Below are 43,849 nucleotides of genomic sequence, written 5' to 3'. Positions count from 1 at the left end.
GCGAAGCAGCCGGTCGTGGTGGTGAAATGAACGGCCGCGCGGCCGCTGCCGGTCGAGGCGGGACGGCATGAATCTCGACGACCTGAACGACGATCCCGAAGACACCGCGCACAGCGCCGCCGAACGTGCGGGCGCGGCGGCGCGGAGCACCTGGGTGAGTGTGGGCGTCAACCTGCTGCTGACCATCACCCAGGTGTCGGTCGGCGTCTTCTCCAGATCCCAGGGCCTCGTCGCGGACGGCATTCATTCGTTGTCCGACCTCGTGGCGGACTTCGTCGTGCTGTTCGCCAGCCATCACAGCAAGAAGGAAGCCGACGAGGACCACCCCTACGGCCATCAGCGCTTCGAGACGGCCGCCTCGCTGGTCCTCGGTGTGCTGCTGCTGGCGGTGGGCGTGGGCATGTTGTGGTCCGCCTTCCGCAAGCTGGAGGCGCCCGAGACCGTGCCGCAGGTGCACTTCGTCGCGCTCTGGGTGGCGGGCGCCGCGCTGGTCGCCAAGGAATCGCTCTTTCGCTACATGCTGGCCGTCGCCAAGCGCGTCAAGTCGAGCATGCTGGTTGCCAATGCCTGGCATGCGCGCTCCGATGCGGCGTCGTCGCTGGTGGTCGGCATCGGCATCGTCGGCAACCTGGCGGGCTATCCGATCCTCGACCCGATCGCCGCGCTCATCGTCGGCTTCATGGTGGCCAGGATGGGCTGGGGCTTCGGCTGGGACGCGCTGCACGACCTCATGGACCGTGCGGTCGACGAGCAGGAAGTCGAGGCGATTCGCCGCACGCTCACGGAGACGCCCGGCGTTCGAAACGTTCACGACGTGCGCACCCGCAAGATGGGCGACATGGTCGTCGTCGACGCGCACATCGAAGTCGATGCGGCCATCAGCGTGGAAGAAGGGCACGACATCGCGGTCGCCGCCCGCCAGCGCGTCCTGCAGCGGCATCGCGTGCTCAACCTGATGACGCACGTGGACCCGTGGCGCCGTCCCGACCTCGACCACGCGGCACCGGTGGCATCGGCGGCTCCGGCAGGGACGTGACGGACGCCGGGGGCTCGACCACCGGCCTTGCGCTCGATGACACTGGCATGGCGGCCTACGGTCACGTCGGAATTTCACGCGCCGTCGCGGCCAAGGGGTTGATCGCAGAATGGGTGCATCCATCGGCACATCCACGTTCCAGCGGGAGCGAAGCAATCCATGGCGCAGCGCATCACCCACGCCGAGCGCGTGATCGACAGTCAAAGCGGCATCACCAAGGGTGAACTGGCGGCCTTCTACGCCCAGGTGTCGGAACTCATGCTGCCGCACCTCAAGGGCCGGCCGGTGGCGCTGGTTCGCGCGCCCGACGGCGTCGGCGGCGAACTCTTCTTCCAGAAGCACGCGCAGGGCAGGGCGCTGCCGGGCGTGACGCTGCTGGACCCGGCGCTCGACCCCGACCACGAACCGATGCTGCAGATCGACAACGCGCGCGGCCTGCTCTCGGCGGTGCAGATGAACGTGATCGAGCTGCACACCTGGAATGCCACCTCCGATGCCATCGACCAGCCGGACCGCATGACCTTCGACCTCGACCCGGGCGAGGGCGTGGCGTGGCCCCGGATGCAGGAGGCGGCCATGCTGGTGCGGACCCTGCTCCAGGAACTGGGGCTGCCGGCCTTCCTGAAGACCAGCGGCGGCAAGGGCCTGCACGTGGTGGTGCCGATCCGCCGCCGCGAGGGCTGGGACGCGGTCAAGGGCTTCTCGCAGGCGGTCGTCCAGCACCTGGCGCGGACGATTCCCGACCGCTTCGTGGCCAAGAGCGGTCCGCGCAATCGCGTGGGCCGGATCTTCGTCGACTACCTGCGCAACGGCTTCGGCGCGACGACGGCAAGCGCCTGGTCGGCGCGGGCGCGCCCGGGGTTGGGTGTCTCGGTACCGCTGGAGTGGGACGAACTGCCCGCGCTGACCAGCGCTTCGCAGTGGTCGGTGGGGACCATCGGCGAGCGCCTTGTCATCGGCAACCGGCCCTGGGCCGCGATGGAGAAGAGCCGCAAGGGGCTCGGCGCGGCAATGAAGACGCTGGGCTACGCGCCGCCCTGAGCGGCCGGCGCCCGCTTCAGACCGCTTCTTCCGTCGTCACCTCGAAGCGCTGCAGGGTATTGACGCCGAAGACCATCGTGATGGGCACGTCGGCCGCGTCGCGACCGCGCGCGATGACAATGCGGCCAATGCGCGGCACGTTGTGGCGCGCATCGAAGGTGTGCCAGCGGTCGCCCAGGTAGACCTCGAACCAGGCGCTGAAATCCATCGGGTAGGGCACCGGCGGAATGCCGATGTCGCCGATGTAGCCGGTCACGTAGCGCGCCGGGATGTTCATGCAGCGGCACAGCGTGATGGCCAGGTGGGTGAAATCGCGGCACACGCCGACGCCCTCGCGGTAGGCCTCCAGCGCGGTGCGGGTGGCGCGCGCGCGCTGGTAGTCGAAGCGCAGGTGCCGGTGCGCGAAATCGCAGATCGCCTGCACGCGCTGCCATCCGGGCGGCACGCCGCCGAAGCTGCTCCAGGCGAACTGGAGCAGCTCGCTGTCCACCTCGCAGTAGCGGCTGGGCAGCAGGAAGAGAAGGGTCGACACGGGCAGGTCGGCCGGCGCGTGCTCGACGGCGTCGAGGTGGACGGGGTCGGGCAGGCCGCTGTCGTGCACCACCGCCTGGTTGCGCAGTCGCACGTTGCTCACACCGAGGGGCACATGCACCCGCGCGCAGTGGTTGTCGAAGGCGTCGAGGTAGAAATCGGTGGGCAGCGGCGGGCTGATCGTGATGTGCTCGCCCTGAGGGATATCGCCGGCGCGGGAAGGATGCACCTGCAACATGTAGATCAGCGCCGTGGGCGCGGTGACACCGAGTTCGATGTCGAAGCCGATTTTGATAAGCATGGGGGCTGCCGGGTTGGAGGGGGTGATGCAGGTCAAGCACGTTTGGTGCCCGGCTGCCAGGGGATGCGGACCATCGTATAGGTCCGGGGGTGCGCGGCGTCCGGATTTGCACGCAAAGCCACGTAGGCGCAGGCACCGAAGCGTCAGCGTGGTCCTACTTGCGACTCCTCGCCGCTCCCACAGCGCCGAGCGCGCGGCCACTACGACTTTTCGCCGCCCGCTCCCCTAGGCTGTGCAATTGCCTGCAACCGCACGGCGGCGCAATGACGGTTTCGTTCAATCAACGACCTGGAGCGAATCATGGAACTCTCCTCACTGCTGCAATTCGCGGGCAACTGGCTCAGCGAAGCCCTTCTCTGGACTGTCGCCTGTTCCGCCGCGGTGGTCGGATTGGTGGCAGTCGTCAGTGCGCTGGACATGTTCTTCACGGAAGCCGGCTGATGTCGCGGCGCCGATGCGCCGCTCCTCCACAGACAAGAAAGACTCCTTTTGATGACGCAACAAAACAAGGCGGCCGCCGGACGCCGCCCCAAGCAGGGAGACGGCAGCAACGCTAAGCAGGAGCAACTCGCAGCCGCCACGACCGACAACGTCGCGCAGCTGACGACGAACCAGGGGCTCCAGGTCCCGGACAACCATAATTCGCTGAAGGCCGGCGCGCGCGGGCCGACGCTGCTCGAAGACTTCATCCTGCGCGAGAAGATCACGCACTTCGACCACGAGCGCATTCCCGAGCGCGCGGTGCATGCCCGCGGCTCGGCCGCGCATGGCTATTTCGAGGTCTACAAGTCCATGTCGCAGTTCACCTGCGCCGACTTCCTGCAGGACCCGGCGGTGAAGACACCGGTTTTCGTGCGCTTTTCGACCGTGGCGGGTTCGCGCGGCTCGGCCGACACGGTGCGCGACGTGCGCGGCTTCGCCGTCAAGTTCTATACGCGCGAGGGCAACTACGACCTGGTGGGCAACAACATCCCCGTGTTCTTCATCCAGGACGCCATCAAGTTCCCGGATCTGATCCACGCCGTCAAGCCCGAGCCGCACAACGAGATGCCGCAGGCCGCGAGCGCGCACGACACCTTCTGGGACTTCGCCTCGCTGATGCCCGAGAGCACCCACATGCTGATGTGGGCGATGTCGGACCGGGCGATCCCGCGCAGCCTGCGGATGATGGAGGGCTTCGGCGTCCATACCTTCCGCTTCATCAACTCGCGCGGCGAGAGCCACTTCGTGAAGTTCCACTGGAAGCCCAAGCTCGGCATTCACGGCCTGGCCTGGGACGAGGCGCAGAAGATCGCTGGCAAGGATGCCGACTTCCACCGCCGCGACCTCTGGGAAGCGATCGAGAACGGTGATTTTCCCGAATGGGAACTCGGCGTGCAGATGATTCCCCAGGACAAGGAGCATGCCTTCGGCTTCGACCTGCTCGATCCGACCAAGCTCGTGCCGGAGGAGATGGTGCCGGTGCAGCGCATCGGCCGGCTGGTGCTCAATCGCAATCCCGACAACTTCTTCGCCGAGACGGAGCAGGTGGCCTTCCATCCCGGCCACGTGGTGCCGGGCATCGATTTCTCGAACGATCCGCTGCTGCAGGGGCGGCTGTTCTCCTATACCGACACGCAGATCTCGCGGCTCGGTGGCGCGAACTTCCACGAGCTGCCGATCAACAAGGCGGTGTGCCCCTTCCACAACTTCCAGCGCGACGGCATGCACCGCCAGGCGATCGCGCGCGGCCAGGTGGCCTATGAGCCGAATTCGCTGGCCGACGGCAAGGAGTTCCGCGTCGACGGCGCGAGCGCCGGCTTCCAGTCCTTCCCCGAGGAGATCGAGCCGCCCAAGCTTCGGCGCCGCAGCCCGTCCTTCGACGACCACTTCACGCAGGCGCGGCTGTTCTTCAACAGCCAGAGCGCGCCCGAGAAGGAGCACATCATCGCGGCCTTCCGCTTCGAGCTGTCGAAGGTCGAGGTGCCGGCGGTTCGCCAGCGCATGGTGGACAACCTGGCGCACGTGGACGAGAAGCTCGCGCGGCGCGTGGCGGAGCCGCTGGGCATCGGCGCGCCGGACGCCAAGGCGGCCGCGGGCCGCGCCGGCTTTCGCGAGCACCGCTTCACGATGCCCATCGACGAATCGCCCGCGCTCAGCATGGCCGATACGGGCGACGGCTCGATCAAGACGCGCAAGGTCGCGATCCTGGTCGCCGACGGCGTCGATTCGGCTTCGCTCAAGCCGATTCGCGAGGCCATCGAAGCCGCCGGCGCGCGCTGCTTCGTGGTCGGGCCGCGGCTGGGCACTATCGCCAGCGCCTCGAAGCGCCAGATCGATGTGGATGCGACCTTCGTCAACATGCCTTCGGTGATGTTCGACGCCGTGCTGGTTCCGGCCGGCAAGGATGGTGTGCAGGCGCTCGCGCGCAACGGCGACGCGGTGCACTTCGTGCTGGAGGCCTTCAAGCACTGCAAGGCGATCTGCACGGTGGGCGAGGGCGTGGAACTGCTGGCGACGCTGGGTATCGGCGCCGATGCCAAGACCTTGCCCGCGGGGGTGGTGGTGGCCGCCACGCCGGTTACCAATCTGGGCGACACCACGGCGGCGACGCAGATCGCGCAGACCTTCGTCGCCGCGATCGCGAAGCATCGGCATTGGGACCGCGCGAATGTGGACGCGGTGCCTGCCTAGCGGAAGGGCCGATGCGGCCGGGGAGATTCCGGGCCTCGCGGCATATCCCGCCGCATATGTCGCATAGGCCGAAAGTCCGCCAAAGAACCTCCGCGATCCTGGGGAATTCTCGCGACACTACGCTCGTCGGACCGAATTCACGACCGACAACCGTAGGAGCTTCGCCATGCCCATGGAACTGCTGGAGGAACTCGCGGAAATGAATCTCCCTGTCGAGCTCGTCGAACCCGCCGAGGTGGACAAGCTGCGCGTGTTGCTCGCGGCGGGACATGTCGATGCCGTCATTCCGCCCGTGGCGCACGATCAATCGCGCAAGCCCGCCATCGTCCTGGAGATCACGCCGCTGGGGCGCAAGGCGCTGAGGTTGTTCGGTTCGCCCGCCAGGGCATGGCGCGGCGCCCCGGTCCAACCGGGCATCGCCTCCCTGATCGACCCTTGAGGCGGCGCGGCGGCGGGCTTATCGCCCTTGCCGCAGCCTGTTGCGGCCCTGCTCTGTCAGGTACTTGCCGCCCTTCCTGTCGAGAGCGACCAGTCCGTTCGAGTGCAAGCGATCCGCGACCTTGATCGCGTCGGTCGGGGCGCACTTGGCGTGCGCCTCGAAAAGGGCCTCGAGCGTCTTCCACTGTTCGTCGTTGAGCTGAATCTTCTTCACCAAGGCGCGGCCTCCTGCGTCGACCGGCGGAGTGTCGCGCGCCGGGATACCCCTGCGCCTCCACAAGATTGAGTAGATGGCGCGCGCCGAGCTCGCGTCACGGCGAGCGTTTAAGCTTTCGGGCATGACGAACGCACCAGCCCTGAAGGTCAGCACACTCCGAGGCGGCAGCGCTCGTGAAGTCTTCCTTGCCTTCCTCAAGCTGGGCCTGACCTCCTTCGGCGGCCCGGTGGCGCATCTGGGCTACTTTCGCACCGAGTTCGTGGAGCGAAGGCGCTGGCTCGACGATCGCAGCTATTCGGACCTGGTGGCGCTCTGCCAGTTTCTTCCGGGCCCCGCGAGCAGCCAGGTAGGCATGGCGCTCGGCATGGGCCGTGCGGGCTGGTGGGGCTCGCTCGCGGCATGGCTGGGCTTCACGCTGCCTTCGGCATTGGCCCTGATCCTGTTCGCCTACGGCGTCGCGGAGTACCGCGGCATCGCCGACTCGGGCTGGGTGCATGGCCTCAAGGTGGTGGCTGTCGCTGTCGTGGCGCAGGCGGTCTGGGGCATGGCCAAGTCGCTGTGCCCGGACCGGCCCCGTGCCGGGCTGGCGATCGTGGCGGCCTTGCTCACGCTCGCGCTGCCGTCCGCCGCGGGGCAGGTTGCCGCGATCGCGGCGTGCGCCTTGTTCGGCCGCTGGCGGCTCAAGCTGCCGCACCTCGAGGCCGCGCAGCATCAGGGCTATGGCGTGTCGAAGAGGATCGGCATCGCGGCGCTGGTCCTGCTCGCGCTGCTTCTCGCCGCCCTGCCGCTGGCGGCGGCCATCGGCGGCTCGCCCACTGTCGCGTTGCTGGACGGCTTCTTCCGGTCGGGCGCACTGGTCTTCGGCGGCGGGCACGTCGTGCTGCCCTTGCTGCAAGCCACGGTGGTGCCCACGGGCGCGGTGAGCAATGCCGACTTCCTCGCGGGTTATGGCGCGACGCAGGCGGTGCCCGGACCTCTCTTCACCTTCGCTGCCTACCTCGGCGCCGTCATGCACGGGCCGCTGCACGGATGGTCGGGTGGGCTGGCACTGCTGGTCGCTGTGTTCCTGCCGGCCTTTCTCATGGTGGTCGGTGCCTTGCCTTTCTGGGAGAGCCTGCGCCAGCGGGGCGACATCCAGTCGACCATGGCGGGCATCAACGCCGGCGTGGTCGGGATTCTGCTGTCCGCGCTCTACGACCCGGTGTGGACCAGCGCCATCCACTCGAAGGCGGACTTCGGGCTCGCGCTGGCGGCCTTCGGCCTGCTGGTCTATGCGAGGTTTTCGCCTGTCGTCGTCGTGCTGCTGGCCGCGCTCGCGGGCTGGGCTCTGTAGACGGCCGCTCAGCCCGCGTTGCGACGCGTCGACAGCAGCGCCCGCAGCTTGGCGGGTGCGACCGGCTTGGTGAGCAGCGTCACGCCGCGCTGGCGCAGGCGCTGCAGCACCTCGGGTCCGGTGGCGCCGGACACCAGCACCGCGAGCGCATCGGGTTGAAGGCCGCGCGCGGCATCGATGACGTCCATGCCGTCTTCTTCGCCCGCCAGCTGCAGGTCGCACAGCAGGACGTCGAAGCGTGCGCCGGGCGCTCCCAGGCGCGCCAACGCGCCGGCACCGCTGGATGCGCACTCCACCTGGCAGCCCCATTGCCGCAGCAGCGCACTGCTGCCGTCGAGGATCGCCGGGTCGTCGTCCACGACGAGGCAGCGCAGGCCGGCGAGCGGCCCGCGTTGCGGCGACTGCGGCGCGGGCGGCGCGACGTCGCGCGGATTGGCGCCCGGCAGGTCCAGCGCGAAAGTGCTGCCCGCGCGCAGCGCCGAGCGCAGCACGATGCGGGTGCCGAGCAGCGCGGCAATGCGCGCGCAGATCGACAGGCCCAGGCCGAAGCCCTGGCGATGGTCGCGCTCGGTGTTCGCGACCTGGTAGAACTCCTCGAAGATGCGCGCCTGATGAATCGGCGCGATGCCGACACCGTTGTCGCGCACCTCGATGCGGACCCTGCCGCCGCGGCGCCGTGCGGCGACCAGCACCGTGCCATCGGGCGAGGTATGGCGCACCGCGTTGCCGACCAGGTTGCCGACGATGCGCAGCAGCAAGGCGGCGTCGGTGTTCACGGCGAGCCCGTTGTCCCGCCACAGCAGCCGCACTTTCGCCGCGGCGGCCGGCGCGGCATGCTGCGCATCGAGCTGGTCGAAGAGCGTCGCCACCGACACGGCGCTGATCGCCGGCGTCAGCACCTGGGCATCGAGGCGCGATATCTCGAGGAGGTCGTCCAGCAGCACGCTCATGAACTCGGTGCCCTCCTGAAGCCGCAGGACGGCGGGGCGCTGGGTGTCGCTCGCGGTCGGCAGCAGGCCGTCGATGAAGAGGCCCATGGCATGCAGCGGCTGGCGCAGGTCGTGGCTTGCCGCGGCCAGGAAGCGCGCGCGCGACAGCGCCGCCTGCTCGGCCTCGGCCATGCGCTGCAACGCGACGGCGGTGGCCTCTCGCACCCGTTCCTCACTCACCTCGCGATTGCGCTGCAGGCGCTCGGCCAGCCGGTCGACGTCGTAAGAGAGATTGGCGAGTTCGTGTTGCGAGCGCCGCTCGACCCTGTCCGCGTCGGCGCGCGACCTGGCTTCGAGCGCGGCGCTGGTGGTGACCTCGCAGCGGGCGTCGAACTGGCCCGCCTCCAGCGCCGCAACGGTGCGCGAGATCCGGCGCAGCGGCTGCGACACCGCGCGCGCCGTATGGCGCACCCAGGCCCAAGCCAGCAGCAGCGCGATCATCGCGATGCCGATGCCGGTCATCAGCGTGCGCGTGCGCTCGCGCGCGTAGGCGGTGGTGTCGCGGAAGGTCTGCACCAGGCCGATGGGCTTGTCGCCGGCGGCGGTCGACCCCTGCGGCGAGAAGGCGCTGGCGCGGGAAGCCTCGCGCAGCGTCACCGGCGCGGTGAACATGCGCAACTGGTGCAGCGGCGCCGCCTTGGAGCCTGCGGTCACGTAGACGCCGGCGCTGTTGCTGATCTCCACGCGCGTCACCTGGCCGCCGCGCAGCGCGGCGTTGGCGACGTTCTGCAGCGCGGGCAGGTCGCCGGCGTAGAGGCTCAGGTCGGACATCGCGGCCACCTGGCGCGCCACCGCCTGGCCTTCGGCGTCGAACGCGGCTTCGAGCGTGTGGAGATGGCTGCTGGTGAACCAGGCGGTCAGCGCCAGCGCGACCGCCGCGCATGGCACCACGCCCAGCCTGAACAGGTCGCGCTGCAGGCTGCCGCCGACCACCACGGCGCGGCCGTCCGTGGCGGGCGGGTCCGTCGGTCGTGCCGCGGAGGCGGGCACAGCCAGACCGTGGATGGGCAGCCTCATCGGGTCGCGGTGACCCGCTCGGTCAGCTCACGCTCCTCGGGAAGACGCAGGCCCAGGCCGCGCGCCACGGTGGTGTTGACGCGCACGGTGGCGGGCGTCGCCGCCTCGACCACGATGCCGCCGCCGCCACTGCCTTGCGCCAGCTTGAGGCCGAGCGCGCGCGCCTGCCGCGCCAATTGGCCGGGGGTGGACACGGCGGCGGCCAGCCCGCCGGAGCGGACCAGGCCATCGGTCGTGCCGAACACCGGCAAGCCGGCGCCGGCGCCGGCGCGCAGCACGGACAGGGTTGCCGCCTGGCTGTCGCCGATCAGGTCGGGCAGCACCATGAGGGCGTCGCTGCGCGGCACCAGAAGGTGCAGCACGGAGGCGAGGGACGATGCATCGGACGCGTACTCGATCTGCAGATCCCAGCCCTGGGCCGCGCGCTGCAGCTCGCGCACGATCGGCTCCGACTCGATCGTCGCGATGACGCCCAGCCGGCGCTTGCGCGGCAGTACGGCATCGATGACCGCCAGCTGGTCTTCCATGGCGGGCTCGCTCAGCAGCACGCCCACCGGACGGTCGGCGCGTCTCAGGTTGGGATTGCTCTTGAGGCTCTCGTAGTCGAGCCGGCTCAGCATCGCGAGCACCAGCGGGTCCTGGCCGGGATGCTCGATCGCGCAGCGCGCCGCTGCCACGCCGACTGCCATCGTCACCGACACGTCGGCGGGCTGCGGGGCGGCGGCGGGGCGGGTAGCGCGCGTGCGCTCGCCGGCCGCCGCATGGCTTTCGTCGACACCGGCGATGCCCGTGCTGCCGCGCATCGGCGCGCCGGCGACCACATGGATCAGGTCGAAGGGGTGGCCGGCCTTCTGGGACTCTTGCAGCAATCGGACGAATTCGCCGTGCGCGGCCACGTCATCCGCCAGCAGTACCGTCAACGTCGCCGCCCGCGCGCCGCCGCACAGGAGGGCGGCGCAGGCCACGGCGAAGGCCGCGATGACGCCCGGCCCGCCGTGCACCGGAAAAAGACGTTGGAAGAACATGAACTGCATCCGCAGTGAGCGAGGAAGCCAATGTACGGAAGCGGCTGTTTTGGCGCGATAAGGCAGAGGGCTTATGTCGGCCTGCGGGCGGCGCTGTTGCCTCGGCAGGCAGCGCCGGGGCGCTGCCTGTCGGCCTATGTCCGACGAGGTATGCGTCTCTGCGCGCTTGCCCGCCGCGCCTCAGGCCGGCTGGCGCACCGCGGCGAGCTGCGCGTTGATGGCCTGCCGAAGGACCCGGGGCGAGACGGGCTTGTAGAGCACCGCGACGCCTGCGCGCGCCACTTCGCGCAGCCGGTCGGGCTTGGTTTCTCCGGTCACCAGCAGTCTTGCCGTCGAGGCGTCGATGCCGCGCGGGTGGCGCTCCAGCGCGCTCAGCAGGTCGAGGCCGTTGTCTCCGCCCTGCAGCAGCAGGTCGCTCACGACCACGTCGGGCGGCCGGTCCCAGGTGTCGGCGAGGGCCAGGGCCTCGGCGCGGGTCTGCGCGGCCAGCGCCTCGGCGCCCCAGTTCGACAGGACGACCTGCAGTCCTTCGAGGATGGAGCGCTCGTCATCGATCACCAGAATGCGGATGTTGCGCAGGCTCGGCTCGTCGTCCGCTGCGGGCATGCCGAGCGGCAGCGCGGGCACGGCCGCGGGCGGGGGCGCGGGCTCGGCGGCGCGCACCATCACGCGCACGCAGGTGCCCTTGTGCAGCTGCGAACTGAGCTCGACCCGGGTATTGAGCAGGGCCGCCAGCCGCTGCACGGTGGCCAGGCCCAGGCCCATGCCGCGCGCGTCGCGCCCTTGCCGGCCGGTCGGCTCGATCTGGAAGAACTCCTCGAAGACCCGCGATTGATGCTGTTCGGCGATGCCCACGCCGGTGTCCACCACGTCGATGCGGATGGCCTTGCCGCGGCGCCGCGCGCCGATCAGCACGCCGCCTTCGACGGTATGGCGCAGCGAGTTCGACACCAGGTTGTTGAGGATCCGCGACAGCATGACGTAGTCGCAGCGCACCCACACATCGGTCTTGCGCGCCACCAGCCGCAGGTTCTGCTGCTCGGCGACTGCGCGGAAGTTGCGGCTGATCTCCTCGAACAGGTCGTCCAGCGCGAAGTCGGTCCACTGCGGCTGCAGCACGCCGGCGTCGAGCTGAGACAGGTTGAGCAGCTCCGAGAACAGCCGGTCGAGAGATTCCACGCACTCGCGGATGTGGCCGATGCGTTGCAGGCGCGCCGGGTCGGTCTCGCCGTTGGCCAGTCCGTCGGAGAAGAGCGTGAGCGCATGCAGCGGCTGACGCAGGTCATGGCTCGCGGCGGCCAGCAGCCGGGTCTTGGCCTGGCTCGCCACTTCGAGCTGCCGGTTCTTGCTGGCCAGCTCGGCAGTCGCCTGGATGATGCGGCTCTCCAGCATGCCGCGGCCCTCGGTCAGCGCGCGGGCCGCCTGGTTGAAGCCGTGCTGCAGGTGCCGCACTTCGGCTGTTCCCTCGACCGCCACCTGGGCGTCCTGACCGGCGCCCAGTCGATCGACGGCTTCGCCGAGCGCGCGGATCGGCGCGCTGATGCGCCGCGCCGCCCACCAGCCCGCCAGGCCGACACCGAAGAGGCTGGCCGCGAGCACCAGCACCACGTTGAACCAGACCGAATTCTTGGCCGTGCGCACCGCGTCGAGGCTGATCTCGACCATCACCTTGCCGACGTCCTTGCCGTCGTCGCCGACGATCGGCGCCACGACCTGGAGGCCCTCTCCGCGCTGGCGGTCGGAGGTCTCCGAGTTGGCGACGATCTCGCCTTCCTCGGTCCAGATCTGCACCTGCTGCACGTGCGGCTGGTAGCTGCCGGACTGCGCGGTGCGCTGCAGCGCGCGCCGGTCCATGCGCAGGATCTGGCTCTGCGCGACAGTGGCCACCTGCAGCGCGACGGTCTGCGCGTTGGCGCGCATCAGCTCGGTCACGTTGTCGAGGTGCTGGCGGGTCAGGACCATGATCGCGCTCAGCGTGGCGACGGTGGCCGGCAGGAGCGCCAGGAGGACAAGCTGTTGCGCGAGGGTCAGGCGAAGCAGCCGGCGAAAGGCGCGAATAGACCAATTCATGGGAGGGGCGGGTGGTCACATCCGGTGAAAAATGTCATGCTGCTCCTTGCAGTTGGTTTCTAATTGTGTTCTCGACCACGCACCTTTGACCAGCCTGTGCTGGTGAACGACAGCGAATCAGCGACACGTGTTTTCAAGATGCAGGCTTTTGTGCTTCCTCCGGCCCGATGGCGCTTGAATGTGCGTCGCGTCGCGGTGATGCTCGGGCGTTGCGCGGTGGTCCTGCTGCTGGGCTGGCAGTTCGGGGCCTCCGCGCAGACAACGGATGCGTCGAACGCGGCGGCTTCGACGCCGGTGCGCTTCGGCATCCTGCCGCTGGGCGGCGCCTTCGAATCGCGAAATGACTGGGAGCCCCTGCTGGCCGATCTGAGCCGCGCGATCGGCCGCCCGGTGAGCGTGCTTTCGGTGACGTCGTACGAAGCACTGGAACAGGCGATCCAGCGCAACGAGGTCGACATGGCCTTTCTGTCCGGCAAGATGGCGCTCGACGCCGTGACCCTGCACCACATGAACGTGGTGGCGCAGGTGACGCGCCACGACGGCTTGCCCGGTTACCGCGCCTTGCTGCTGACGCGCAGGACGGGCCCCTTCACCACGTTGAAGAGCCTGCTGGCCGAGCCCGAGCAGTGGCGCCTGGCACGCGGCGAGAGCCGGTCGGTGTCGGGCTTCATCGTGCCGCAGCTTCAGCTCTTCCTGCCGAACCACATCGCCATGGAGACGCGGTTTCGCAGCGAGATCGTCGGCACGCATCAGGTGACGGCGCTGGCCGTGGCCAACGGTGAAGCCGACGTCGCCACCAACAACACGGCGGATTTCGAGCGCTTCAGGCTGCAGTTCCCGGCCGAGGCCGAGCGCCTGCAGGTGATCTGGGAGTCGGAGTTGATCCCGCACGCGCAGATCGTGGTGCGGCGCGAGTACAGCCCGGCGTTCCAGAAGAAGCTGCAGGCCTTCCTGGTCGAATACGCGCGGGGCAAGGGCGCGCGCGGCGATGGCGAGCGCGCCGTGTTGAAGTCTCTGCACGACCTGGCAGGCTTCCTGGCGGCCGACAACACATCGTTGCTGCCTGCCGCCAAGCTGTCCTACCAGCTGGCCCGGCAGAGCGCCATGAACTCGCAGTGGGTCAACGACGCCGCGCGCCAGGCCCGGTTGCAGCGCATCGAGGCCACCTACGCGGAGCAGCTGGCCGTGTTGCGAAACGCCACGCCTTGAGACCCGTGCGAATGCGTGTGGCGTGGCTGCGGTTGTGGGTCATTGCGCTGGTCGCGCTGGCGGCTCATGCGCCGGCGGGTGCGCAGGCCGGCCGCGGGGCCGCGCCCGCGATCCGCTTCGGCGTGCTGCCCGTTGGCGGTGCCGTCGATTCACGCGAACACTGGATGCGTCTGCTCGCCGACCTGGGCCGCGCCGTCGGCCGGCCGGTGAGCGTGCTTTCCGTCACTTCCTACGAAGCGCTCGACAGCGCGATCCGCAGCGACCAAGTGGACATGGCGCTGCTGTCGGCGCAGCTTGCGCTCGATGCCGTCTCGCAGCGGCGCATGCGCGTGCTGGCGCAGGTGATGCGGCAAGACGGCGCGAGCGAGCATCGCGCCATACTGCTGACCCGCAAGGCACCGCCTTTCAACGATCTGCAGGACCTGCTGGCGCGGCCCGAGCGCTGGCGCCTCGCGCGCGGCGACAGCCACTCGGTGTCCGGTTTCATCCTGCCGCAACTGCAGTTGTTCCTGCCGAACCACATCGTGATGGAGACGCGCTTTCTCAGCGAGATGGTCGATACCCACCAGGCTACTGCGCTGGCGGTGGCGAATGGCGATGCCGACGTGGCCACCAACAACACGACCGACTTCGACCGCTTCAGGCAGCAGTTCCCGGCCGAAGCCGATCGGCTGCAGGTGATCTGGCGCTCCGATCCGACGCCCCCCGCGCAATTCGTCGCGCGGCGCGACTATTCGGCGGCGTTTCACCAGAAGCTGCGGGCGTTTCTGGTGGGCTATGGCCGCGGACCGGGGCCGCGCGGCGACGCCGAGCGCGAAGTGCTGAAACTGCTGCATGCCGAGCACGGCTATGCGGCTGCCGACGACAGCTCGCTTCTGCCCGCGGCGAAGCTGCAGTATCAGCTTGCGCGGCAGAGGGCATTGAACGGGCAGTGGGTGAGCGAGGCCGCGCGCGAGGCGAAGCTGCAGCGGCTGGATGCCGCTTATGCGCAGCAGGTGGAAGCGCTGCGCGGGGACGCGCCCTGAGAGTCCTAGTCCCTTCGCCTTAGGCCATGGCCGCGCCCTAGGCCGTTCGCCAGATTTGCCGCCGTGCCCCGGCGTCGGAAACTGGATGTTTCCAATCTGGCGGCACCTCCGCCATCGAAGAGGCGCGGATGAGTCGGCGAACCACAGGGCTTTGGAGCGAAGGCAGGCCGCCGCGCCCTCGCACGGAGTGCTTGTGAGCGACACGCCCGATATCCTCCACTCCGTGCCCGTTCCGGGCTGGGTCGGCAAGCTGCCGGGCATGGCGGAGCTCGCGTACCGCCGCACGCCCGACGCTTTCCGCGTCGCATGGAACCGCTGGCTGCAGGCGGGCCTGGCCCGTCTGGGCGTGCGTCGCGCGGACTGGACCGAGCGGTATCTCAAGGCGCCGCTGTGGTGCTTCGTGCTGGGGGAGGGCGTGATCGGCCGGGGGGCCTGGGTCGGCGTGCTCATGCCTTCGGTCGACGAAGCGGGGCGCGGCTTTCCTTTCACGGTGCTGGCCGAGTTCGTGTCCTCGCGCTCCGAACTGCAGGGCGCGGCGCTGGCGCGCACGCAGCAGTGGTGGGCGCTCGCGGCGCAGGCGGCGCGTGAAGGCCTGAAGAACAAGCTGGACGCCAGCCGCTTCGACGAACTGCTGCAGAACCTCTTCGCGAGCGAGCCGGCCGCGACCGCGCACGATGACGAAGGCGGGCTGCCGCTCGCGCTGCCGCTGATCGGCCAGTCGCTCTGGTTCACCGATCCGGCCGCCGAGGGGGGGCCGGGGATGATGAGCCAGGGCCTGCCGCAAGACGACCAGTTCGAGGCCCTGTTCGGCTTTGGAGCCGGAGCCCAGGCGCAAGAGCCGGAGGCCGGATGATGGACTCCGGCGAGCAGGCTCGCACGCCTTGTGTTCGGGCGTGAACGGACCCGGGACCGCGCAAGGCGCCATGCAGGACACGCTCCCGTCCGAACAAATGCGTGACGACCTCGTCCGCTTGTGGCGACGCAGACAGGTGCTGTCGCCGCAGGAGATGGGTGCGCTGTACCGGATGGCGCGCGATGCCCTCGAGGACTGCAACCCGCCCGAGTTGCGGGTGCTGGGCGAAGGCCGCGGCGCGCTGGTCGCGCAGTTCGTCCATGCGAAGGTGCTGCGCTTCGACGCCGATGTCGGCGAGACCTGCCATGCCGCGGCGGCTTCGGGCGTGCTTGCGCTGTGCGCCTGCTTCCACCGCTACCTGGTCGACTGCACGCGGGCGAGCGCCAGCCGGCGCAGGCCGTCGAGCGGCGGGTCTGCCGTCGAGGACCCTCCCGACGCGAGGCCGGGCGGCGCCGAGACGGGGGATGAAGCCATGGCTCGCCTTGGCCTGGACGCGCCCTCGCTGCAGGCCGCCGCGCGCGCCTTCATCGCCGGCTTGTCCGAGGCCGAGCGCGTCCTGCTGCGCGAGCGCGCCGTCAGCGAAGCCGGCGACAGCCTGCCGAGCGGCGCGCCCCGCCACGTCATTGCGGCCTGCCACTACCGCGCCGGGCGGCTCGGCCTGATGCACCGGCGTGAGGGCCTGCCCGGCGGCTACGGGGGGACCGCGCTGGGCCAGTGGATCACGAAGACCCTCGGTGTCGCGGTCGACCCCCAAAACCTGGGCGCGATCCTGCAACTGTTCGAGATGCCGGGTGCGCGAGCGTCGGACCAGCCGCGCCGGAGCTTCAGCCTCTGGCCGCCGCTCAGTGTTGTGCGCCGCAGCCTGGCGCGCGACAACGCGGCATCGGAAGGCGCTCTCGGGGATGCGGCATCCCTCCCCGGCGAGACGCCCGCGGCCGCGTCCGTCGAATCGCCCGATGAGGCGGACGAGGCGCTGTTGCTGCTGCCGCTGACCGATGTGGCCCGCCGCCGCGAGGCGGTGGCACGGCGCGGATTCTCGGCGCGTTGGGAACCCGGGCGCCTGGTGAGCGTGATGCATGAGGGTCGCACACTTGGCGTGCTGCTCGACAGGCGCCTGCACGATTCGCTGTGGCGCTGCTGGATGGCCGCCAGCGAGACGGACTGGGCGAGCGCCTCCGACGTGCTGCTCGAGCCCGGCGACGAGCCCTTCGAGCCGCTGTTCGGCCTCGTCCAGGCCTGGAACGTGATCACGCTCGACCAGTCGCCCCAGTTGTTTGCTCGTGTGCTCGGCGAAGTCTCGGCTACGCGCCTGGCCGCGATCCGCGCGGTGCATGACGAATGGGCCGTGCAGCGGCCGTTGGCGATCGAACCGGAACTCGGCCGCATCGCGCTGCGCACCGTGGGCGGCGTGTTCTCGGTGCTGACCGGCACGCCGCTGGGCGTGGACGATCCACGCGCCGACTACCAGAGCCTCTATCTCGAAGCCGCCACGCGTCTCTCGGCTCGCCTGCAGGCGCCGCCGTCGTCGACCACGGTCGGTGCGCCGGCCGCGGACGGCTGGTGGCGGCGCGCGCGCCGATGGTTCGCGGCTGACGCATGGGTGCGCCCTGCGCTGGCGCTGCTGGCGCTGGTCCTGGTGGTGCAGAACGCGGCGAGGCTGCGCGCTCCGGCGGACGAGGGGGACGAGGCGCAGTCGCGCCTCGTCCCCACGGCGCCCGCTTCCGAGCCTGCCCGGGCAGCGGCAGCCGATCTGGCCCTGCGCTGGAGAGCCGATGTCGGCCTCGACGAAGCTGCCGCCTTGCTGCGCATGGCCGGCGCCGAGGTGGTGGGCGGGCCGGACGCGGACGGGTCATGGCGCCTTCATCTCGTCGATGTGGAGTCAGGCAAGGCGGTGCTCGCAGCCTCGCCCCTCGTCGAATCGGTGGAGCCGCGCTGATGGGAGGAGGTGCGCCGCCATGAACAGAGCCGAGATCCTGCGCCGCGTCCAGAATGCCGAGCCCGTGATGTCGCAAGACCTGTCGGGCATGAACCTGGAGGGCGCGAACCTGTCCTCGACGCTGTTCGAAGGCTGCACATTCGACAGCACCCGCATGGCCGGGGCCGACCTGACGGCCAGCCAGTTCGTGCACTGCCGCTTCCTGCGCGCCGACATGGGCGAGTGCATGGTCTCGGGCACGGCTTTTTTCGAGACGCGCTTCGAACGCGTCGTGATGGTGGGCGCGAGTCTCGGCAATGCCTCCTTCTTCCAGTGCGAGATCGAGGGGCTGGCGCTGAGCGACAGCACGCTGGATTTCGTGACCTTCTCGCAATGCGGCATCGACAAGCTGCTCTTCAAGGGCGCCGAACTGGAGAGGGTGACGATGGCCGACTGCATGACGGCGATGATCGACTTCTCGGGGGCCAAGCTGGAGCGGACGGTGCTTCGGGCGTGCGACCTGCGCCGCTGCAAGTTCGACGGCGCGGGCTTCTCCGACGTCGTGTTCGACAAGTCCAACCTGGCGGGAAAGAGTCTTGCACGCCAGAGTTTCGTCAACACGCAGTTCATTGGCGCTGATCTGAGCGGATGCGATTTCTCCCATGCCCGCATGGCGCTGGCGAACTTCCAGGGTGCGAAGCTGGTGGGTGCCAGGTTCCATCGGGCCCACGGGCCGAATTCGAGCTTCATGGAGGCCGACGTGTCGGGTGCGTCCTTCGACCATGCCGTGTTGAGGCAGGCACTGTTCGTGGGCGCCCGGGCGCCGCAGGCGAATTTCAGGTCGGCCGACCTGTACCAGGGCAACTTCGCGAGCGCGGCCTTGCCCGGCGCGACGCTGGCCGATTGCGAGCTTACCTATGCCGACTTTTCGCATGCCGACCTCACGAACGCCGACTTTCGCGGTGCCCGGATGTTCCGCGCCAGGCTGCATGCGGTGACGGACTCGGGTGCGCAGTACTCCGACAGGCTTCGGGCGCTGGAGGGCGAGGCCGAAGGGGCGGCGGCCAAGCGGTGGGAGCCCGTCTAGGCGGCAAGGGCACGGCGGTGGCCTGTGCCGCACGGCGCGGCTATGCGTGCGCCAGCGGCTGGTCGGCCGGTAGGAAGTGATCGAACAGGTCCGACACGAAGGCGTCGCGCCCGACCTCGGTATCGGTGCCAGAGGGCGCGGCCGTGAGATAGATGCCGCGCCAGCGCAGCGGCGATGGTCCGGATGCGCGCTCGAACAGGCACTCGACGAGCCCACGCAAGCCCGGTTGGAGCGCGCGCACCTGCTCCACGAATGTGTAGATGGCCTGCCGCTGGGCGGGTGCGCGCGGACGCCGCAGCAGGGTCATGCGCAGCGCATGCATCCGCATGGCGATGGGTTCGAACAGCAAGTCGAAGCGCTGCCCGCTCGCCGCGCCTGCGCCGCCATCCTCGGGCAGGCGGTGGCCCAGCGCCTGCCCGAGCACCTCCGCCGGCAGTGCGGCGCGCACGGCATCGTAGCCGTCCAGTCGTTCCAGGCCAGTCACGATGAGATAGACGGGCAGATGAAGCCGCAGGTGCTCGGCCGCCTCGTCGATCAGCCGCCGCAAGCGCGGCGCAAGGGCTTCGATGGCCGACGCGCGGTCCAGCAGACTGCCCGCGGCGACGCACACCACGATGCCGTTGATCGGCAAGCGCTGGCGGTGCTCGGCGAAGCCCAGGAGCGCCCTGAACCACAGCCCGCGCTCATGGCGGTGCGTGGGCTCGCAGACGGCGGCCGGCCGCGCCTGGACCGCGATCATCGAGCGCATCGGATCGCGATGCGCCACGCTCAGCAGGCCGAGCACGTTGGCCGATGCATCGCCGATGAAGAGGAACAACGGAATGCGGTATTGCGCGCCGGACGCCGCGGGCTTTGCGTTCGTCACCGGTTCGAAGGTGCTTGCGAGCTCGCCGAACTCCGCGATGCGTCGACGCAGCAGGCGCCTGCGGGTGAAGCGGCGTCTGCCCAGCACGAACCACCACAGGATGGAGAACGCGAGCAGGCAGCCCGCCAGCGTGGGCCCGAGATGAGGGGGAAGCGGGGGCAGGCCATTCAATGGAAGGACTCCTTGGGCGGCGATTCAGCGCGCAACGGCTTCGAGAAATACGAAATCGGCGACCAGGCGGTCGCCGAAGGTGTTGTCGGCCACCGACTCGCGCAGCCGCTGAAGGTAGGTCGAGGCGAGTTCGAAGGGTGGCCTGTCGGTGGCTTCGTTGAAGGGTGTGGGTGAGGACAGCACGGTGAGAAGCACGGCGCCGAAGGGCGGCGCCACGAGCCAGCTCGAAGGGATGTTGCGCCCCAGCTCGATGGTCTCGCCCGCGCGCATGAGCGGCTGTGCGCGGCCGGCGTTGAGGTGCATGACCGCGCCGTCGGCGGTGTAGTAATCCACCCAGAGATAGCCGTCGTAGTCGGCATTCGTGGTCTGGATCAGGACCAGGTCGCCTTCGCGGAGTCGGGCGTCCCGCGCGCTGGCGGCGGCAACCTTCAGGCCGTGTCGCTGGTCGCGGTTGCGTGCCTGGTACGGCTTCAGGATGGCGACCACCTCGCAATGCGGCCAGACACGCAACTGAAGGTCGAAGCTCGCGTTGCGCACGCCGGGAAGGGCGCGCAGCTCGCGCTGGACCCGGCCCTGGTCCTCCAGCCGAGGGACGAAGCCGCGCACGCTCGTCGTGCCGTCCGGCGAGACGAAGGCGGAAAGGTCCGCGCAGGCATAGGCCTGAAGCTGTTGCTCGACGCGCTGGGCCAGCGTGGGCGCCGATTCGCGGGGGCCCGCCAGCCAGAACCAGAGCACATACAGGAGCGGGATCAGCAGCGCCAGGGCGCCGCCCGTGCGCAGCAGCGCCCGGCCGCGCCGCTCCGGATCGCGCGGGCCCGGCGGGTCGGGCACGCCATAAGGCTGCGGCGTGATGCGGTCCTGCGCCAGGGTGTCGAGGGCCAGGGGGCGGACGGTCAACTGCTGAGCGTGCAGTTCCTTGAGCTTTCCGAGCTCGCCGCCCTCGCCGCTCTCGAAGTAGTACTGGCCCTTGAAGCCGAAGGCCAGCGCATGCCAGTAGATCTCGCGCACGTCGTCGTCGCCGGCCTGCAGCGCCGACAGGTGATGGAAGAACTCGCTGTGGGCATTGTTCGAGTTGAAGAGCTGCTGCTGCAGCGGTGCCATCCCCGCTGTCCAGCCCGGGTGACGCGCAAGCACTTCGTCGATCCACGCGGCGGCCGCAAAGGAGGCCGATTCGGTCTGCCCGGAGGAAGCGCCGGCGGCCCGGGCCGCGGCGCGGGCCTGGTCGAGCAGCGTTCGCGCGCGCCGGCGCGCGGTCTCGCAATCGCTGGTCGGGCGTGCGTCGGCGATCGATGCATCAAGTTCGAGGCCGAACGAAAACAGTGCGGAAAAGCAGTCGAACAGGCGAGCCATGGAGCGCTCGCGGCTAAGCTCGGGCCGTGACGGACGCCTTGCCTTTGCGCCGGTATCTGTGGCACATGCGCATGTCTCGTCCGTTTCTTGAAGTGCAAACGATTCTTTCAATGGCCGCATGCGCACGCCATAGCGCTTGGGAGTTATGTCGTTTGTGCAGCGAATCGACCTTGATGCGCGCAACGAACGCCGTTATCGTCGGCGCACAGAGTCCATACATACGCTGGGGTAAGCCATGAAAATCCTGATCGCCGACGACCACCGGCTCGTCATCGAGGCGGTCAAGGCCAAGTTGTCGGAGCTGGAGCCCGGTATCGAGTTCGTCCTGGCCATGAGCGTGGACGAGTTGCTCGCCAGCGCATCCGACGAACTCGACCTGGCCGTGATCGACCTGAACATGCCCGGAGCCGAAGGCCAGGCCCACATCGACGAGATTCGGCTGCGCCATCCCGCTGTGCCGGTGATCGTGCTTTCCGGTTACGAGGACCCCGCCATCATGCGCAGTGCCCTCGAGCGCGGTGTGCTGGGCTTCATTCCCAAGGCCTACTCGCCGGAGGTGATGCTCTCCGCGGTACGGCTGGTCCTGGCCGGCGGCGTGTATGTGCCGCCCATGATGCTGTCATCGCTGCCGCCCGGCGTCATCGCGGGCGTTCCCAACAAGAATTCCGATGCACCGCAGCGGGGTTCCGCGGCGGCGGGCCAGACGCTCGAGCACCTGCGCAACGTGCTGACCGACAGGCAGGTGGAGGTGTTGCAGCTGCTGTCGCAAGGCAAGCCCAACAAGCTGATCGGGCGCGCGCTGGGCATCAGCGAAGGCACGGTCAAGATCCATCTGGCCGCGATTTTCCGCGCGCTGAACGTGCGCAATCGCACCGAGGCCGTCGTGGCCGCGCAGTCGCTGACCGAGGTCTCGGCGCAGGGCTAGCCGCCGTTTGGCGTCGATTCAAATCGCGCCCGAGCCGTGGGAGTCGATGGGGCAGAACGTGTTTTTCGGCTCTTCGCCGCGCAGATAGGCAAGTTCCTCGTCGGAGGTGGCCAACCGCACATCGACGAGTCGGGCGCGATCGCCATACAGCTCGCGCAAGCTGCGACTCATCGCTTCGCGCACATCGATTCCCGGCCGGAATGCCTTGAACCAGCGGCGCGGCCGGCCATCGTATCGGTAGTCAACGACCCAGGTCGCGGACGTCCTGAAGAACTCGGCCATGCGAAATTGTAGTTTCGGCATCTCGCATCGACGGCCGCGTTTCGTTTCCGACGCGCAGACTATGCCGTCTCGAGCCCCGATCGAGTCTCTTTGCTGCCCAGCAGTGCCTGCACCACTGCGGCCACGAGAATGTTCAGCGCCAACGCCGCGAGGCCGGTGTACAACGCATAGCCGCTGCCGCCGATGACAAAGGTATGCACGGGCTTGATTCCATCCGAGAACGCAAGCCAGCTGCCGCCGACGAGTCCGACGAGCCAGCCGCAGAGCAAAGCCGGCGCGCGGAACCACTTGAAGAACAGACCGAAGACCACCGACGGGAAGGTCTGCAGGATCCAGAGCCCGCCGAGCAACTGGAGGTCGAGCGCGAACTGGGTCGGCAGGAACAGGATGCACACCAGCGCGCCGACCTTGACCACCAGCGACACGATCTTTGCCACTTGCGCTTCCCCGGCCGGGGTCGTGTCCGGTCGCACGTAGGCCTTCCAGAAGTTGCGGGTGAACAGATTAGCCGCGCCGATCGACATCACGGCGGCCGGAACGAGTGCTCCGATCGCGATGGCGGCGAAGGCGAAGCCAGCAAACCATGGCGGAAAGAGGGCGTTGAACAGCGCGGGGACCACGTCGTTGTTGCTCTTGACGGAGAGCTTGGCCGCATAGGCCATGTAACCCAACAGCGCGATCAAGCCCAACAGCACGGTGTAGGCCGGCAGGAACACCGCGTTCTTGCGAATCGTCCTGGCGCTCCTGGCTGCGAAGATGCCGGTCAGCGTATGGGGATACATGAATGCCGCCAGCGCCGAACCGATGGCAAGACTGGCGTAAGGAAGCATCTGCGAGGGCTTGAGGGTCAAGCCTGTCGCGCCACCCTTGGCCGCGAATGCCTCCCCCGCCGCCTGAAACACGTGGCCATAGCCGCCGAGCTTGCTGGGCACGAGAACCACGGCCACCAGCACGACGATGTAGATCATCAGATCCTTGACGAAGGCGATAAGCGCGGGTGCGCGCAGGCCTGCCTTGTAGGTGTAGAGCGCGAGGATGATGAATGCGGCGGCCAAGGGAAGTTCGCCGGTCAGCCCGAGAGCCTTGATCACGACCTCCATTCCCACCAGCTGCAGCGCGATATAGGGCATTGTGGCGACAACGCCCGTTACCGCGACAGCAAGTTCCAATGCGCGCGAGCCGTAGCGCCCGTAGACGACGTCGGCGGCAGTGACGTGGCCGGCCTTCTGAGCCGCGTGCCAGAGTCTCGGCATGACGACGAAGACGATCGGGTAGACCAGGATCGTGTAGGGCAGTGCGAAGAAGCCATAGGCCCCTACCGCATACACCAGGGCGGGCACCGCGATCACCGTGTACGCGGTGTAGAAATCGCCGCCGACCAGGAACCACGTGATCCACGTACCGAAGTTCCGCCCGCCGAGCCCCCATTCGTCGAGATGTGCATCCTTCTGCTCGCCTCCGGTCTGCCATTTGGAAGCGACGAAGCCGAGAACCGTGACCAGCACGAAGAAGAACACGAAGACCGCCAGCGCGGTCCAATGAATCTGGCCGCTCATCATTCGTCCTTCTCTTCGTAGTGGTGCCGGTAGACGATCCAGATCAGCAGCGCGGTGACGGGCACCCATACGAGCTGGTACCAGTAGAAGAAGGGGAATCCGAACAGCGTGGGTGTCTCGGCGTTGTAGAACCGGACCCACAGCAGTCCGATGAAGGGCAATAGGAGCAACGCTCGCATGGTGTTCGTCCTTGGAGGTGAAATGAAAGGCTCGGGCGGGACCCGGTGAAGCTCTCAGCGCCGGCTGGCGGGCTGCCCTCGCGGCTGCCCATCTGGCGGCACCTCAGGCGGCCTCACGAGGATGAGCCCGGCAGTGCGCCAACGCATCGGACACCCAAGGCCCCCAAACCCCGCGACGCTTCGAGCGCGCTACCGCGCGGCAGGCGTTGTTCGGCGTTGACGGGTATCTCTGGGGGCGGCCGCCTTGACCTGATCCAGGCAACTGCAATTCCCGATCTGGTCCCATTCGCTGAATGCGACGACATCCGGCTTTCGAGTGCCTTCTCCGCCTTGCTCTCGGGCACCTTGCTCTTCATCGCTGGCATTGACTTCGGTGGGACTCGGAGAAGGGAGGTTGGACATGGTCATCAAAGGTTCATCAGGTGAATACCGGACTTCGCACTGAAGGGAAGTCGTGGGCGCCGAATTGAGTCTAGATGGGCGCCTCTCTCGACGGACCATTCATCAAGGCGTGTTTGGGACAAGCGTCATCGGTTTTGAGTCATCACTCAACTGGGGCTGAGCAATTGCCCGTTGAGCGTGATCCGTATCGTTCGGCACAACAGGATCGCAATCACCACGCTGAGAAATGCCAGAAGACCGACGGCCAGCGCAGTCACGGCCGGATAGTGGGCGTATTCCGCATAGCGAAGAGCGGCATTGCTGAGGGCGGCCAGCGGGAAGCTCAACGCCCACCATCCGGCTGCAAAGGGGATGCTTCGCTTGAAGACCTTGAAGACCAGAGAAAAGAAGATGAACAGGCCGAAATAGAAGAGCATGGCCGCGAAGGTATCGACCCGCTGAAAGAAGCTCGTATAGGCAAGGAAGCCCACTTCGAACGGCGCAAGCAGAATCATCTGGGACGGCACCATCGCGTTCGCCAGTTTTTCGTGATGGTGGATGAGTCTGGACATGATCATCGTGAAGAAGACCATCGCGACCATGGTGCCCACCGCCAAGGCGAACAGGTTGACTTCATGCGCCCAAGCCATCGGCATGGTGCCGCCGGCGACCGTGATGTCCAGCGTTCCGACTCCCGGGATCAGCCATGCAGGAACCGCGTGGCCCGCATCGACTTTTCCTCGCAGCAGCCGACTCACGATGGTGAAGGCCAACGCGATCGTGGACACCGCGCCGATGCTCCAGATGACTTCGGATGCGCGGGCGCTGAATGGCGCCACCACCGATGAGATCAGCAGAATGGCGATGGTCACCGTACCGAAGAAGTTTCCGGCGATGGGATGCCGGAATTCGCCGCGTACGGCTTGCGGATACATGATGGCCTTGGCCGCGTAGGCGATGCACAGCAGCACGAAGATCGCCACGGCGATGGCGCCGAGCGCATGGTCCACAAGAGGACTGAGGGAGAACTGATGGCTGGCCTGGCGCCAGGCCAGGCTCAACCCGGATATCCCCATCACCGAGGCAAAGAGATTGACGGGCAGATGTTTGACGGATGCTTGCCGAGGATTTCCCGCTGGGCTCAGCGCTTTTGCTGTACTGATATTGACTCCTTGGATCGACGCGAACGAGTCACCGACGCAGAGCCGCATGACGGCTCTTCAATCGGCACCCGACTTGACTCCTGGAAGAACGACTTCCCAGAATGAAGCGCGCAAGTCTATGGGCGGCACCTCGCGCACGCGCATGCGGTGAGCTTGGGTTCAAGCCATTGGCGTGCGCTTTTCGGCCAGATCTTCGATGACGCGACCTTGTCCAGAAACCGGTCACGCATGGCCCAACCCGGGCCCATCGACACAACCACGCGGGCGCGGCACTACCTAGACTGGCTGCTCGTTGTCAGGAACAAAGAGGTGTGTCGAATGAGCCTGCATGCAGCCCAGCGGATCGATGTGAAGCCGGACGATGCGTTGAAGCGCAACCGTTCGACGTCGTTTCTCCACGGCGGGAACGCGCCTTACATCGAGGACCAGTACGAGCAGTACCTGAGTGACCCCGCTTCGGTTGCTCCGGACTGGCGCCGCTATTTCGATGCCTTGCGTGCGACACCCGCTGTCGACGGAACCGACATCAGTGACGTCGCCCATGGCCCGGTCGTCACCCGCTTCGCGGCGATGGCGAAGCAGGGCCAGCGGCCTGCGTCGAAGGCCGGCGCCCTGGCATTGGCAAGGAAGCAGATCGCCGTGCAATCGCTCGTCGCGGCGTACCGCATGGTCGGTTCCCGGCGGGCTCGGCTCGACCCGCTCCAGTGGACTCCCTCGACATCCATGCCCGAGCTATCGCCCGCCTACTACGGGCTGACCGAGGCGGACATGCAGGCGACGTTCAGCATGGAGGGCTCGTTCTTCTGGGAGCACGACAACAAGCTGGCGGAGCTCCACGCCGCGCTCGAGGCCACGTACTGCGGCACTTTGGCTTGCGAGTTCATGCATCTGGGGAGCGAGGCGCAGCGCAACTGGTGGCAACTTCGCCTGGAGTCGACGCGCGCAAAGCCGTCGTTTCCCACGGAGAGAAAGCGTCGCATCCTGGAGCGGCTGACGGTCGCGGAGGGCCTGGAGAAATACTTGCACACCCGCTATGTCGGGCAGACGCGCTTCTCGCTCGAAGGTGGCGAGTCTCTGATCCCCTTGCTGGATGAGCTCGTGCAAGGGGGTGCCGCGAAAGGCATCAGCAACGTCGTCATGGGAATGGCCCATCGCGGGAGGTTGAACGTGCTGCTGAATGTCACCGAAAAGCCCGCGCATGCGCTGTTCCGGGAATTCGAAGGCCAGGCCGATCGGGACTTGCTGGCGGGAGACGTGAAGTACCACAAGGGATTCACTGGCTCGGTCAAGGCCGGCGCGGGATCCGTGGAGGTGCTGTTGGCCTTCAATCCCTCTCATCTTGAAGTCGTGAATCCGGTGGTTCAGGGCATCGCACGGGCGAAATCCGAGCAACTGCGCATACCGGCAAGTGCGATCCTTCCGGTCGAGATCCATGGCGATGCGGCCGTCATTGGCCAGGGAATTGTCAGCGAGACGCTCAACCTGAGCTACGTCCGCGGCCATGCGACAGGTGGAACCGTGCACGTCGTGCTCAACAACCAGGTTGGCTTCACGACATCCGATCCCAGGGACGCCCGCTCCTCCTTCTACTGCACGGACATCGCCAAGATGATCGAGGCGCCGGTGCTGCATGTGAATGGCGACGATCCCGAGGCTGTCGTGTTCGCCGCTCAGCTTGCACTGGAGTACCGGGCAACGTTTGGCCGGAGCGTCTTCATCGAGCTGGTCTGTTTCAGGCGGCATGGCCACCAGGAGCAGGACACGCCCACGATGACTCAGCCGCTGATGTACCGGGCCATCGCCTCGCATCCTGGCGTTCGCGCGCTGTACGCTGAACGGCTCGAGAGCGAGAAGGTCGTGCGTGCCGGCGAGGCGCAGGAGCTCGTTCGGGTCCATCGCGCCGCATTGGAAGCCGCTCGGAGTTCCACGGCCAAGCCGATCGCAAGGATTCCGAGTCCGCCTGCAAGCGCGTCCAGCCCGCGGCCCCTCCCGCCAACGCCCGGGCGCATGCTGGATCTGGCGAAAAGCCTGGTCGACATTCCTGCTTCTCTGAAACTGCACGCCCTGGTCGCCAGGGTCATCGAAGGGCGGCGCGAGATGGCGGCGGGGACCCGTCCCCTCGACTGGGGTATGGGCGAACATCTGGCGTTCGCCTCACTTCTGGCCGACGGCATCGACGTTCGCCTGACGGGGCAGGACTCGGGGCGAGGGACCTTCGGTCACCGCCATGCGGTGCTGCACGACCAGAGCCGGGCGCAGCGCTCGGAGGGAACCTATGTTCCTCTCGAGCATGTGGGTGTCTCGCAGGGCCGCTTTCGGGCGACCAATTCGGTGTTGTCCGAGGCCGCCGTCCTGGCTTTCGAGTACGGCTACTCCATCACGCGTCCCGAGGCGCTGGTGCTGTGGGAGGCGCAGTTCGGCGACTTTGCGAATGGCGCCCAGGTTGTGATCGATCAGTTTCTCTCGGCCAGCGAGGCCAAGTGGGGTCAGCGAAGCGGATTGGTTCTGCTGCTTCCCCATGGCCAGGAAGGCACGGGTCCTGAACACGCGTCGGCGCGCCTCGAACGATATCTGCAACTTTGCGCCCAGGACAATCTGCGCGTGTGCCAGCCCACGGAGCCGGCGCAGATGTTCCATTTGCTGAGGGAACAGGCGCTGCTGCCCGAGAAGAAGCCGTTGGTTGTCATGACGCCCAAGTCGCTTCTGCGTCATCCCGAGGCGACCAGCAATCTGGAAGATCTCTCCCGAGGCGCGTTCAAGCCGGTCATCGGCGATTCATCGGGCTGCGACCCGGCGGCGATCCTCCGGGTGGTGGTCTGCACGGGCAAGGTCTACTACGAGCTCGCGGAACGCCGCAAGCTGCTGGGCCGCAGCGGCGTCGCCATTGTTCGTCTTGAACAGCTGTACCCCTTTCCCGCAAGTGAATTGCAGGCCGAATTGGAACGCTACCCCAACGCGGGGACGGTCGTGTGGTGTCAGGAAGAGGCGCAGAACCAGGGTTCCTGGAGTTTCGTCGCTCCACGGATCGCGAACCTGATGGGCGTCAGGCTGTTGCGGTACGCGGGAGCTCCCGAGGCTGCCTCCACGGCGCCGGGAGATGCGGCGGGCCATGCCGCGCAGCAGGAGAGCTTGCTGACATTCGCACTGCTGGAGTAGGCGCAGTCATGCAAAGCGAGTCCGGTGCGCTTTGTGCGGCGAACCGGCAAGCCCCGCGAAGCGGGGCAGCGTCTATTGAGGCATGGCCCCTTGGAGCCGGGGAGCGATGAGGGCGCCGCGGACACGGGCGACCGCCGACAGATCGAAGGCCGGCTCCTGTGCCTCTGCGACCTCCTCGCCGCGAAATCGCTGACGGTACTCCCGAGGCGTGGTGTCGAGGCGCCTCGTGAAGATGACGCGCATGTGGTTGCCGCTATGGAAGCCGCATCGAAACGCGACCGTCTTCAGCGGCAGGTCAGTCTCCTCCAGCAACTTGCGGGAGAAATCGACCCGCACCTGCTCCACGAACGCCGAAGGCGTCATATTCGCGTCCTTGGCGAAGATGCGCGAGAAAGTCCGCCGGCTGACCGCCACGGCGTCGGCAAGCTGCTCGATGGAGAACTGCTCGCTGATATGGTCCGTGACGTAGCGCAGTACCTTCGCGACGATGGTCTCTTCCTTCGGGCCCACCGCCAGATACGGGCTGTACTGCGACTGGCCTCCTTCGCGGCGGATGTACACGATCAGCCGCTTGGCAATGCGCAGCGCCATCTCGTGGCCCCAGTCCTCCGTCACCAGGGCCAGGCACAGGTCGACGCCGGCCGTGACGCCTGCACAGGTGAACAGACTGCCATCACGGACGAAGATCTTGTCCGGCCGCACGCGCGCCCTCGGGAACTGGGCGATGAGACGATCGACGTCGTGCCAATGGGCCGTGACCGACTTGCCGTTCAGCAATCCGGCGTGGCCAAGGAGGAACGCGCCGTTGCAGACGGAGCCGAAGCGTCGGGATTCCTGTGCCTTCGCCCCCAGCCAATGAAGAAAGTCGGGTGCAGGATGCAGGTCCGGAAGCTTGGGGCCGCCCGCGACAAGGAGCAGGTCGGGTCGGTCCTCGTACTGCGAGTAGCCGACGTCGACCTTGAGTTCCATCCCGTTGGCGCAACGCACGCTCCCGGAATGCATGCCGATGAGCGTCATCTCATACTGCTGATCCGGAGGAAGAAAATTGTTCGCCTCGGCGAAGACATCCATCGGAGCCGCGACGTCCAGCGCCTGCACCCCATCCACCACAACGATGGCCAGCTTCATTTCTTGACCTTCTTTCCTGCAACGGGATTCAGCGAATAGGCATTTCGTCGACGAATCCCGGGTTTGACTTTGCTCGCTGCTGCTGCTGCTGCTGCTGCTGCTGCTGCTGTCGCAGTGGCTTTGGCCTGCATGCCTTCCACAAGCTCGGCCAGGCTGGCAAGCACCGTTTCGACAGGCTCTCCGAATTGAGCCGTCACGATGGCCCCGTCGATACCCACGGCAAGCGCTCGTGCCTGCAGCGCCATTGTCGGCGTCCGGGGCAACAGTGTTCGCAAGATGGTCACCATGTCCGCCTTGTGCCGCCGCGAAACGGCGACTGCCTCCGGGAGGCTGTCTCCCAGTTCGACCACGGCGTTGATGAAGGCACAGCCGCGATAGTTCTCGGTGCTGAACCATTCGCGGAGGGCCGGGACAATGGCCTCGGGGCTTCCGCCATGGCGCCCGAGTGCCTCCTCGAACCACTCCATCCAGTTGGCATGCCGATAGTCCAAGAACTTGAGGACGAGATCGTTCTTGCTCGGGTAATGCCTGTAGAAGGTCTTCTTGGCCACGCCGGATTCGGCGATGAGCCTGTCGATCCCTGTCGCGCGAATGCCATCCCGGTAGAAGAGGTCATGCGCCGTCATCAAGATCTTCCGAGACGGGAGTGCATCCTCGGCGAGTTGCGCAGTTGAAGTTGACATCGAAGGATTGTAGACAGATCGGTCTCCCTCGGCTTGCAAGGCCACCAGGTCCCATGCCTTCGGTCGCCGCGTGTTGAATGCTGGCCAGAAATCAACCGAGCTTGGCCGCTTTCAACTGGCATCGCACAGGGGAGTCGAGGCTCGCTCGCCTAGACTGGCGCGAACGAAAACCCTACCGAGGCACGGCCGGCATGTGAAACGGGACACTCCGCTCGCGCCTTGCCGACACACAGGAATCCATCGTGCAGGAGCCCACTGTCGCCGGTCTGCCGGATATTCTCCAGCCGGGTCTCAAGGTGCTGTTCTGCGGCATCAATCCTGGCGTCTGTGCCGCCGCAGCGGGGCACCACTTTCTGGGGCGTGGGAATCGCTTCTGGCGCGTGATGCATGCCGCCGGGTTCACACCGAAGCAACTCGACCCGCTCCACGATCGCGAGCTCCTGAGGTACGGCTGCGGGCTGACGACCGCGGTGGCGCGGCCGAGCGCGCGGGCAGACCAGATCTCCCAACAGGAGTTCTCGCGGGCTGCTCGTTCGCTGCGCGAGAAGGTGGAGCGCGCAGCGCCTGAACATCTTGCCTTTCTTGGAAAGGCGGCTTACGCAGCCCTGAGCGCGCGCAAGGATATCGACTGGGGAGACCAGCGCACCACGTGGGGCGGCGCTTCCGTCTGCGTGCTTCCCAATCCGAGTGGCCTCAACCGCGGGTTCAGCCTGGACCAGCTGGTGTTCGCCTATCGAGAGCTTCGCTTGCGGGCCTTCGGCGGGCAAGATTGAGCCATGCGCATCGCTCTGCTTTCAGACCTGCACCTGTCGGTGGGCGCACTGCCGTTCCCCGCGGTCGATGCGGATGTCCTGGTACTGGCTGGGGATCTATCCCGCCCCGGGCGGGCCATGGAATGGGCCAAGGCCGCTTCGATCCCGACCATCTACGTCGCGGGCAACCATGAGTTCTACGGAAGCGACCTGGTCACGACATACGCGCAGTTGCGATCCCTCGCGAGCGGAACACAAGTCCATATCCTCGAGTGTTCCGAATGGCATCACGAGGGCGTGCGCTTCCTGGGCTGCACGCTGTGGTCTGATTTCCGCATCTTCGATTCGCCGCAAGCCCGAGACAAGGGCATCGCAGATGCCGTCGGCTTCACCCATGACTTTTCCCGCATCCGCCTGGCGCCTGACTTTGCCGAGCTCTTCACGCCAGCCGTATCACAACTCCTGTTCCTGCAGTCGGTTGCCTGGCTGGAAGCGTGTTTCGCTCGACCTCATGCCGGCCCGACGGTGGTGGTGACGCACTTCGCTCCCAGCCTCAAGAGCATCAGCCCGCAATTTCGAGGATCGGCTGTGAACGCGTGCTTCGTGTCCGACCTGGACGATCGAATCCTGAAGTGGCAACCCGCGCTCTGGCTTCACGGACACACGCACGACAGCTTTGACTATCGAATCGGTCGCACCCGCGTTGTCTGCAATGCCAGGGGTTACACCCGGCGGGATGACCCGATGGGCACGGGGCAACCCGAGAACCCGAAGTTCGATGAGCATCTGGTTATCGAGCTGGATGTCGCCCCGACCGCGACCGCGGATGAGCACGTGCAATGGCCTGAAACATAGGTTGTTTGGCAGCTTCACTGCCCACATCGGCAGTCCAGCGAGATCGAACCGATCTACCATTTTGTCTGGCGGCCGCAGGGCGGCCCGGATCTATCGGATCGGCCCGAAGTCGATCTCCGCGTGGGCATACAGGACCCACTGCGCCTCATTCATGCGTTAGGGAATGGAAATGGAATTTGCTGGCGAACAAGCACGCACGGGTGTCTACAAATCTGCGGCGGACTTGCTCGCCATGGCTTCCATCCGGCTCAACGGGACCGATCCCTGGGACATGAGGCTCATACGCGCCGACGTGCCGCAGCGAGCCTTGTCCAGCGGCAACCTGGGCCTCGGAGAGGCGTACATGGACGGGAGCTGGGAGTGCGATCGGCTGGATCAATTCTTTTGCCGGCTGCTCGAGTCCCGGCTCGCAGATCAGGTCAAGCCGCTGCGCCTCATCGGACATGTGGTCGCAGCCAAGTTGCTCAATCTGCAAAGTCAGCGGCGGGCGAAAGCGGTCGCGGAGGTTCACTATGACCTCGGCAACGACTTCTATGCCGCAATGCTCGACCCGCGCATGACGTACACGTGCGGCTATTGGGCGAGCGCCGGCAACCTCGCGCAAGCCCAGGAGGCGAAGCTCGATCTGATCTGCCGCAAGCTGAGACTGCGCCCTGGAATGCGGGTGCTCGACATCGGTTGTGGCTGGGGAAGCTTCATGTCATTCGCGGCCGAGAGATACGGCGTCGAGGCGGTCGGGGTCACGATATCCAAGGAGCAAGTTGAATGGGCGAGGCGGCGTTATCGACATCTCCCGCTGGAGTTCCGTCTTCAGGACTACCGTGAGGTCGATGAGCACTTCGATGCAGTGGTCAGCGTCGGAATGTTCGAACATGTGGGTCGCAAGAACTATCGAACCTATATGGAAGTGGCTCATCGGTGCCTGCCCAGGCACGGTCTCTTTCTGCTTCACACGATCGGAAAGAACCAGCGCAGATCGACACCGGATCCCTGGATCGACAAGTACATCTTTCCGAACGGCGATCTCCCTTCCGTCGGCCAGATCGGCGACGCACTCGATGATCTGTTCGTGGTCGAGGATGTCCACAACTTCGGCGCGGACTACGACAAGACACTGATGGCTTGGTACGCGAACTTCGAGGCGGCCTGGTCCCGCTTTGAAAAGCAGCTAGGTCATCGCTTCTACCGCATGTGGCGCTATTACTTGCTGTCCTGCGCGGGCGCCTTTCGGGCGCGAGACATTCAACTCTGGCAATGGGTTCTGTCCAAGGATGGAATTCCGGGCGGGTACCAGCGGGAAGCCCTTTGAGAGACCGGCGCTTTCTGCGGCGACGGTCTTCGGCTATCGACTTCCCGGCGGTTCAGGGCGCCCCCTTTGCCGTCTTGCCGACACTCTTGATCCGCGACGCAAGAAAATCCAGCAATGCGCGTAGTGCGGCGCTGTTGTAGCGTCGTTGCAGGTAGGCGGCCGAGAGCCACATGTCGCTACGGACGTTCTTCTGCAGGACCGTCTCCAGCTCGCCCTTGTCAATGCGCGACTGCACCAGAAGCGCGGGTATATACAGCACGCCGAAGCCCTGCAGTGCCACTTCGATCAGGGGCGCAACCTCGGTCGCATGCATGCGGCTCTGGACGGCAACATCGAGTGGCTTGCCGTCGACTTGAAAACCCCAGATCGGCTGCTGCCCTCGGCTGAAGTTCGTCAATGCGGCGTGTCGCGACAATTCGCTCGGGTGCTTGGGCTTGCCGTTCTTCTTCCAGTACGCCGGAGATGCGCAGACCACCAGTTCCATGAGAAGCAGAGGCCGCACGATCAGGCTTTCGTCGGTGACGGGGCCGAAGCACAGCGCGACGTCGATGCCTTCCTCGGCGAGGTCGACGATGCCGTTGGTGAAGTGCAGGCTGATGTGCACCTCGGGGTAGTAGCCCATGTACTGCGCGAGCAGACTGGGAACATGGCCATGGCCCATGTCATGCGATGCCGAGATTCTCAGACGACCCTGCGGCTTGCTCGCATGGTCTTTCAGTTCGGCCCGCGTGACCTCGATCGTTTCCAGCACCGGCTTGCTGCGCTCCAGCAACAGATTGCCTGCGTCGGTAAGGCTCACAGAGCGCGTGGACCGATTGAAGAGACGCACGCCGAAGCGCGTCTCAAGTTCCGCCACGTATTTGCTCACCGTGGCTTTCGACATGTTGAGTCGTGTGGCGGCGTGCGAGAAGCTGCCGCTTGCTGCCACTTCCCGGAACGCCTTGATGAGTTCGAGACTATCCATGTGCTTCTTCCATCATGTGTGCATTGGCAGTGCTCTTTGTTTCGAGGGCACGAACGGGGTGATTCGATCCTGCGCGACTTATGGCGCAATTGCCGATTCAGAATCAATGCCTCGGGCAGGCACTCCGGCAAGCCCGAGTGAGCAAGGCCCCAAGCGAGTGGTGCGCTGGCCCCAGGCCGTCGCGCAGGGCCGGTTCGAATCAACTGACCTGCTGTCCCAAAGGACTGTGAGATGAAGACCTTGAAAACTATTGTCATTACCGTGTTTACTGTTCTCTCCGCTGTCGGAGCCCAAGCCGAGACTTATGACGGAGTTCACCAAGTGGCTGCCGGGGGTAGTCGCGTCGATGCCGCCGCAGCGGCGAATCGGGCGACCTCCGCTGGCAACGCATACGGCGAATCCGCTTCGGCGGGCGTTGCTCCGGCCTTGCCCGCTTCGAAGGACAGCTCGGTGGTTCGCGATGAAGCCGTTGCAGCCGCCCACCGCCCCAATCAGAATGTCGACGGAAAGGCTTTCGTCAATAGCGTCGTGCCTTCTCAATACACGAACGGCAGTCTGAAGATCCGAACGATCGGCCAGGCAGGCACCTGATCTCATACGGTCTTCCGACAAACGTGGTGAATGTCCGCCATGTTGGGCACTTGCGGCGCTCCGTTGCAATTGGTTGTGGCCGTCGGCCGCCGTTCATCTGAGCGAGTCGTGGCTGGCGACGGGGGGCGGCCTGAGCCTCGGTTCATGCTATCGCCGCAAACGTCGACCGCCATCGCCAGATGCGCACAATATCGGCCATAGTGATGCCAGTGCTGGACTTGCGGTCAAATGCGCAGCGGCCACCGCGCGGCCCTGGCGAGGCGATCAGGGCCTCGCAGACTTCGGATTTCGCCGCGTTCCGGTGCGCGTTTGGCGCTTTTCGCAACTCCATGGGCTTGTCTTGAACTTCATTCGCTTCGACTCTTCCAATCTTGACGCCGCGATCGTCGATCTTGATGGGACCATGGTGGACACGGTCGGTGATTTTGTCGTGGCGCTAAACCACATGCTCGACGATCTGGCGCTATCGCGCGTCGACGCACGGGCTGTCGCAACCATGGTCGGCAAGGGCTCGGAGCACCTCATCCACTCCGTGCTGCAGCGCGTCGGTGCGGCGCCCGCGGGCGACGAGGCCTTGTTCGAGAAGGCCTGGGACCGGTACCAGCATCACTATCTCGCGGTCAACGGCTCTCACTCGGAGGTCTATCCGGGTGTCGTCGAGGGACTCGCCGCCTTGCGCGAGCGCGGGTTGCGGCTCGCCTGCCTGACCAACAAGCCCACCGCCTTTGCGCGCCCGTTGCTGGCCGCCAAGGGGCTTGATCGGTACTTCGATCAGGTCTTTGGCGGCGACGCCTTCGAGCGCAAGAAGCCCGATCCGCTGCCCCTCCTGAAGACCTGCGAGGCCCTGGGAAGCAGGCCCGGGCGGACCTTGATGGTGGGCGATTCGAGCAACGACGCGCTGGCGGCGCGGGCGGCGGGCTGCCCCGTCGTGCTGGTCAGCTATGGCTACAACCACGGCGAGCCGGTGCGGGGCGTGGATGCCGACGGCTTTGTCGATTCCCTGGCCGAACTCGGTCGCCTGCCTTAAGGGCCCAGACCGTCAGCCCTTTCCGAGCAGGGCATCCTTGAGCTTCCAGTCGGCCGGCGTCTGGCCAAGCCAGATGCGCAGCAGCGCGTTGAAGAAAGCCTGCTCCTTGATCGGTTCGCCCTGCGGCACGCCCCGGATGGTGATCACCGTCCCGGCGCCCGGAATCCAGTCGATGGTGAAGGTGTCGCCGGTCTTCAGCTGTTTCTGATCTGCAAATACTTGGCCCATCCGCAGCAGGCCGGGGATCAATTGCGACATCTCGCTTCTCGGGGAGTTGTCTTCCACACCCCGTGTGAACAGTTTGCCGAATTCGTTGGCCTCGATGTCTCTCAGCATAGTGATGGCAACGCGCTTGGCGCCCGGGGCGGCGAGAACCTGCTCCGGCGACGAGGCCCTGGCGCCAAGGTGGAGGCCGGCGGCGTAGACCTTGAGGACGGCCTTGTAGCGAACGCCGGCACCGTTGAGCTGCAGCTTGCTGCCGCCCACGTCGACCGCATCGTCGAGCTTGACGCCGGCGACATCGACCTGGGCGGCCGAGGCGGCAAGAGGCACGATGGCGAAGAAGGTCAGCGCGCACAGGCGCCGGAAGGCGGTGAGAGGCATCCAGAAAACTCCGTGACAGCAAAAGCGCCGAATGTATCTTTTTGTACTTCGCTTGTCCCTCGGCTAAACTCCCCACTTCATGTTCATTCATCACGTCATTCAGACAGGTCAAGGCAGCCGGGGAGCCTGGCCTTGGCGCACGCCATCGTCGTTGCCTGTTTGATTGCACGGCGCCTGCCGTGCGCCCGCGGCCCTCAGTCTTCCTGACCGGCCACTCGCCCGAATGACACCGCCAGCGGCCATCAAGCGTCGTCTGGTCGACGGAGACCCAACCCGTGATCACTGAACTCGAATTCAAAAGCCTCAGCGCACAGGGCTATAACCGCATCCCGCTGATGGTCGAGGCCTTTGCCGACCTCGAAACGCCTCTCTCCCTCTACCTCAAGCTCGCATACATCAAGGACAGCGGCAAGAACAGCTTCCTCCTTGAATCGGTCGTAGGCGGCGAGCGCTTCGGCCGCTACAGCTTCATCGGCCTTCCTGCGCGAACGCTGTTGCGCGCGAGCGGCTTCGGCGACGCGGCGCTGACCGAAGTAGTGACCGATGGCAAGGTCGTCGAAACGGCCAAGGGCAATCCGCTCGATTTCGTCTCGGCCTACCAGAAGCGCTTCAGGGTTGCGCTGCGTCCAGGCCTGCCGCGCTTCTGCGGTGGCCTTGCCGGCTACTTCGGTTACGACACGGTCCGCCATATCGAGAAGAAGCTCGAGAAGAGCTGTCCTCCCGACACGCTGGGCTGCCCCGACATCCTGCTGCTGCAGTGCGAGGAACTCGCGGTCATCGACAACCTCTCGGGCAAGCTCTACCTGATCGTCTACGCCGATCCGGGCCAGCCCGAGGCCTACGCGAACGCAAGGCGCCGCCTGCGCGAGTTGCGCGATCAGCTCAAGTATTCGGTGAGCGCGCCTCAGGTCAAGCCCACGCAGGCCCATCCGCCCGAACGCAGCTTTGCCAAGGCCGATTACCTCGCCGCTGTGGAGCGCGCCAAGGAGCTGATTGCGGCCGGCGACTTCATGCAGGTACAGGTTGGCCAGCGCATCAGCAAGCGCTACACGGAGTCGCCGCTGTCGCTCTATCGCGCGTTGCGCTCGCTCAATCCCTCGCCGTACATGTATTACTACCACTTGGGCGACTTCCACGTGGTCGGCGCCTCGCCCGAGATCCTCGTGCGTCAGGAGCACGTCGGCGCAGGCGAGCAGAAGATCACCATCCGGCCCCTCGCCGGCACTCGCCCCCGCGGCGCTTCGCCGGAACTCGACAAGGCGGCTGAGGTCGAGCTGATCAACGACCCCAAGGAGCGGGCCGAGCATGTCATGTTGATCGACCTCGCGCGCAACGACATCGGCCGCATCGCGAAGACGGGCAGCGTGAAGGTGACCGAAGCCTTCGCTGTCGAGCGCTACAGCCACGTGATGCACATCGTGAGCAACGTCGAAGGAATGTTGAAGGACGGGATGACGGCCATCGATGTGCTGAGGGCCACATTCCCGGCGGGGACGCTGACGGGCGCGCCCAAGGTGCATGCGATGGAATTGATCGACCAGTTGGAGCCCACCAAGCGCGGGATCTACGGCGGTGCGTGCGGCTACATCAGCTACGCCGGTGACATGGACGTGGCGATCGCGATCCGCACGGGCATCGTGAAAGACCAGATGCTCCACGTACAGGCGGCGGCAGGCGTCGTGGCCGACTCGGTGCCCGAGCTCGAATGGAAGGAAACGGAGGCCAAGGCGCGCGCCTTGCTCCGTGCTGCGGAATTGGTCGAGGAAGGGTTGGAATGATGACTGACGAAATTCAGAACGAGGACTTCTCGCACGACATCATCGGCGCCGCCGTCGAGGTGCAGCGTGTGCTGGGTACGGGTCTGACCGAGGAGGCCTATGCCGCCGCGCTGGAGATCGAGCTTGCCGAGCGCGAAATCGGCTTTGCGCGCAACGTGCCGGTCTCGGTCAGCTACAAGGGCCGCCCGCTCGGTGAGGTCTGCCGTGCAGCCTTCGTCGTCGAGCAGTCGCTGGTTGTCGAGGTCAAGGCGGTCGACACGCTCACCGAACTGCACCGGACGCAGGCGCAGGCCGCTGTGCGGCTTTCGGGGCTGCGCCTTGGACTGCTCATCAACTTCAATGTGTTTCCGGTTGTCAAGGGCGTGCATCGGATCGGAGTCAAGCCATGAAGCTCCTGATGATCGACAACTACGACAGCTTCACCTACAACCTGGTGCAGTACTTCGGGGAACTCGGCGCGGAAGTCGAGGTGCACCGCAATGACGAGATCACGCTTGACGGACTTCGCGAGCGCATCGCGGACGGGGTCGGTCGACTGGTCATTTCTCCAGGGCCCTGCTCGCCGGCCGAAGCCGGCGTTTCGGTGGCGGCAATCCGGGCGTTTGCGGGCAAGCTGCCCATCCTTGGCGTTTGCCTCGGCCATCAGGCGATCGGCGCGGCATTCGGCGGAACAATCGTCCGCGCGCGGCAATTGATGCACGGCAAGACCAGCGAGATCACGACCACGCGCGAAGGTGTCTTCGCGGGGCTGCCGGAGAAGTTTCATGTCAACCGCTACCACTCGCTGTCGATCGAGCGCGATAGTTGCCCGCGCGAGCTCGCGATCACCGCGTGGACCGACGATGGCGAGATCATGGGCGTGCGCCATACCGGCTTCGAGCGCGCCGTGCGCATCGAAGGCGTGCAGTTCCATCCCGAATCCATCCTCACGGAGCACGGTCATGCCATGCTCAAGAACTTCCTGGAGTAAGCCGCATGCCTGCCTCTTCATCGACCCTCGTGGACCTGCGCAGCGACACCGTCACGCAGCCAACCCTCGCGATGCGGGAGGCCATGATGGCTGCGCCGGTGGGCGACGACGTGTTCGGCGACGACCCGAGCGTCAACGCGCTGCAGTCGCGAATCGCCGAGCTCCTCGGCTTCGAGGCGGCCTTGTTCGTGCCCACCGGGACACAGAGCAACTTCTGTGCAATCCTGTCGCACTGCCAGCGTGGCGATGAATACATCGTCGGCCAGCAGGCGCATTGCTATCGCTGGGAAGGCGGCGGCGCGGCGGTGCTCGGCAGCGTTCAGCCGCAGCCCCTGAATCACCGGCCGGACGGGACGCTCGCGCTGGACGAGATCGAAGCAGCCATCAAACCAGACGACGCCCATTTCGCGCGATCGCGCCTGCTCGCGCTGGAGAACACGCTGGGCGGGAAGCTGCTGCCGTTCGACTATGTCGAGCAGGCCACTCAGCTTGCGCAACGCAAGGGACTGGCCCGCCATCTCGATGGCGCGCGACTTTTCAATGCGGCCGTGGCGCAGGCGGCGGAACGTCATACCGAGCCGCTTGTCGAAGCGCGACGCATCGCTGGCTGCTTCGACAGCGTATCGGTCTGCTTCAGCAAAGGCCTCGGCGCTCCGGTCGGTTCTGCCTTGTGCGGGTCACGCGAGTTCATTGCGCGCGCCCATCGCATCCGCAAGATGGCGGGCGGCGGCATGCGGCAGAGCGGATTGCTGGCGGCCGCGGCTTCGTATGCGCTCGATCACCACATCGACCGGCTGGCGCAGGACCATGCCCTGGCGCGTCGGCTCGCCAACGGCCTGGCTGGCGTCCCCGGACTGCAGTTCGAAGTCCCGCAGACGAATCTGGTGTTTGTCGACCTGACAGGCGATGCACGTTCGCGCTCGGCGGAACTGCTTGCGCACCTGAAGGAGCACGGCGTCCTGGCGACGGGCCTGTACCGGCTGCGTTTCGCCACGCATCTCGATGTCGACGTGGATGGCATCGACCGAGCCATCGGCGCCATCCGGAGCTTCTTTGATGCTGGAACTCCACACCTTTCCGACAATCCTCCTGCATTGAACCCGACCCACTGAACCGAGGGAGACATCCACCATGCCGATCACACCCCAGGAAGCCCTGCAGCGCACCATCGAACACCGCGAGGTGTTCCATGACGAGATGCTGCACATCGTCCGTCTCATCATGAGCGGCGAGTGTTCGCCCGTGATGATGGCGGCGCTCATCACCGGTCTGCGCGTGAAGAAGGAAACCATCGGTGAAATCACCGCCGCCGCGCAGGTGATGCGCGAGGTGTCGACCAAAGTGCACGTCGCCGACACGACGAACCTTGTGGATATCGTCGGCACCGGCGGCGATGGGTCGCACACCTTCAACATCTCGACCTGCTCGATGTTCGTCGCCGCGGCGGCGGGCGCGAAGGTCAGCAAGCACGGCGGCCGCAGCGTGAGCAGCAAGTCGGGCAGCGCCGACGTGCTCGAATCGCTGGGCGTCAACATCAACCTCAAACCCGAGCAGATCGCGAAATGCATCGCTGACGTGGGTATCGGCTTCATGTTCGCGCCAAACCACCATCCGGCGATGAAGAATGTCGCGCCGGTGCGCAAGGAGCTTGGCATCAAGACCATCTTCAACATCCTGGGTCCGTTGACCAACCCCGCCGGCGCACCCAACATCCTGATGGGCGTGTTTCATGCCGACCTGGTGGGTATTCAGGTGCGCGCCCTGCAGCGGCTTGGCGCGGAGCACGCGCTGGTGGTTTACGGGCGCGACGGCATGGACGAGATTTCGCTCGGTGCCGCCACCATGGTCGGCGAGCTCAAGAACGGCGAGGTCCGCGAATACGAACTGCATCCGGAGGACTTCGGCTTTGCGATGCTGAGCAACCGCTCGCTGCGCGTCGAGACGCCGGAGCAGTCGAAGGCGATGCTGCTCGGTGTGCTGGACAACCAGGCCGGCGCGGCGCGGGACATCGTCGTATTCAACGCGGGCGCCGCGCTCTATGCGGCCAATGTCGTCGATTCGATCGCGGCGGGCGTGGAGCGGGCGGCTGCCGCCATCGAGTCCGGTGCGGCAAAGGCCAAGCTGGCAGAACTGATCAAGGCAACGGCCACCGCATAAATGGAGCAGAAAGCCATGTCCGACATTCTCGACAAGATTGTTGCAGTCAAGCGCGAAGAGATCGCGGCGTCGAAGAAGAGAAGCTCGCTCGAGGCCGTGCGCTTCGATGCGGAAAGCCGTGTGCTCACGCGAGACTTCATCGGCGCGCTGCGGGCGAAGATCGCCGCCGGCCACGCCGCCGTCATCGCCGAAGTCAAGAAGGCGAGCCCGAGCAAGGGCGTTCTGCGCGAAGACTTCATACCGGCGGACATTGCGCAAAGCTATGCCGAAGGCGACGGCCGCATCAGTGCGGCCTGCCTCTCCGTGCTGACCGACCGGCAGTTCTTCCAGGGCGGCGTGGATTACCTGAAGCAGGCGCGGGCCTCGTGTGATCTGCCGGTGCTGCGCAAGGATTTCATCGTTGACGCGTATCAGGTCTACGAATCCCGGGCGATGGGAGCCGATGCCATCCTGTTGATCGCGGCCTGCCTGGAAGATGCGCAGATGCGCGAATTCGAGGCCATAGCGATGGCGCTCGGGATGGCGGTGCTGGTCGAAGTCCATGACGAGGCCGAACTGGCGCGCGCACTGAAGCTCAAGACCCCGCTGATCGGCGTCAACAATCGCAACCTGCGTACCTTCGAAGTCTCGGTACAGACAACGGTCGATCTGCTCGCCAAGGTACCCGCCGACCGCCTGCTTGTGACGGAGTCAGGGATCACGACGCGCGAAGACGTCGCGAGATTGCGCGCGGCGGGGGTTCAGGCCTTTCTGGTTGGTGAGGCATTCATGCGGGCCAAGGAACCCGGCGAGGCGCTCGCTGCATTGTTCCAATGAGCGGGCAGACCCAGCTCATGAGCTGCGATCCGGCCGGCTGGCCCGTCGCTCCCGGCTGGCAGCCGCTGGTCGACGAATTCTTCGCCAGCCCGGTCGGTCAGAGGCTGCTGGGCTTTCTGCGGGAAAGGCTGGAAGCCGGGGCCGTGATATTTCCACCGCAGCCCCTGCGCGCGCTTGAACTCACCCCGCCCGGGGAGGTTCGCGTCGTGATCCTGGGGCAGGATCCCTATCATGCGCGCGGCCAGGCCGAGGGGCTCGCGTTTTCGGTGGCCCCGGGCGTGGCGCCGCCTCCGTCACTGCGCAATATCTTCAAGGAACTCGAGCGCGATCTCGGCGTACCGCCGCCGAAGTTCCCGACACCCGGCGGAAGCCTCGTCAAATGGGCGACTCGCGGCGTGTTGCTGCTGAATGCTTGTCTGACCGTCGAGGAGGGCCAACCGGCCAGCCATGCGGGCAGGGGGTGGGAGGTTCTGACCGATGCCGTGATCCGCCAAGTTGCGCACGGCGAGCAGCCCGTCGTCTTCATGCTGTGGGGATCTCATGCCCAGAGCAAGCGGGCACTGATCGATACAGACCGTCACAAAATTCTGACGGCGAATCACCCATCTCCTCTGTCCGCGTTGCGACCGCCCGCGCCATTCATCGGCTGTGGACATTTCGGCCAAGCCCGTGCCTGGCGCGAGGCTCATCAAGCCTGATTGGAGGGTAAGCTATTGATTTTGTTGAAAATACTGCTGGCGTCGCCCGGTGTGCCTGCGTCGCGCACTGCAGGGTTGTAAACGCGCGACGCCTGAGATTCTTGTCTCGGGCTGTCATCGACCTGCCCCTGCAACCGTGCTATATTCCGAGGTTCGCCGGAGAGGTGGCCGAGTGGTTAATGGCAGCAGACTGTAAATCTGCCCTCTTACGAGTACGCTGGTTCGAATCCAGCCCTCTCCACCAGCGAAAAAAGGATATTGCGAGGCGTTTCGAAAGACGATTGACAGAGTGATCTAGGAGCGATTGGCGCACCGCCATGCGGGAGTAGTTCAATGGTAGAACCCTAGCCTTCCAAGCTAATGACGCGGGTTCGATTCCCGTCTCCCGCTCCAGAAGTTCGGTCGTCGCGAAGCGCGGTATTTTGAATTTTGAACAGGCCCATTTGGCTCAGTGGTAGAGCACTCCCTTGGTAAGGGAGAGGTCGCGGGTCCGATTCCCGCAATGGGCACCAGTTTTGGGGTTGCAGTCCGAGGGCTGCAGCTCCATATCAGTGTGTTGATCTAGTTATTTTTCGGAGTCGAGAAAATGGCAAAAGGAAAATTCACCCGTACCAAGCCGCACGTGAACGTGGGGACGATTGGTCACGTGGACCATGGCAAGACGACGCTGACGGCGGCGATTGCGACGGTGCTGTCGACGAAGTTCGGCGGCGAAGCCAAGGCTTACGAC

41 protein-coding genes and 3 tRNA genes are annotated in these 43,849 nt (G+C 66.2%); 29 read left to right on the top strand and 15 right to left on the bottom strand.

Annotation, left to right across the window (positions count from 1 at the left end):
- The first annotated feature begins 67 nt into the window (after window positions 1-67).
- The gene (locus tag AC1DNF_RS28830; protein WP_478152075.1) at window positions 68-1,036 is read left to right on the top strand and encodes a cation diffusion facilitator family transporter; all 969 of its coding nucleotides are present in this window, start codon (window positions 68-70) and stop codon (window positions 1,034-1,036) included.
- A 159-nt stretch (window positions 1,037-1,195) separates the two neighbouring features.
- Window positions 1,196-2,077: a non-homologous end-joining DNA ligase gene (gene ligD, locus AC1DNF_RS28825; protein ID WP_478152074.1), complete on the top strand. Its 882-nt coding sequence runs from the start codon at window positions 1,196-1,198 to the stop codon at window positions 2,075-2,077.
- A 16-nt stretch (window positions 2,078-2,093) separates the two neighbouring features.
- Here the strand turns inward: ligD and AC1DNF_RS28820 are convergent, their stop codons facing one another.
- Entirely contained in the window at window positions 2,094-2,909 is an 816-nt protein-coding gene (locus AC1DNF_RS28820) for a transglutaminase-like domain-containing protein (protein WP_478152073.1), read from the bottom strand.
- Window positions 2,910-3,209: 300 nt separating this feature from the next.
- Between AC1DNF_RS28820 and AC1DNF_RS28815 the strand changes: the two genes are divergently transcribed.
- The 3 genes from AC1DNF_RS28815 (at window position 3,210) to AC1DNF_RS28805 (ending at window position 6,021) form a co-directional block, all read left to right on the top strand.
- Window positions 3,210-3,350, top strand: coding sequence for a hypothetical protein (locus tag AC1DNF_RS28815; protein ID WP_478152072.1), 141 nt, complete (start codon window positions 3,210-3,212; stop codon window positions 3,348-3,350).
- 51 nt (window positions 3,351-3,401) lie between these two features.
- The gene (gene katE, locus AC1DNF_RS28810) at window positions 3,402-5,582 is read left to right on the top strand and encodes a catalase HPII (protein ID WP_478152071.1); all 2,181 of its coding nucleotides are present in this window, start codon (window positions 3,402-3,404) and stop codon (window positions 5,580-5,582) included.
- A gap of 166 nt (window positions 5,583-5,748) precedes the next feature.
- Window positions 5,749-6,021, top strand: a complete 273-nt coding sequence (locus AC1DNF_RS28805) for a hypothetical protein (RefSeq protein WP_478152070.1) — start codon at window positions 5,749-5,751, stop codon at window positions 6,019-6,021.
- An 18-nt stretch (window positions 6,022-6,039) separates the two neighbouring features.
- Here the strand turns inward: AC1DNF_RS28805 and AC1DNF_RS28800 are convergent, their stop codons facing one another.
- Entirely contained in the window at window positions 6,040-6,237 is a 198-nt protein-coding gene (locus AC1DNF_RS28800) for a hypothetical protein (protein WP_478152069.1), read from the bottom strand.
- Window positions 6,238-6,358: 121 nt separating this feature from the next.
- On the opposite strand from AC1DNF_RS28800, the gene chrA reads away from it, so the two are divergent.
- A complete protein-coding gene (gene chrA, locus AC1DNF_RS28795; protein ID WP_478152068.1) occupies window positions 6,359-7,570 on the top strand; it encodes a chromate efflux transporter in 1,212 nt (403 codons plus the stop codon).
- Window positions 7,571-7,578: 8 nt separating this feature from the next.
- On the opposite strand, the gene AC1DNF_RS28790 is transcribed toward chrA, so the two are convergent.
- The 3 genes from AC1DNF_RS28790 to AC1DNF_RS28780 all read right to left on the bottom strand — a co-directional run bounded on the left by AC1DNF_RS28790 (window position 7,579) and on the right by AC1DNF_RS28780 (window position 12,671).
- The gene (locus AC1DNF_RS28790; RefSeq protein WP_478152067.1) at window positions 7,579-9,576 is read right to left on the bottom strand and encodes an ATP-binding response regulator; all 1,998 of its coding nucleotides are present in this window, start codon (window positions 9,574-9,576) and stop codon (window positions 7,579-7,581) included.
- Window positions 9,573-10,601 carry an ABC transporter substrate-binding protein gene (locus AC1DNF_RS28785; RefSeq protein ID WP_478152066.1) on the bottom strand — a complete coding sequence of 343 codons (1,029 nt, stop codon included), beginning with the start codon at window positions 10,599-10,601 and terminating at the stop codon, window positions 9,573-9,575. Before AC1DNF_RS28785 ends, AC1DNF_RS28790 begins: the two co-directional genes overlap by 4 nt.
- A gap of 180 nt (window positions 10,602-10,781) precedes the next feature.
- Window positions 10,782-12,671, bottom strand: coding sequence for an ATP-binding response regulator (locus tag AC1DNF_RS28780; RefSeq protein ID WP_478152065.1), 1,890 nt, complete (start codon window positions 12,669-12,671; stop codon window positions 10,782-10,784).
- Window positions 12,672-12,869: 198 nt separating this feature from the next.
- On the opposite strand from AC1DNF_RS28780, the gene phnD reads away from it, so the two are divergent.
- The 5 genes from phnD (at window position 12,870) to AC1DNF_RS28755 (ending at window position 18,760) form a co-directional block, all read left to right on the top strand.
- On the top strand, window positions 12,870-13,880 hold the full coding sequence (gene phnD / locus AC1DNF_RS28775) for a phosphate/phosphite/phosphonate ABC transporter substrate-binding protein (RefSeq protein ID WP_478152079.1): 1,011 nt from the start codon (window positions 12,870-12,872) through the stop codon (window positions 13,878-13,880).
- 11 nt (window positions 13,881-13,891) lie between these two features.
- Entirely contained in the window at window positions 13,892-14,905 is a 1,014-nt protein-coding gene (locus AC1DNF_RS28770; protein WP_478152078.1) for a phosphate/phosphite/phosphonate ABC transporter substrate-binding protein, read from the top strand.
- Window positions 14,906-15,098: 193 nt separating this feature from the next.
- Window positions 15,099-15,758 carry a type VI secretion system-associated protein TagF gene (gene tagF / locus AC1DNF_RS28765; RefSeq protein WP_478152064.1) on the top strand — a complete coding sequence of 220 codons (660 nt, stop codon included), beginning with the start codon at window positions 15,099-15,101 and terminating at the stop codon, window positions 15,756-15,758.
- 70 nt (window positions 15,759-15,828) lie between these two features.
- Window positions 15,829-17,694, top strand: a complete 1,866-nt coding sequence (locus AC1DNF_RS28760) for a hypothetical protein (RefSeq protein WP_478152063.1) — start codon at window positions 15,829-15,831, stop codon at window positions 17,692-17,694.
- 19 nt (window positions 17,695-17,713) lie between these two features.
- Window positions 17,714-18,760, top strand: coding sequence for a pentapeptide repeat-containing protein (locus AC1DNF_RS28755; RefSeq protein WP_478152062.1), 1,047 nt, complete (start codon window positions 17,714-17,716; stop codon window positions 18,758-18,760).
- A 40-nt stretch (window positions 18,761-18,800) separates the two neighbouring features.
- On the opposite strand, the gene AC1DNF_RS28750 is transcribed toward AC1DNF_RS28755, so the two are convergent.
- Both AC1DNF_RS28750 and AC1DNF_RS28745 read right to left on the bottom strand, forming a co-directional pair.
- A complete protein-coding gene (locus AC1DNF_RS28750) occupies window positions 18,801-19,796 on the bottom strand; it encodes a type VI secretion system protein (protein WP_478152061.1) in 996 nt (331 codons plus the stop codon).
- A gap of 24 nt (window positions 19,797-19,820) precedes the next feature.
- Window positions 19,821-21,146 carry a DotU family type IV/VI secretion system protein gene (locus AC1DNF_RS28745; RefSeq protein WP_478152060.1) on the bottom strand — a complete coding sequence of 442 codons (1,326 nt, stop codon included), beginning with the start codon at window positions 21,144-21,146 and terminating at the stop codon, window positions 19,821-19,823.
- Window positions 21,147-21,381: 235 nt separating this feature from the next.
- Between AC1DNF_RS28745 and AC1DNF_RS28740 the strand changes: the two genes are divergently transcribed.
- Window positions 21,382-22,071: a LuxR C-terminal-related transcriptional regulator gene (locus AC1DNF_RS28740; RefSeq protein WP_478152059.1), complete on the top strand. Its 690-nt coding sequence runs from the start codon at window positions 21,382-21,384 to the stop codon at window positions 22,069-22,071.
- Window positions 22,072-22,089: 18 nt separating this feature from the next.
- Here AC1DNF_RS28740 and AC1DNF_RS28735 read toward each other — a convergent pair whose 3' ends face one another.
- The 4 genes from AC1DNF_RS28735 to AC1DNF_RS28720 form a co-directional block, all read right to left on the bottom strand.
- The gene (locus tag AC1DNF_RS28735; protein WP_478152058.1) at window positions 22,090-22,353 is read right to left on the bottom strand and encodes a hypothetical protein; all 264 of its coding nucleotides are present in this window, start codon (window positions 22,351-22,353) and stop codon (window positions 22,090-22,092) included.
- Window positions 22,354-22,412: 59 nt separating this feature from the next.
- On the bottom strand, window positions 22,413-23,909 hold the full coding sequence (gene mctP, locus AC1DNF_RS28730) for a monocarboxylate uptake permease MctP (protein ID WP_478152057.1): 1,497 nt from the start codon (window positions 23,907-23,909) through the stop codon (window positions 22,413-22,415).
- Window positions 23,909-24,088: a DUF3311 domain-containing protein gene (locus AC1DNF_RS28725; protein WP_478152056.1), complete on the bottom strand. Its 180-nt coding sequence runs from the start codon at window positions 24,086-24,088 to the stop codon at window positions 23,909-23,911. The genes mctP and AC1DNF_RS28725 overlap by 1 nt, the downstream gene beginning before the upstream one ends.
- Window positions 24,089-24,636: 548 nt before the next feature.
- Entirely contained in the window at window positions 24,637-25,680 is a 1,044-nt protein-coding gene (locus AC1DNF_RS28720) for an SLAC1 anion channel family protein (RefSeq protein ID WP_478152055.1), read from the bottom strand.
- A gap of 270 nt (window positions 25,681-25,950) precedes the next feature.
- Between AC1DNF_RS28720 and AC1DNF_RS28715 the strand changes: the two genes are divergently transcribed.
- Complete coding sequence (locus AC1DNF_RS28715; protein WP_478152077.1) at window positions 25,951-28,788, top strand: 2-oxoglutarate dehydrogenase E1 component; 2,838 nt, start codon at window positions 25,951-25,953, stop codon at window positions 28,786-28,788.
- Window positions 28,789-28,860: 72 nt separating this feature from the next.
- Here the strand turns inward: AC1DNF_RS28715 and AC1DNF_RS28710 are convergent, their stop codons facing one another.
- Together AC1DNF_RS28710 and AC1DNF_RS28705 are read right to left on the bottom strand one after the other, a co-directional pair.
- Window positions 28,861-29,916 carry a GlxA family transcriptional regulator gene (locus tag AC1DNF_RS28710; protein WP_478152054.1) on the bottom strand — a complete coding sequence of 352 codons (1,056 nt, stop codon included), beginning with the start codon at window positions 29,914-29,916 and terminating at the stop codon, window positions 28,861-28,863.
- On the bottom strand, window positions 29,913-30,599 hold the full coding sequence (locus tag AC1DNF_RS28705; RefSeq protein WP_478152053.1) for a TetR/AcrR family transcriptional regulator: 687 nt from the start codon (window positions 30,597-30,599) through the stop codon (window positions 29,913-29,915). Before AC1DNF_RS28705 ends, AC1DNF_RS28710 begins: the two co-directional genes overlap by 4 nt.
- Before the next feature lie 242 nt (window positions 30,600-30,841).
- Here AC1DNF_RS28705 and mug point away from each other — a divergent pair, with 242 nt between their 5' ends.
- From mug to cfa, 3 genes are all read left to right on the top strand, one after another.
- Window positions 30,842-31,372 (top strand): G/U mismatch-specific DNA glycosylase, encoded by a 531-nt coding sequence (gene mug, locus AC1DNF_RS28700; RefSeq protein ID WP_478152052.1) that lies wholly within the window; start codon window positions 30,842-30,844, stop codon window positions 31,370-31,372.
- Between the two features lie 3 nt (window positions 31,373-31,375).
- Window positions 31,376-32,206, top strand: a complete 831-nt coding sequence (locus AC1DNF_RS28695) for a metallophosphoesterase (RefSeq protein WP_478152051.1) — start codon at window positions 31,376-31,378, stop codon at window positions 32,204-32,206.
- A 163-nt stretch (window positions 32,207-32,369) separates the two neighbouring features.
- The gene (cfa, locus tag AC1DNF_RS28690) at window positions 32,370-33,515 is read left to right on the top strand and encodes a cyclopropane fatty acyl phospholipid synthase (protein WP_478152050.1); all 1,146 of its coding nucleotides are present in this window, start codon (window positions 32,370-32,372) and stop codon (window positions 33,513-33,515) included.
- 52 nt (window positions 33,516-33,567) lie between these two features.
- Here cfa and AC1DNF_RS28685 read toward each other — a convergent pair whose 3' ends face one another.
- A complete protein-coding gene (locus AC1DNF_RS28685; protein ID WP_478152049.1) occupies window positions 33,568-34,479 on the bottom strand; it encodes a LysR family transcriptional regulator in 912 nt (303 codons plus the stop codon).
- Between the two features lie 231 nt (window positions 34,480-34,710).
- Here AC1DNF_RS28685 and AC1DNF_RS28680 point away from each other — a divergent pair, with 231 nt between their 5' ends.
- Window positions 34,711-35,070, top strand: coding sequence for an alpha/beta hydrolase (locus AC1DNF_RS28680; protein ID WP_478152048.1), 360 nt, complete (start codon window positions 34,711-34,713; stop codon window positions 35,068-35,070).
- 340 nt (window positions 35,071-35,410) lie between these two features.
- Window positions 35,411-36,097 (top strand): phosphoglycolate phosphatase, encoded by a 687-nt coding sequence (locus tag AC1DNF_RS28675; RefSeq protein ID WP_478152047.1) that lies wholly within the window; start codon window positions 35,411-35,413, stop codon window positions 36,095-36,097.
- Between the two features lie 12 nt (window positions 36,098-36,109).
- On the opposite strand, the gene AC1DNF_RS28670 is transcribed toward AC1DNF_RS28675, so the two are convergent.
- Window positions 36,110-36,700 (bottom strand): chalcone isomerase family protein, encoded by a 591-nt coding sequence (locus tag AC1DNF_RS28670; protein ID WP_478152046.1) that lies wholly within the window; start codon window positions 36,698-36,700, stop codon window positions 36,110-36,112.
- A 275-nt stretch (window positions 36,701-36,975) separates the two neighbouring features.
- Here AC1DNF_RS28670 and trpE point away from each other — a divergent pair, with 275 nt between their 5' ends.
- The 11 genes from trpE to AC1DNF_RS28615 all read left to right on the top strand — a co-directional run.
- Window positions 36,976-38,478 carry an anthranilate synthase component I gene (gene trpE, locus AC1DNF_RS28665; RefSeq protein WP_478152045.1) on the top strand — a complete coding sequence of 501 codons (1,503 nt, stop codon included), beginning with the start codon at window positions 36,976-36,978 and terminating at the stop codon, window positions 38,476-38,478.
- The gene (locus AC1DNF_RS28660; RefSeq protein ID WP_478152044.1) at window positions 38,478-38,867 is read left to right on the top strand and encodes a GxxExxY protein; all 390 of its coding nucleotides are present in this window, start codon (window positions 38,478-38,480) and stop codon (window positions 38,865-38,867) included. Before trpE ends, AC1DNF_RS28660 begins: the two co-directional genes overlap by 1 nt.
- Complete coding sequence (locus tag AC1DNF_RS28655) at window positions 38,864-39,448, top strand: anthranilate synthase component II (RefSeq protein ID WP_478152043.1); 585 nt, start codon at window positions 38,864-38,866, stop codon at window positions 39,446-39,448. Before AC1DNF_RS28660 ends, AC1DNF_RS28655 begins: the two co-directional genes overlap by 4 nt.
- 5 nt (window positions 39,449-39,453) lie before the next feature.
- On the top strand, window positions 39,454-40,560 hold the full coding sequence (ltaE, locus tag AC1DNF_RS28650; RefSeq protein WP_478152042.1) for a low-specificity L-threonine aldolase: 1,107 nt from the start codon (window positions 39,454-39,456) through the stop codon (window positions 40,558-40,560).
- A gap of 19 nt (window positions 40,561-40,579) precedes the next feature.
- On the top strand, window positions 40,580-41,605 hold the full coding sequence (gene trpD, locus AC1DNF_RS28645; RefSeq protein WP_478152041.1) for an anthranilate phosphoribosyltransferase: 1,026 nt from the start codon (window positions 40,580-40,582) through the stop codon (window positions 41,603-41,605).
- Window positions 41,606-41,620: 15 nt separating this feature from the next.
- Entirely contained in the window at window positions 41,621-42,421 is an 801-nt protein-coding gene (trpC, locus tag AC1DNF_RS28640; RefSeq protein ID WP_478152076.1) for an indole-3-glycerol phosphate synthase TrpC, read from the top strand.
- Window positions 42,418-43,119 (top strand): uracil-DNA glycosylase, encoded by a 702-nt coding sequence (locus AC1DNF_RS28635; RefSeq protein ID WP_478152040.1) that lies wholly within the window; start codon window positions 42,418-42,420, stop codon window positions 43,117-43,119. Before trpC ends, AC1DNF_RS28635 begins: the two co-directional genes overlap by 4 nt.
- A gap of 158 nt (window positions 43,120-43,277) precedes the next feature.
- Window positions 43,278-43,363, top strand: a tRNA-Tyr gene (locus AC1DNF_RS28630).
- A gap of 75 nt (window positions 43,364-43,438) precedes the next feature.
- Window positions 43,439-43,512 (top strand) — tRNA-Gly (locus AC1DNF_RS28625).
- Between the two features lie 44 nt (window positions 43,513-43,556).
- Window positions 43,557-43,631: transfer RNA gene (locus AC1DNF_RS28620), tRNA-Thr, on the top strand.
- 74 nt (window positions 43,632-43,705) lie between these two features.
- Window positions 43,706-43,849, top strand: a 144-nt coding sequence (locus AC1DNF_RS28615; protein ID WP_478150390.1) for a GTP-binding protein, incomplete at its 3' end; no start/stop codon positions are given.

It is taken from the genome of Variovorax sp. 01T432, from assembly GCF_056398605.1.
This window is presented reverse-complemented; position numbering and strand designations above follow the sequence as displayed.

Excerpts from the sequence above, each read along its gene's own strand:
- AC1DNF_RS28670 (WP_478152046.1), bottom strand. The coding sequence starts at position 36,700 with ATGCCTCTCACCGCCTTCCGGCGCCTGTGCGCGCTGACCTTCTTCGCC.
- ligD (WP_478152074.1), top strand. The coding sequence starts at position 1,196 with ATGGCGCAGCGCATCACCCACGCCGAGCGCGTGATCGACAGTCAAAGC.
- AC1DNF_RS28660 (WP_478152044.1), top strand. The coding sequence starts at position 38,478 with ATGACTGACGAAATTCAGAACGAGGACTTCTCGCACGACATCATCGGC.
- trpD (WP_478152041.1), top strand. The coding sequence starts at position 40,580 with ATGCCGATCACACCCCAGGAAGCCCTGCAGCGCACCATCGAACACCGC.
- AC1DNF_RS28710 (WP_478152054.1), bottom strand. The coding sequence starts at position 29,916 with ATGAAGCTGGCCATCGTTGTGGTGGATGGGGTGCAGGCGCTGGACGTC.
- ltaE (WP_478152042.1), top strand. The coding sequence starts at position 39,454 with ATGCCTGCCTCTTCATCGACCCTCGTGGACCTGCGCAGCGACACCGTC.
- AC1DNF_RS28685 (WP_478152049.1), bottom strand. The coding sequence starts at position 34,479 with ATGGATAGTCTCGAACTCATCAAGGCGTTCCGGGAAGTGGCAGCAAGC.
- AC1DNF_RS28830 (WP_478152075.1), top strand. The coding sequence starts at position 68 with ATGAATCTCGACGACCTGAACGACGATCCCGAAGACACCGCGCACAGC.
- katE (WP_478152071.1), top strand. The coding sequence starts at position 3,402 with ATGACGCAACAAAACAAGGCGGCCGCCGGACGCCGCCCCAAGCAGGGA.
- AC1DNF_RS28655 (WP_478152043.1), top strand. The coding sequence starts at position 38,864 with ATGAAGCTCCTGATGATCGACAACTACGACAGCTTCACCTACAACCTG.
- AC1DNF_RS28680 (WP_478152048.1), top strand. The coding sequence starts at position 34,711 with ATGAAGACCTTGAAAACTATTGTCATTACCGTGTTTACTGTTCTCTCC.
- AC1DNF_RS28740 (WP_478152059.1), top strand. The coding sequence starts at position 21,382 with ATGAAAATCCTGATCGCCGACGACCACCGGCTCGTCATCGAGGCGGTC.
- AC1DNF_RS28785 (WP_478152066.1), bottom strand. The coding sequence starts at position 10,601 with ATGTTCTTCCAACGTCTTTTTCCGGTGCACGGCGGGCCGGGCGTCATC.
- AC1DNF_RS28725 (WP_478152056.1), bottom strand. The coding sequence starts at position 24,088 with ATGCGAGCGTTGCTCCTATTGCCCTTCATCGGACTGCTGTGGGTCCGG.
- mctP (WP_478152057.1), bottom strand. The coding sequence starts at position 23,909 with ATGAGCGGCCAGATTCATTGGACCGCGCTGGCGGTCTTCGTGTTCTTC.
- trpC (WP_478152076.1), top strand. The coding sequence starts at position 41,621 with ATGTCCGACATTCTCGACAAGATTGTTGCAGTCAAGCGCGAAGAGATC.
- AC1DNF_RS28790 (WP_478152067.1), bottom strand. The coding sequence starts at position 9,576 with ATGAGGCTGCCCATCCACGGTCTGGCTGTGCCCGCCTCCGCGGCACGA.
- AC1DNF_RS28635 (WP_478152040.1), top strand. The coding sequence starts at position 42,418 with ATGAGCGGGCAGACCCAGCTCATGAGCTGCGATCCGGCCGGCTGGCCC.
- AC1DNF_RS28770 (WP_478152078.1), top strand. The coding sequence starts at position 13,892 with ATGCGTGTGGCGTGGCTGCGGTTGTGGGTCATTGCGCTGGTCGCGCTG.
- AC1DNF_RS28815 (WP_478152072.1), top strand. The coding sequence starts at position 3,210 with ATGGAACTCTCCTCACTGCTGCAATTCGCGGGCAACTGGCTCAGCGAA.
- phnD (WP_478152079.1), top strand. The coding sequence starts at position 12,870 with ATGCTCGGGCGTTGCGCGGTGGTCCTGCTGCTGGGCTGGCAGTTCGGG.
- chrA (WP_478152068.1), top strand. The coding sequence starts at position 6,359 with ATGACGAACGCACCAGCCCTGAAGGTCAGCACACTCCGAGGCGGCAGC.
- AC1DNF_RS28695 (WP_478152051.1), top strand. The coding sequence starts at position 31,376 with ATGCGCATCGCTCTGCTTTCAGACCTGCACCTGTCGGTGGGCGCACTG.
- AC1DNF_RS28805 (WP_478152070.1), top strand. The coding sequence starts at position 5,749 with ATGCCCATGGAACTGCTGGAGGAACTCGCGGAAATGAATCTCCCTGTC.
- AC1DNF_RS28735 (WP_478152058.1), bottom strand. The coding sequence starts at position 22,353 with ATGGCCGAGTTCTTCAGGACGTCCGCGACCTGGGTCGTTGACTACCGA.
- AC1DNF_RS28755 (WP_478152062.1), top strand. The coding sequence starts at position 17,714 with ATGAACAGAGCCGAGATCCTGCGCCGCGTCCAGAATGCCGAGCCCGTG.
- cfa (WP_478152050.1), top strand. The coding sequence starts at position 32,370 with ATGGAAATGGAATTTGCTGGCGAACAAGCACGCACGGGTGTCTACAAA.
- AC1DNF_RS28780 (WP_478152065.1), bottom strand. The coding sequence starts at position 12,671 with ATGAATTGGTCTATTCGCGCCTTTCGCCGGCTGCTTCGCCTGACCCTC.
- AC1DNF_RS28820 (WP_478152073.1), bottom strand. The coding sequence starts at position 2,909 with ATGCTTATCAAAATCGGCTTCGACATCGAACTCGGTGTCACCGCGCCC.
- AC1DNF_RS28715 (WP_478152077.1), top strand. The coding sequence starts at position 25,951 with ATGAGCCTGCATGCAGCCCAGCGGATCGATGTGAAGCCGGACGATGCG.
- AC1DNF_RS28720 (WP_478152055.1), bottom strand. The coding sequence starts at position 25,680 with ATGCGGCTCTGCGTCGGTGACTCGTTCGCGTCGATCCAAGGAGTCAAT.
- AC1DNF_RS28705 (WP_478152053.1), bottom strand. The coding sequence starts at position 30,599 with ATGTCAACTTCAACTGCGCAACTCGCCGAGGATGCACTCCCGTCTCGG.
- AC1DNF_RS28760 (WP_478152063.1), top strand. The coding sequence starts at position 15,829 with ATGCAGGACACGCTCCCGTCCGAACAAATGCGTGACGACCTCGTCCGC.
- AC1DNF_RS28745 (WP_478152060.1), bottom strand. The coding sequence starts at position 21,146 with ATGGCTCGCCTGTTCGACTGCTTTTCCGCACTGTTTTCGTTCGGCCTC.